Source organism: Kitasatospora sp. NPDC056181, from assembly GCF_042266225.1.
Taxonomy (GTDB): Bacteria; Actinomycetota; Actinomycetes; order Streptomycetales; family Streptomycetaceae; genus Kitasatospora.
In genome coordinates this window covers 1-57,671 of sequence record NZ_JBHJUK010000030.1, presented here as the reverse complement: position 1 = coordinate 57,671, position 57,671 = coordinate 1, and the positions used below count along the sequence as shown (strand labels likewise).

Below are 57,671 nucleotides of genomic sequence, written 5' to 3'. Positions count from 1 at the left end.
GCGTACGCGACCGCCTGCGCCCTGTCCCGGACGGCGGTCTTGGCGAACAGGTTGTTGATGTGGGTCTTCACCGTGGCCGGGCTGACGAACAGCCGCCGGGCGATCTCGGTGTTGGAGAGCCCGTCGGCGATCAGCGCCAGCACCTCGGCCTCACGGGCGGTCAGCCCGTCCGGCAGCTCGCCCGTGGGCGCCGCCGAGGACGCCGCTCGGCCCGGCGCGGGCCGGGTCGGGGACGAGCCCGGGGAGGGACTCGTGCCGGGAGCAGCAGTCGGGGCGGGCCCGGCCGTGGGGGCCGCGTCCGCCAGGCGTTCCAGCAGCCGCAGCTGCACCTGCGGTGAGAGCCCCGCCGCGCCCGAGCGGACGTCCGTGATGGCCCGGGCGATCTCCTCGCCGCCGGCGTCCTTGGTCAGGTAGCCGCGCGCCCCGGCCTGCAACGCGGGGAACAGCGAGTCGTCGTCGGCGTAGGTGGTGAGCACCACCACCTCGGTCTCCGGGTGGGCGGACCGGATCCGGCGGGTCGCCTCGACGCCGTCGCAGCGGGGCATCCGCAGGTCCATCAGGACCACGTCGGGGTGGTGCCGCTCCACCAGGGCGACGGCCTCCTCGCCGTCGGCGGCGGCGGCGACCACCTCGATCCCCGGCAGCAGCCCGAGCAGCATGACGATGCCCTCGCGCACCACCGTCTGGTCGTCCGCGACGACCACGCGGACCGGGCTCACGCCGGCACCCTCAGCAGCACGCGCCATCCTCCCTCGTCCGGGCCCGCCAGCAGGGTGCCGCCGAGCAGTTCCGCGCGTTCGCGCATCCCCAGCAGACCGTACCCGCTGCCGCTGGCCGCCAGCTCCCCGGCCGACTCACCGCGCGCCGGGCGGGTGTTGCGCACCTCCAGCTCCACCTCCTCCGGCAGGTAGCGCAGTTCGACGGTGCAGCGTGCGCCGGAGGCGTGCTTGCGCACGTTGGTCAGCGCCTCCTGCGCCGTGCGCCGCACGGCGAGCCCTGCCTCGGCCGCGAGCGGACGCGGCGTGCCGATGACCGAGAGGACGGCCCGCTCACGCCCCGTCAGCTCCACGAGGAACTCCCCGACCGGGGTGAACTCGCCCCGCAACGCGGAGAGTGCCTGCCGGGTTTCGGCCAGCCCGTCCTGCGCCATCCGCCGGGCGGCCACGACCCGTTCGCGGACCTGCGCCCGGTCGGTGCCGGCGTCCAGCATCAGCCGGGCCGCCTCCAGGTGGACGAGCTGCGCGGAGAGGCTGTGGGCGAGCACGTCGTGGATCTCCCGGGCGATCCTGGCCCGTTCGGCGAGCGCCGCGGTCTCCGCCTCGGCGGCCCGGGCCGCGCGCTCCTGGGTGAGGAGCCGGCGGGCGGTGCCTCGCGCCTCGGTGTCCAGCCGCAGCAGGTAGCCGAGCAGGGTGAGCCCTCCGACCGTGGCCAGGACGCTCAGCCAGCTCGCCCAGCTCGCCACCGCGTACGAGACGAGCGCGACCACGGCCGTGACCAGTGCGACGGCGGGCGGCAGCCGGACCAGCGCGGTGACCGCCAGGCCGGACCAGACGAAGTCGGCCAGCAGGTACGCCCGCCCCCAGTTGGCCAGCCAGGCACTGGCGATCAGCGAGGCGGAGAGGACGACGGTGGGCCGCAGCCGCTGTTCGCGGCTGGTCCACAGGAAGGCCGCCGCCTGGGCGACGCACGCGACCAGCCCGCCCCCGGCCGCCACGGCGCTCCAGCCGTCGTACCTGCCGTTGGAGTACGTCCCCAGGACGAGCGTGACGAGCAGCACGATCCGGCCGATGGCCGTGAGGGCGCGCCGCGCCGGGCTCTCGGCCTCGCGCTCCAGCCCCTCCCGGGACGGCCAGCGGGTCCAGCTCCACCCGGGCGCGGGCACGGGCACCTCCATCGGGGCACTTGGGTTCGTTTCCGGGCCGCATCCGGGCCGTTTCCGGGCCCGGGCGCCCACGGCTCCCGGGAGGAACGGCCCCGAAGGCGCGGCTCCCGGGAACCGGTCGGCGAGGTCAGTAGTACGCGGGCTCCAGGTGCCGCGCCCTCCAGTTCACCACGAGCGTCCTGACCAGCAGCAGCACCGCCAGGCCGAGCAGCAGCGCGCTGCCGCTCTGGCGGATGTGCAGCGCCGCGCCGGCCCCGAACAGGCCGATCCGGATGGCGAGCATGCCCGCCCAGGCCGCCGCCGTGGCCTGGGTGCCCTGCGCCCAGACCGCGCCGTCCGCGTCCTTCCAGAGCCGGACGGTCCAGCCCCAGACGGATCCCATCGCGAGGACCAGCAGCAGCGAGACGGCGAGCAGGGCGACGGCGGCGCCCTGGTGAGCACGGTCGATCATCTGTGGATCGCGCAGCGCGACCACCGCGAGGATCAGTGGCAGCAGCCAGAAGCGTCGTTCGGTCTCCAGGCGGCGCGCCTGCATCTGGCGGCCGATCACCAGTGCCATCACCGCGATGACCACGAGGATGTTGACGAGGCCGGTCATCGGTCTCTCCGTTCCGGCGGAAGGGGCTGGCTGACCTCTCCGACGCTACGGATCCGGCGCCGTCCGCTGATCGGAGCCGGGGTGGACCGGGGGTGGACCCGCCAGCACGAAGGCCCTCCACCCACGGGTGGAGGGCCTCGCCGCGGAACGGGCCGCCCAGGCGCCGAACAGCCCGGACGTCGAACAGCCCGGGGGCGGACGACTCAGGCGTCGATGCGCGAGCGGTCCAGGGTGGCCGCCGAGTCCACGATGAACTCCTTGCGCGGGGCGACGTCGTTGCCCATCAGCAGGTCGAAGATCCTCTCGGCCTGTTCGAGGTCGCCCAGGTTGATCCGGCGCAGCGTGCGGTGGCGCGGGTCCATGGTCGTCTCGGCCAGCTGGTCGGCGTCCATCTCGCCGAGGCCCTTGTACCGCTGCACCGGGTCCTTCCAGCGCAGGCCCTTGCGCTGGAACTCCAGCACGGTGGAGCGCAGCTCGGCGTCGGAGTAGGTGTAGTGGTACTTCTCCTGACCGCGCTTGGGGTTGACGAGCTCGATCCGGTGCAGCGGCGGCACCGCGGCGAAGACCCGGCCCTGCTCGACCATGGGCCGCATGTACCGCTGGAAGAGCGTCAGCAGCAGGCAGCGGATGTGCGAGCCGTCGACGTCGGCGTCGGCCATGAAGATGACCCGGCCGTAGCGGGCCTGGTCGATGTCGAAGGTGCGGCCCGAACCGGCCCCTATCACCTGGATGATCGCGGCGCACTCGGCGTTCTTGAGCATGTCGCTCACGGACGCCTTCTGGACGTTGAGGATCTTGCCGCGGATCGGCAGCAGGGCCTGGAACTCGGAGTTGCGGGCCAGCTTGGCGGTGCCGAGCGCCGAGTCGCCCTCGACGATGAAGAGTTCGCTGCGGTCGACGTCGTCGCTGCGGCAGTCGGCCAGCTTGGCCGGCAGCGAGCTGGTCTCCAGCGCGGTCTTCCGGCGCTGGGCCTCCTTGTGCTGGCGGGCGGCGACCCGGGTGCGGGCGGCGGCGACGACCTTCTCCATCACGGCTCGCGCCTGGAGCTTCTCGTCCTTCTTGGCGGAGGTCAGGAAGGCCTTGAGCTCCTTGGCGACCACGGCGGCGACGATCCGGTTGGCCGCCGAGGTGCCCAGCACCTCCTTGGTCTGGCCCTCGAACTGCGGCTCGGCGAGCCGGACGGTGACCACCGCGGTGAGGCCCTCGGTGGCGTCGTCCTTGGTGATGTCGTCCTCCGCGACGCGCAGCAGCTTGCTCGCGCGGAGCGCCTCGTTGACCGTCTTGGCGAGCGAGCGCTCGAAGCCGGTGATGTGGGTGCCGCCCTTGGGGGTGGCGATGATGTTGACGAAGGAGCGCAGCGTGGTGTCGTAGCCGGCGCCCCAGCGCAGCGCGATGTCCACGCCGAGGTGGCGGGTGACCTCGGTGGGCGTCATGTGGCCGAGCTCGTCCAGGACGGGGACGGTCTCCTTGAAGGTGCCCTCGCCGCGCAGCCGCAGGACGTCGCAGACCGGCTTGTCGGGCGCGAGGAACTCACAGAACTCGGCGATGCCGCCGTCGTAGCGGAAGGTCGACTCCTCGACCTTGTCGCTCTCGGTCAGGCGCTCGTCACGGACGACGATGGTCAGCCCGGGGACGAGGAAGGCGGTCTGCCGGGCCCGGCTGTGCAGGTGCTCCAGCGAGAGCCGGGCGTCCTTGAGGAAGATCTGCCGGTCGGCCCAGTAGCGGATCCGGGTTCCGGTGCGGGTCTTGGGGACCTTGCGGGCCTTGGTGAGGCCGTTGGCCGGCTCGAAGGGGGCGTCCGGGCTGGTCTCGGTGAAGATGCCGGGGGTGCCGCGGCGGAAGCTGATCGCGTGGGTGTGGCCGTTGCGGTCGACCTCGACGTCGAGGCGGGCGGAGAGCGCGTTGACGACGGAGGCGCCGACGCCGTGCAGACCGCCGGAGGCCGCGTAGGAACCGCCGCCGAACTTGCCGCCGGCGTGCAGCTTGGTCATCACGACCTCGACGCCGGACAGCCCGGTCTTGGGCTCCACGTCGACCGGGATCCCGCGGCCGTTGTCGCGCACCTCCACGGAGGAGTCGTCGTGCAGGACGACGTCGATCCGGTCGCAGTGGCCGCCCAGCGCCTCGTCGACGGAGTTGTCGATGATCTCCCAGAGGCAGTGCATCAGGCCGCGGCTGTCGGTCGAGCCGATGTACATGCCCGGCCGCTTGCGAACCGCCTCCAGGCCCTCCAGGACGAGCAGGTGCCGAGCGGTGTAGTTGGAACCGTCGTCGCCGGCCAGCAGTGCGGACGGCACGGTCGTTTCGGCACTCACGCGGCACTCTCCTCGGTGAAGTTCTGTCTCATCGGTCACATCCGACCCGGCCCTGTCCGGCCCGGCCGGCTCCGGGGTGGCATCCGGCCGCAGCCGGACCGTCCGCCAGTGCAGCACACCACACCGACAGCCGTTCCCCTGCGTGTGCGCGCCCTTCCGCCGAGTGCGCAGCACGGCGGGCGGGGCCCGCGCAGCTTGTACGCGCTGCGCGAACAAGCTCCGCGCCGGACGACGGACGCCGGAGCGCCATCTCCTCCCGGTACCACCGGTCCTGGCGGATCGTGGGACCGGGCGCAGGCTCCGGAACTGCCGTTATGCAGGCTACCGGGGCCTGAGACGGGGCTTATGCTCCAACCCAGCAGAGGATTATGCTACGCGGACCTCGCACCCGATCCCGATCGGGCGTTCGAGCCCGAGGCGGATCCTGGGATTCGGTACGCATGAACCACCGGCCCCCGGGGCACGTCCTCATCAACACAGCAGAATCCTCAAAGAAGAAAAGCCACGAGCGGGAACGTTTTCGGCCTGGTTGGATGTTGACCCTGGTACGACAGCTCGTCGAGCTAGAGAAGAGGCGACGTGACTACTGTTCTGACACCTGCGAGCCCGCTCACCGCGGCTGACCGCTGCGACCGCTGCGGCGCCCAGGCCTACCTGCGCGTCGTACTCGCCAGCGGCGGAGAGCTGCTCTTCTGCGCCCACCACGGCCGGAAGTTCGAGCCTGAGCTCAAGAAGATCGCCGTGGAGATACAGGACGAGAGCGGCCGTCTCAGCAACACCACCACTGCCACGGCCAGCGACGAAGAGCGCTGAGTCCAGGCGCCACAGCAGCAACCAGCGACGAGCTGTGTCCGGCCGCGCACCGCGCGCGACCGGTGAGCCGGGCGACGGGCCCCCTTTCCGGGGCCGGTCGCCCGGCTCTGCTGTGCTGTGCCCACCGCTCCCGGTGGTCACGCCGTCACCGGTGCTCCCGCCCGGCCCGGCGACGCGGCGTCAGAAAGTGACCCGGCAGCTACAGTACGGAGCGCACCGCGTCCGAGACCGAGCCGATCCTGGTGTAGACGCCCGGGTGTGCCGCCTCCGCGCAGCCCGTGCCCCAGGAGACCAGCCCGGCCAGCCGGCCCGCGACGACCAGCGGGCCCCCACTGTCCCCCTGGCAGGCGTCCTTGCCGCCCTTCTCCTCCGCGGCGCAGACCATGCCGCGGGCGTCGAACCGCCCGTCCGGCCCGCCCGGGTAGGCCTGCGCGCAGGTCTGGTCCGGGATGATCGGCACGTCGACGCCGCGCAGCACCGGTGAGTAGTTCCCCGTCCCGGCGGTGTCCCCCCAGCCGTAGACCTGTGCCCTGGTCCCCGGCTGGTACGGCGCGGTCTCGCCCTGGCCCACCAGGTCGATCACCGGCCTGGCGCCCTGCGACTCGGTGAGCGTGACCACCGCCACGTCGTTCATGTTGGCGGCGAAGGCGTAGTCGGGGTGGATCCAGACCGACTGGACGTCCACCTCACGGCCGACCGAGCCGCGCAGATCGTCCCGTCCGACCAGCACTTTGAGGCCCGGCCGGTCCACCCGCTGGCCCTTGGCCTCGTCGTAGAAGCAGTGCGCCGCCGTCACCACCTTGGTCGGGGTGACCAGCGCGCCACCGCAGAACTGCCCGGACCGGCCGGTGCCGAACTGCTGGCGGCTGGCCAGCGCCACCATCCACGGGTGGTCGGCGGTGGTCGCGACGGCCCCGCCGACGATCCGGCCCTGGGCCCGGGCCGGGGCGGCCGCCGGGCCCAACGCGACCAGCGGCGCGGGCAGCGCCGCGAGCAGGGCCAGCACGGCGGCCCGGTGGCGCACCAACCGGGCGCCCGGGCGTGCCGGTGTCGGGGCGGCGGTCGACAGATCCGCGCGGTCCGGGTTGGGCAGCACCGTGTCTCCAGTTGGCTCGGCAGCAGGCAACCGGCACAGCGTAGGTGATCGACTACGCCCTGCGACCGGTTCCCGCCGCGCCGCCACCCGGACGAGCGACAACCGCCACCCGGACGCTGACGCACCCGGCCCCCGGCTTGCGGGGGGAGCCCGGAGGTGCACTTCCGGGCTCCGGGCAGGGCCAGGGCGGGAGTCCGGCAGGGCCGGGGCGGCCAGGGCGGGGTTCCCGCAGGGCCGGGACGGGTTGCAGACGGCGCCAGGGCAGGCTTCGGGCGGGATTCGGGCGGGATTCGGGCGGGATTCAGAGCGCTCGGGCAGGGTTTCGGGCGGGGTTTCCTGCGGCGCCCGGCAGGACGGTGGGCCCGGTGGGCACGCGAAGAGGCCCGGAGCGGTGTGCTCCGGGCCTCTTCCTCAGGGCTTCCGCCCCGGATTCTGCCGATCAGTCCAGGTAGTCGCGCAGCACCTGGGAGCGCGACGGGTGGCGCAGCTTCGACATGGTCTTGGACTCGATCTGGCGGATGCGCTCACGGGTGACCCCGTAAACCTTGCCGATCTCGTCCAGCGTCTTCGGCTGACCGTCCGTCAGGCCGAAGCGCATCGACACCACGCCCGCCTCGCGCTCGGACAGGGTGTCCAGCACCGAGTGCAGCTGCTCCTGGAGCAGGGTGAAGGAGACCGCGTCGGCCGGCACGACCGCCTCGGAGTCCTCGATCAGGTCACCGAACTCGCTGTCGCCGTCCTCGCCCAGCGGGGTGTGCAGCGAGATGGGCTCGCGGCCGTACTTCTGGACCTCGATGACCTTCTCGGGGGTCATGTCGAGTTCCTTGGCCAGCTCCTCCGGGGTGGGCTCGCGGCCCAGGTCCTGGAGCATCTGGCGCTGGACGCGGGCCAGCTTGTTGATGACCTCGACCATGTGCACCGGGATACGGATGGTGCGGGCCTGGTCGGCCATCGCGCGGGTGATCGCCTGGCGGATCCACCACGTGGCGTACGTGGAGAACTTGTAGCCCTTGGTGTAGTCGAACTTCTCGACCGCACGGATCAGACCGAGGTTGCCCTCCTGGATCAGGTCCAGGAAGAGCATGCCGCGGCCGGTGTAGCGCTTGGCCAGCGAGACCACGAGGCGGAGGTTGGCCTCCAGCAGGTGGTTCTTGGCGCGGCGGCCGTCCTCGGCGATGATCTCCAGCTCGCGCTTGAGCTTGGGGGCCAGCTTGTCGGCGGCCGAGAGCTTGTCCTCGGCGAACAGGCCGGCCTCGATGCGCTTGGCGAGCTCGACCTCCTGCTCGGCGTTGAGCAGCGGGACCTTGCCGATCTGCTTCAGGTAGTCCTTGACCGGGTCCGCGGTGGCACCGGCGACGGCGACCTGCTGGGCCGGGGCGTCGTCCTCGTCGTCGTCGGAGAGCACGAAGCCCTGCGACTCCTCCTCGGGCTCGGCCTCCTCGCCCGCCTTGTCGCCGGGCAGGGCGACGTCCTCGAGCAGCTCCTCCTCGCCGATGAGCTCCTCGTCGCCCTTGCCCGCCTTGCCGGAGGCGGTCTTCTTGGCAGGGGCGGCGGTCTTCTTGGCCGCGGCCTTCTTGGCGGGGGCCGCCTTCTTCGCCACGGCCGCCTTCACCTCGGTGACGACCGTGGTCGTCTCCCCGGCGGTGATGTCGGCGGACACCGTGCTGACCGAGGCCGCGGCGGCCACGACCGCCGGAGCGGCGACGGGGGCACCGGGCGCGATCCGCACGGGCGGCTTGGTCGGGGCGGCGGGGGCAGCCGGGTTCCGGGTGGTGACCGCCTTGGTGGCGGTGCGCTTGGTGGGGCTCTTGGCAGCGACGCTCTTGCGCTTGGCGCCGGCCGGTTCGGCCGCGCTGACCATGAGATCCACCCCCTCCTCAATCAGCACCTGGTTGAGGCTGCGCATGACGTTCTTCCACTTGGTGACCGGGATCTGGTCCGCCTCGAACGCCTGGCGCACGTCGTCACCGGCGATCTGCCCCTGGGCCTTGCCCCGCTCGATGAGCGCCAGCAGAGCCGCGGACTCGGCGATCTCGGGGGGAAGTGAACGGGATGTGCTGGCCGACACGAACAACCTCTCGGACGATGAGTGGACTCGAACCCGTACCGGCCGCCCGAGCGGGCGGGGAAGGAAATCGCGCGTCAGGCACGCGGTGTCGATTCCGACCGACTCGGGCTTGAGGACTGGGTTTGCAGGACGGCAGCAGCGCCGCAGACCAACACAGCATTCTGACATGTTGGGGTATTCCGGAGCTGCTTCCGCTCTGGAGACATCGCTGCTACTCGTCAAGTGTTACGCATGGCCTTCGTGTCGCGGGTCACACCGTTCGGCGCCCGCGACCCGGGGCCGGCTTCCATCATCGCGCACTCGCGCCGAAGTCGGTTGGCATGGGCAGGACATGTCGGCGTGGCGGGAGTCCGGAGGGCCGGGCGGGCGGGTGCGCGACCCGGCACGGAAGGGCCCTCCGACCGCGCCGTGGGGTGCAGCCGGAGGGCCATGGGTTCGCCGGGGTCGCCCGGTCGCCAGGTGGGGCGGCTCAGTGCTCCCGGGGGGCCGGGACGGACGGCTCGATCTCCGGGTGGACGGTGAGCAGCGCCCGCATCGCGGCCTCGCCCGCCGTGCCGTCGCCGGTGCCGAGCGCGTCGACCAGCCGGGCGTGCAGGCTGACCGAGGCCTCGGAGGGCCGCTCGCAGGAGGTGGCCGGACCGCCGGACACCTGGAGCGCACCGGAGACGATCCCGGAGAGGTGCTCCAGCATCCGGTTGCCGGCCATCTGCAGGACGAGGACGTGCAGCTCGGCGTCGGCCCGCGAGAAGGTGGCCAGGTCGGCCTGGCCGGCGGCGTGGCCCATGATCTCGATCAGCTCGACCAGCCGCTGCTGGACGTCCTCCCGGCCGTGGCCGGCGGCGAGCCGGGCGGCCAGCGGCTCGATCGCCCAGCGGAGCTCGAACAGCTCCCGGCGCTGCTCGTCGCGCTGCGGGCCGAAGGCGCGCCACTCGATGATGTCCGGGTCGAGCAGGTTCCAGTCGCCGACCGGGCGGACCCGGGTGCCGACGTTCGGCCGGGCGCTGACCAGGCCCTTGGCCTCCAGCACGCGCAGCGACTCGCGGACCACGGTGCGGGAGACCTCGAACCGCTGGCCGATCTCCTCGGGGACGAGCGGGCGGTCGGCACCGAGGTCACCCGAGACGATCATCTGGCCGAGCTGCTGCACCAGCTGGCCGTGCAGACCGCGGCCGCGGCTGCTGGTGGTCTTGCGGCCGACCCGGGCCAGGTCCGACTCGGCGCCCTCCCAGCGGGGCGCCGGCGGGATCGGCCGGTCGGCGTACGAGAAGCGGTCCAGGTCGCCGGAGCCGGGGACGGCCCCGTCGGCGGAACGGGCGGGGGTCATGGTGGGGTGCGCAAGGGTACTCACAGGTCCTTTGTCGGCGATCGGCGGGCCCAGCTTGAGGATTCTCGTGAAAAGCACACGAAAGGGTGATCGACCGTGACTGGATAATTGACTTCTTATCAGGAAGAACCGCTCATCACGGTCACTGCTGGTCGATCTTGGCAGACCGTCAGCAACGGCCCCGCCCCGGCGGGGCGGCCGGGGCGGGACGTTCCGGAGGGGCTCAGAGCGCGCGGCGACGCGCCTGGACCAGGAGGGCGGCGAGCAGTAGCACCACCGCGGGCGCCGCCACCGCCGCCAGCAGCGCGGGATCGGTCAGTGCCGACCCGCCCGCCGCAACCCGGCGGTCCCCGCCGTACACCCATCCGTACGCCCACTCGATGCCGGACTGGAACGGCAGCAGCTCCGCCGCGCGGGTCGGCCAGGCCGTCCCCGTCTGCCGCAGCAGCAGCGCCACAGCGGACTCCAGCAGCGGCGGCAGCGCGCAGAGCAGCAGCACACCGGCCGCGGCGCTGCGGGTCAGCGAGGCCGTCAGCACGCCCGTCCAGCCCGCCACGACCACCAGTGCGACGAAGGCCAGCAGGGCGGCCGGCACCCCGTGACCGGCCACGAGCGCCGCCGGGGCCAGCGCCCCCGGGAGGTCGGCGAACCCGGTCAGGCCCGCCGAGTCGAACGCCTCGGACACCCGGTCCGAGAGCGCCGCCGGGTCCGACCAGGCGGCCACCGCCACCCCCGCCGGCAGGGCGAGGTGCACGGCCACCACGTCGACCAGCAGCGTAGCCAGCGCCAGCAGCCCCACCACCGGGGCGATCACCACCAGCTTGGCCAGCAGCAGCCGCACCCGGCGCAGGTACGACACCTGCGAGGCCGGCAGCCCCGGGTGGCGCACCTCGTGCCCGTACGAGAGCGCGCCCAGCACACCGGCGCCGAGCGCCGCGAACGGCAGCGGGATCAGCGGGACGGTCGCCGTGAGCAGCCGGACGCCGGCCGGACCGGCCAGCGCACCCGCCGGCGCCTGTGCGGCCAGCACGGCGGCCACGACGGCGTCGCAGAGCAGCACCGTGGCGAGGAGCAACCAGGTGGAACGGAGGCCGCGCAGCCGGCGCAGCTCGTAGGCCAGGGCACGCACGGTTCACTCGCTCCGGTGGTCGGGGGTGGGCGTCTGGGCGGGGGTGTCGGTGGGGGTGGGGGTGGGTGCGGGTGCAGGGGCGGGGTCGGACGTGGGGGCGGGCATGCGTGCGGGGGCGGTTGCCGGGTCCAGGCGGCCGAGGCGGATCGTGTCGGCGGTCAGCAGGTCCCCTGCGGCGGCGGACTCCTCGCGCCGGTCGCGGGGCTCGGCGCCGGCCTGGCCGCCGCCGCCGCCCGACCGGACCAGCCCGTTGAGGCCGTCCCGGAAGAGACGGTCCACGGCGACGGTCGGGGAGGGCTCCAGAAGGCCGGCCAGGTCGCCCAGGTCGCCCTGGTCGTCCTGGCCAGGGGTCTCGCGCCCGGTGGGCGGGGTGGTCCGGGCCGTCCGGGTCATCCGGGTCATTCGGGTCATCCGGGCCACCACCGACAGTGCGGTCGCGGCGGAGGCGCTGTCGGGGTTGTCGGGGCTGTCGGGGTTGTCGGCGGAGGTGCTGTCGACGGGGGTGGCCGGGCCCGGGGAGACCGGGCCCGGGGTGGCGGGCAGTGCGAGGGCGGGGAGCGCGACGCCGACCGGTGTCTCGGCACTGGGCTGGGGCACCTGGGCCTGTCCGCCCCGCCGCTCCGGTTCCGGTACCGGTACCGGTACCGGCCCGGGCTCCTGGTCCACGGTCGCCGGACGCATCGCCCGGGTGGCCGCCGCCTGACCCGCCATCTGCTCGTCGACCGCCCGGCGGGCCTTCACCGGGCGCTTCCTGACCGGACGGTCGGACACGGAATCGGCCGGAGGACGGCCGTCCGCCGCCTGGACGTGGAGGCGACCGGAGCGGCCCGAGGACACGGGCAGTGTGGCGCGGGGCGCGGGCTGCTCCACCACCCGGTCGGCGAGTTCGTGCAGCAGGATGCCGTGCTGGTAGGCGAGTTCACCGATCTCGGTACGGCCGATCCCCGACACCGCGAGGCCCGCCCCGCCGTCCCGTCTCACCTGCGCGCCCTGGCCGGCCAGGAGATCGGCAAGACGGGCCATCTGCGGCCCGCGCACCGCCACCTCGGGGCTGAGCCGGGTCCGGCGGAACTCCGTCACCGGCTGGTCGGCCACCATCCGGCCCTGGTCGAGCGTGATCACCCGGTCCGCGAGCTGGGCGGCCTCCTGCGGGGTGCGGGTGGTCACCAGGACCGTCCCGCCCGCCACGCCGAACGAGCGCAGGAAGGAGTGGAACCACTCCACGTTGCGCGGCGACAGGCCCTCGGTGGGAGCGTCGAGGAGGAGGGTCCCCGGGTCTCCGAGCAAGGCGGTGGCGAGCGCCAGCCGACGGTGCATGCCGGGCGAGAAGGTGCGGAGCCGCTGCCCAGCGACGGTGGCGAGCCGGGTCTGCTCCAGCAGTTCGTCGGCCCGCCGGGCGGGGGCTCCGACGGCAGCCGCCAGCATCCGCAGGTGGCTGTGCGCCCTTCGGCCCGGGTGCCCCGCGACGGACCCCTCAGCTCCGCCCGGACCGGGCAGCAGCACGCCGACCTCGCGCTCAGGGCGCCGCAGTCGGCGGTAGGTGCGGCCGCCGAAGAGCGTGACGCCCCGGCCGCGTTCGAGTTCGAGCATCAGCCGCAGTGCAGTGGACTTGCCGGCGTCCTCGGGGCCGAGCAACGCCGTCACCACTCCCGGGCGGGCGTCGAAGGTCAGATCGAGCACCGCCGGCGGCCCGCCTCTGCGGTAGACCTTGGTCAGTCCGGTGATCTGGATCATCGCTGGCTGCTCCCATGCCCTCGGCCGACCTGCGTCCCTGCGTGACGCGGGGTCGCGCGCGCGACCCCGCGCCAGCACATTAGGGGGCCACCGTGGCGATTCCGGGCATTACGGGAGCGGCGCGGGCCCGGGGGCCACACACCTCACCCGATCAGGGGACAATCCGATCCTGCGACGGGCCGTCGGCCGACGGGGGGAAGACCCCCGAGCCGTCTCGCCGCCCCGCTCAGGAGTCCGGGCGCAGCATCGGCGGGTTGAGCACGGTCGCCCCGCCGGCGGTGAACAGCTGGGCCGGGCGGCCACCCTGACGTGTCGTCGTACCGCCGGAGGGCAGCAGGAAGCCGGGGGTGCCGGTGACCTTGCGATGGAAGTTCCGGGGGTCCAGCACCACGCCCCACACGGCCTCGTAGACGCGGCGCAGCTCGCCGACGGTGAACTCCGGCGAGCAGAAGGCGGTGGCCAGCGAGGAGTACTCGATCTTGGAACGGGCGCGCTCGACGCCGTCGGCAAGGATCAGCCCGTGGTCGAAGGCGAGCGGGACCTCGTCCGCCGGGTTCTTTCCGAGCAGTTCGGTGACGGGCGCCCAGCGGGCGCTGCTGGCGTCGCCGCCGGCGCGCGGGGTCGGCAGGTCCGGGGCCAGGACCAGGTACGCGACGCTGACCACCCGCATCCGGGGGTCACGCTGCGGGTGACCGTAGGTCGCGAGCTGCTCCAGGTGGGCGCCGGCCGTGCCGGGGGTCGCCGCGTCGTGCCCGGGGGCGGAGTAGGCGCGCAGGCCGGTCTCCTCCGCCAGCTCCCGGGAGGCCGCCTCGGCCAGGCCCTCGTCCGGACGGACGAAGCCACCGGGCAGCGCCCAGTAGCCCTGAAAGGGGGGCTCGCCCCGTCGGACCAGCAAGGCACACAGCGCGTGGTCCCGCACCGTCAGCACCACCAGGTCAACCGTGACAGCGAACGGGGGGAAGGCCGACGGGTCATAACGCGACATGGCGACGATCATAGTCGTCTCTCTGACGATAAGCACAGGCCCGTGCACGGACCGTGCCGTGACCGCGCGACGGGCGGACCAGGGGCCGGTCCGGGCGGAACCGGGCGGGACCGCCCCCGGGCCGAGGACGGGTCCGGACCCGGCGGGCCCGGTGGCCGGCCGAGGGGGTCCCGTGGCCGGCCGGGGTGCCCCGGGGAGCGGGTCCGGCCGGGACCCGCCCCCGCCCGCACGGGACAGGCCGCGGGACAGGCCGAGGCCGACCCGGCAGCCGCCCGCCACGGGTGCCGCCCGCCTGGTGGCGGTGGCGTCAGCGGGCGACCAGCTGCAGCTCCGCGGACGCCTCCTCGACCATCGCCACGCCGATCCGGCTCACCCGGACCGAGAACGGCTCACCCGCGACGCGCAGGCCGGTCAGCTGCAGCTCACCGAGCGGCGCGGTGCTGGCCGGGCGGACCAGCACCCGCCCGCCCGGGACGTCCGGACGGACCCCGGCGAGCGCGAACACCGCGTGCACCGCGCCGGCCGCCGAGACCGCCGCGGGGCGGCAGGCCGCCGGGTGCGGCACCGGCGGGCAGCCGGGCGTTCGCTGCTCCCCCGCGTACATCTCCGGCAGCCGCCCCTCGAAGTGGGCGGCTGCGCCGAGCAGGCCCTCCAGCAGGGCCCCGGCCTCGTTCTCGTGGCCGGCTTCGGCCAGTCCGGCGATCGCGAGGGCGGTGTCGTGAACGCGCACCGCTCCGCTGCGGTGGCCGAGCGGGTTGAACCGGGGCGACTTGGCGCTGAGGGTGCGCAGGCCCCAGCCGCTGTCCAGTTCGGGCGCGGCCAGGCGCTGGGCGAGCAGTCTGGTCTGCTCGCGCTCCAGCAGGCTCTCGTGCCGCCCGCCCTCGGCGGAGAGCCCCGGGTCGAGGAGGTGGACGAGGGAGGAGGCGACCGCGGGCAGTGGCTGGCCGCCCGGTCCGAGGGCGGCCGCCGGGCGCCCACCGGAGAGGTCGTCGACCCAGAACCGGTCGCGGAAGCGTCCTCGCAGTACGGCCGCCCAGCTGCGCCACTCCTCGGCGCCGGGACGGCCGAAGGCCTCCAGGAGGTCGGCGCCGTGCAGGGCGGCCCGGTGCGCCTGGGCCTGGACCTCGGCCCGGGCCGCCACGGGGTGGGCGGCGCGGTCCTCGACCGGGCGGCTCAGGTCGGTGACGAAGCCGTCGACCAGGCCGCCGCGGAGGGCGCCGAGCGCGCGCTCGGCGGCCGGGAGCAGCTCGGCGACCTCCTGCCGGGGCATGCCCCAGCGCCAGGCCTCGGCCAACACGGTGATGAAGAGGAGCGTCGCCTCGGTGGCCGTGCAGGCGGGCGGCAGCTCGGGCCCGCCGTGCCGCAGGGCGCCGGGCAGCAGGCCTTCGGGGCGACGGCCGGGCTGACCCGGACCGCCCTGGCCGCCCGGCCCCGGCGCCGCTCCCGCCTGGCCGCCGGCGGGGCCGGGCTGCTGCCGGCGGGCCAGCGCCCGGAGGGTGCCGGCGGCCAGCCGGGTGCCGAGCGGGAGGATCATCCGGGCCGTCCACAGCGCGTCGGCCGGGGCGAGCCCGAACCTCCAGGGCGCGCCGGAGGCCGGGTAGAGGTCGGTCGGGCGGTCCGGGTCCGCGAACAGCAGGCCCCCGAGGGCGTCCAGGGATCGCGGTACCAGCAGCTCGACCCGGGGGTCGTCGCTCCGGATCTCCGGTTCCGCCCAGGGCAGCGGGACCCCGGTGCCGCGCCCGCCCGGCGGCCGGGGGCCGGGGGTGGTGCTCTCCAGCTCGGTGCGCAGCTCGACCGACCAACGGGCACCGGGCTGCACTTCGAGGTCCCAGCGCAGTACGCCGGCGCCGGCCAGGACGGCGTGCGGCGACGGCTTGGCACTGACGACGGCGCTGTGGGTGGGGCCCACCCACCGCAGCCCGGCGGACTGCACCTGGCCCGGCAGGTCCGGCGACCGGTGTCCGGCGGCGATCTCGCCGACCGGGCCGAGGTCGGTGCCGAGCGCGATCTCCAGCGGCAGCCGGGCGGGCCGGCTGCCCGTGTTGCGGACGGTGACGGTCTCGACGCCGTCGGCGTGCCGCAGCCGCTCGACGGTGAGCGCCGGGTCGGGGTCGGGGTCGCCGGGGATCCGGACCGCGCCGAGGAAACGGGCCTGCGCCGCCGTGGTCAGCGTCCCCTGGAGGGGCAGCGGCTCCATGCCGCCGATCCGCAGCTCCATCCGGGCCAGCACCCGGACGCCGGAGCGGTAGAAGCCGTGGAGACCGTGGCCACGCAGCTGCCCGTCCGGCCCGGAGGCGGCCATCGCGGGCGCGTTGACGCAGAGCACCGCGTGGTGGACGGCTGCGGGCTGCGGACGTGGTGGGGCCGAGGCCCGTGCCTGGCCGGCGGGCGCGCCCGCGGGGACCTGGTCGGGGCGGCCGACGGGTCTCGGCGCGCCGGCCACGGTCTCGGCCGGCACGGCCTCTGACGGCCTCGCCTGTGGTGGCCTCATGGCGGTCACCGGACTCTCCTCCCCTCGGCGGTCCGGTGGCCGGTCAGGCCGGTGGGCCGCGAGCATGCTCGATCGCGTGCTGTGGTGCCTGGCCGGCGGGGTTTCCCGTCGGCGTGTGCCGTGCCTGGCCGTACCCGGCGCCGGGTCGTGCCATGCGGCGCGCGGCACCGCTCCGGCACCGGCCCCGCCTCGCCCCGGGCACCCCGTGGTGCCCGCGCGTCGTCTTGTCCGGCGGCCGGCGGTGCCGGTGACGCCGTGTCCCGCCCGGTGCCCCGGACCGGCCGTCGCCGGGCGGCGGGGCACGCCGCTTCCTCGGTGTGCCGGCCCGCCCGGTCGGCCGTCGGCGCTTTGACGGACCCGGCTCCGGGCCCACCGCGGCTCGGTCCGTCTCCGGATCCGGAGGCCTTCCGGGCGAAGTGCCCCCGGGGTGAACGCCACCGACCGGTCGCAGGTAACGCCCGGCGCACCGGTTCGGAGCTCCCGACCGTGGTTCCGGGTGGTCGTCCCGGTGCTGCCGTGGCGTCGTTCCGGCGTCGTTCGGGCGTCGTTCCGGTCGGACACGACCGCCGGGGCCTCAGTGCACGGCCCGCGGACGGCGCAGCAGGCGGGTGGCCGAGGAGGGCAACCGCCGAGCCGGTGCCCGAACGCCGTCAGGATACGGTGCGGGGGTCGCGGCGCCCGCACCGGCAACACCGTGGACGGCGACACGACCGCTGTGACCTGCACATACCGAGGAGTTGTATGTCCACCGCCAGCCGGCTGCCCGGGATCGTCACGACCGACCACGTCTTCCAGCTGCCCCTCGACCACGCCGCCCCACAGGGCGAGCAGATCGAGGTGTACGCCCGCGAGGTGGTGGCCCCGGGCCGCGAGAGGGACGACCTGCCCTGGCTGCTCTTCCTCCAGGGCGGGCCCGGTGGCAAGGCCGGACGCCCGCTCGGCCGCGACGGCTGGCTTGAGCGCGCCCTCGACGACTACCGGGTGCTCCTGCTCGACCAGCGCGGCACCGGCCGGTCCACGCCCGCGAACCGGCAGACCCTCGCCCGGCGCGGCGGCGCCCGGCAGCAGGCGGACTACCTGGCGCACTTCCGCGCGGACTCGATCGTGCGGGACGCCGAGCTGATCCGCCGCCGGCTGCTCGGCGACGACCGGCGCTGGAGCGTGCTCGGGCAGAGCTTCGGCGGCTTCTGTACCCTCGCCTACCTCTCGATCGCGCCCGAGGGCCTGCACGAGGCGTTCATCACCGGTGGCCTGGCCGGCCTGCACAGCTCGGCCGACGACGTCTACCGGGCCGCGTACCCGCGGGTCGTCGCCAAGAACGAGGGGCACTACGCCCGCTTCCCGCAGGACGTCGAGGCCGTGCGGCGGATCGCCGCGCACCTGGCCGCCTCGCCCGCGACGCTGCCCGGTGGCGGGCTCCTCACCGTCCAGGCGTTCCAGGCCCTCGGGATCGTGCTGGGCGGCGGCAGCGGTTCCGGCAGCCTGCACTACCTCCTGGAGGAGGCGTGGGTGGAGGGAGCGGCCGGGCCCGAGCTGTCCGACACGTTCCTGGCCGGCGTGCAGGCGAAGCTCTCCTTCGCCGAGGGGCCGCTGTACGCCGTGCTGCACGAGTCGATCTACGGGCAGCGGTCGGTCGACCCGGCCGGGACCGCGTGGTCGGCCGAGCGCGTCCGCAAGGAGTTCCCGGAGTTTGACGCCCTGGCTGCGCTGGACTCCGGGGCGCCGGTGCTGTTCACCGGGGAGATGATCTACCCCTGGATGTTCGACACCGACCCGGCGCTGCGGCCGCTGAAGGAGACCGCCGAGCTGCTCGCCGCCCGCACCGACTGGGCCGACCTGTACGACCCGGCGCGGCTGGCCGCCAACGAGGTTCCGGTGGTCGCGGCGGTCTACCACGACGACATGTACGTCGACACCGCCGACTCGCTGGCGACCGCCCTCGCCGTGCGCGGCCTGCGGACGTGGATCACCAACGAGTGGGAGCACGACGGCCTGCGGGTGAGCGGCGGCAAGGTACTCGACCGCCTGATCGCGATGGCCCACGGCGAGGCGTAGCCGGCCGGGCATTGACCGGTCCGGTCGTGGCCTGCCGGCACACCACGGGTCTGCGTGCACCAGCGCGGGGCGGACGGCGGCACGGAGCCGGCCGGTGGCCTTCCCCGGGCCTCCGCCGGCCGGGCGGGACCATTGCCCCGCCCGGCCGGCGGGGAGACGCGGCAGGAGGAGTCCGCCGCCGACGGTGTCACTGCGCATGCCGCGATCCGATCGCCGGGCCCCGGACGCCCCGGCACCGGCCGCGTCGGCCGGCCGGTGCGGCCGGTGCGGCGGGAGCCCAGGGCGAGGCGCGGCCCAGCCGCAACTTGCGCGCGGCGCGCGGCTGCGAAGACGGCCGGCAACCGGCCAGGCGGTCCGTCCGCTGTCGCAGTTGTGCGACCGGGCCGCCGGGCGGGCCCTCCACCCGGTCCGCCGACCCGTGCGACGGCACGGCGCCCGAGGCCCCGGGGGCGGCGGACCCGGACGGACCCCGGCGGGCCCGCCGGCGTCGGGACTTCGAGGGGGTCGGATCGCGCGGTTCGTCGGGGCCCCGGCCCGGACCTCGGTCCGGGCCCTGGTCCTGGCCCCGATCCGGGCCCTGGTCCGGATCGCCCGGCGCGCCGCCCTGGGGCTCGTGCTCCGCACCGCGAGCCGACCCGGGCACCCGGCGGACTGCCGCCTCCTCCTCCGCCCCGGCACGGCGACGCCGCTCGGCATCCGCCCTCGCCAGCAGCGGGTCCGGGGAGAGACCGCCGTTCAGCGACTCGTAGAGCAGCTGGGCCAGCAGGTAGGAGGGGTCGAGGCGGAGCGCGTGGGCGAGCACGACCCGGGCCGTCGCGCTGTCCCCCGCGACCCAGGACACCCAGGCCAGCAGGGTGAGCGGGGGCGGGGCGTAGCCCGTGTAGGGCGGCACGCAGCGCCGGGCGAGGAACCGCCAGAGCCGCTGGGCGGGAGCGAGCTCGGCGGGCCGCGCGTACTCGGCGGCGCGGTCCCGGGTGCGCCGGTCCTGGAGCGCGACGAGCAGCTGTGCCGTCCGGTGTTCGTCGAGCTCGCGGGCGCCGGCCATGAACTCGGCCACGGCCCGGTCGAGCAGCTCGGTGCCCTGCTCCAGGGAGAGCACAGGCCCGAGCCCGGCGCCCCTGCCGTCCGTGACCCGGGCGAGCGCCAGTCGCTGCGCGTCGGCACCGGGCGGGCCGATCGGCGCCAGCCCGGCGACGATCGCCTTGCGGCTGCCGCGCGGCGCGAGACCGGCGAAGGTGGCCGCCGCCGCTCCGGGGCCGGGCGCGCGCCGGATCGGATGGCCCCCCGGATCGCAGCACCCCTCGCGGCGGCAGAGGAAGGACCACCAGCGCCCGGCGGAGACGCAGAGCGACTCCTTCACCGGTACTCCCCTGCTCTCGAAGGCCGCCCGCAGCTCCGCGGCGAGCGGTCCGAGCCCGGCGAGCACGGGCGGGCCGTGCTCGACGACGGGATCCTGGCAGAGGTAGAGGAGCACCTGGGCCGGGCGGCGGTCCCGCTGCTCGGACAGGCCGACGAGCAGGGCGGCCGTCTCGTCGGCGGCGGCCGCCCACTGCGCCGGCGACTCCGGGATGTCCAACCGGATCACCCCGCCCTGGTGGAGCTCCGGCCCCTGGAGACCGACGGCGACGATGCTGTCGTCGGGGAAGAAGCCGAGCAGGTAGGGCAGCAGCTCGGCCATGTCGGCCGGGCCCCGCATGGTGACCGGCCGGGTTCCCGGGGAGTGGCCGAAGGGAAGCGTGATGCGTTCGTTGTTCATGGCCGGAAGATTGCCGCAATTCGCGAAGGCCTCCGGATTTTTCTTTTTTCCTGTGGATAAACCCCGCCTGTGGATAAAACGTCCCCCGTTCGGGGCAGCCAGGACCACCCTCCCGAGCGATATTTGACGGCCGTTCAGCGGAAGAGCGGATGAAATGCACCCGGACTCCACCCGCCCGTGCACGGCCGCCGTTCGCCCATTGTCGGCACCTCGGGGTTACATGGACGGCATGCAGCAGCCGCAGACCCACACCACCGCCACCGACGACACCGCCACGTCCGGCACCGGCCCGGCGGGCACCGCCCCGGGTAGCGCCCCCGGCAGCGCCACGGCCGCCGACCGCGCCGAGGTCCGGGCGCGGGCCGAGGCCGTCCTGCGCGAACTCGCCGGGCCCGCCGCCACGCTCCGCGACGACCAGTGGACGGCCATCGAGGCCCTGGTCGTCGACCACCGGCGGGCCCTCGTGGTGCAGCGCACCGGCTGGGGCAAGTCCGCGGTCTACTTCATCGCCACCGCCCTGCTGCGCGCCCGCGGCGCCGGGCCGACGGTGATCGTCTCCCCCCTGCTCGCCCTGATGCGCAACCAGGTGGAGTCGGCGGCCCGGGCCGGTATCCACGCCCGCACCATCAACTCGGCCAACACCGACGAGTGGGACGCGATCCAGGCCGAGGTCGCGGCCGGGGCGGTGGACATCCTGCTGGTCAGCCCCGAGCGGCTGAACAACCCCGACTTCCGCGACCAGGTGCTGCCCAAGCTCGCCGCCTCCACCGGCCTCCTGGTGGTCGACGAGGCCCACTGCATCTCCGACTGGGGCCACGACTTCCGCCCCGACTACCGGCGGCTCCGCACCATGCTCGCCGACCTCTCGCCGGGCGTCCCGGTGCTGGCCACCACCGCCACGGCCAACGCCCGGGTCACCGCCGACGTCGCCGAGCAGCTGGGCACCGGCGCCACCGACGCGCACGCCCTCGTGCTGCGCGGGCCGCTCGACCGCGAGAGCCTCACCCTCGGCGTGCTCTCCCTGCCCGATCCGGCGCACCGCCTGGCCTGGCTGGCCGACCACCTCGACCGGCTGCCCGGCTCCGGCATCGTCTACACCCTGACGGTCGCCGCCGCCGACGAGGTCACGGCCTTCCTGCGCGAGCGGGGCTTCGCGGTGGCCTCGTACTCGGGCCGCACCGAGGACGCCGAGCGCCGGACCGCCGAGGCGGACCTGCTGGCCAACCGGGTCAAGGCCCTGGTCGCCACCTCCGCGCTCGGCATGGGCTTCGACAAGCCCGACCTCGGCTTCGTGGTCCACCTGGGCTCGCCGAGCTCGCCCATCGCCTACTACCAGCAGGTGGGCCGGGCAGGCCGTGGCGTCGACCGGGCCGAGGTACTGCTGCTGCCCGGGCGCGAGGACGAGGCGATCTGGCGCTACTTCGCCTCGCTGGCCTTCCCTCCGGAGGAGCAGGTGCGCCGCACCATCAACGCGCTCGCCGAGGCCGGCCGGCCGCTCTCCACCGCCGCCCTCGAGCCCCGGGTGGACCTTCGCCGCGCCCGCTTGGAGACCATGCTCAAGGTCCTCGACGTGGACGGCGCGGTGCGGCGGGTCAAGGGCGGCTGGACCGCCACCGGGCAGAGCTGGCAGTACGACACCGCCCGGTACGCCAAGGTCGCGGCCTCCCGCGAGGCCGAGCAGCGGGCCATGCGCGAGTACGCGTCGGGTACCGGATGCCGGATGGAGTTCCTGCGGCGGCAGCTCGACGACGAGCAGGCCGTGCCGTGCGGCCGCTGCGACAACTGCGCTGGACCGCTGCACACCCCTGAGGTGTCCGCCGAGGCACTGGACGCGGCCCGGGCCGCGCTCGGCCGGCCCGGGGTGAGCTTCGAGCCGCGCCGGCTCTGGCCCACCGGCATGGACGCGCTGGGCGTGCCGCTCAAGGGCCGCATCCCGGCGGGCGAGCAGGCCGAGACCGGCCGGGCCCTCGGGCGGCTGTCCGACATCGGCTGGGGAAACCGGCTGCGCACCCTGCTCGCCGACCAGGCGCCCGACGTTCCCGTCCCCGGCGAGGCGGTGGACGCCCTGGTCGCGGTGCTGGCCGACTGGGCACGCGGCCCCGGCGGCTGGGCCGGGCCCGCGACCACCGAGGGCGCCCGGCTGGAGCGGCCGGTCGGCGTGGTGACCATGGCCTCGTCCGGTAGGCCGCAACTGGTCGGCAGCCTCGGCGCCCGGATCGCCGAGATCGGTCGGCTGCCGCTGCTCGGACAGTTCGAGTACGCGACCGGACAGCCCCCGCACGGTGCGCGCAGCAACAGCGCCCAGCGGCTGCACTCCCTGGCCGGCGCGCTCGTCCTGCCGCCGGAGGTGGCGGCCGCGGTGGCCGGGGCGGGCGGGCCGGTGCTGCTGGTGGACGACCTGGTCGACTCCGGGTGGACGGTCACCGTCGCCGCCCGGCTGCTGCGCAAGGCCGGGGCGAGCGCGGTCCTGCCCCTCGTACTGGCCGTGCAGGGCTGAGGCACCGGGCCGGAGAGGGAGAGGGCCGACACGACGGGCGGGACGGGGGAGCGGTGGGCCGGTGCAGGACGGTGGACCCGGAAGGCCCGACAGCGACCATCACTCGAATGGAGCAACGGAGGCGATCGCCGGAACAACCGCGACCGCAAGACGCATCGATCGGGGACGGAGGGGCGGATGTTGCTCGAGATGCTGCGCAGAGGCCTTCGGGCGCCCCGGATCACGATCTGGCGCCGCCCGACTGACACCCGCACGGCGGTGGAATATATCTGGCAGAACGTTGGCTTTCGGGCGCCGTTCATCATTTCATCGTTGCCGCTCCGCCCCATCTGCCCTGAGAATCGGACCGTACCCGGAAGCCGGTCCGATGGACCAGGCCTTCGGCGTACGCAGGTACCCGCGCGCCCGTGGGTCGGGAAGGAGGATCGTGATCAACGGTATCGGCCGAGGTCAGTATCCCCTCGCCCGGAGTTCGTCGCCCAGACGGGTGCTCGATCTGGAGGCGTGGGCGGCCGCGGGGGTCCCGTTGCTGCGCGATCCGCGCGAATTCGTCCTGGAGCTGCACCAGCGCCACCTGCCCCAGCCGGGCACGGTCGTGGTCGGCGTGGTGGACGCGTCGCACCGGCTGACCGCCTCCGCCTCGTTCGCACCCTGGCCTCACGACACCGACGGCTGGCAGCATCGCAACGCGATCCTTTCGCACCTGCGCCAGGTCACCCCGCACGACCTGCGACAGGCCGCCCCGACCCGGACGGCCGTGCTGCTGCGCTGCCGCGAGGGTGCGGCCGGCTGGACGGAGCAGGACGGCGCCTGGATGTGGGCCCTGCAGGATGCGGCCGTGCTGCACGGGCTGCGCTGCGGTTCCTACATCGCGCTGACCCCGGCGGGCTGGCAGGTCCTCGGCGACGAGCGCGGCGGACGCAACCCGAACGCGGGCTCCTGGGCGGACGGGCCGGTCCACACCGTGACGGAGCTGCCGCCCCGGTCGGTCCGGCTCCCACCGGCGGAGCGGAGCCAGCGTGGCGACCGGTCGCAGCGCCCCCGGGCGTCCGAGCTCCCGTGGACTCCGGCCCGCGTCACGGCCATCGAGCCGGCCCGGCGCACCGGGACCCGCTGACGCGACCCGCACCGGCGACGGGGCACGGAGCGCCACCGAACGCGGGGCGCGGTGCAACACCACCGAACACGGGGATCGGTGCGCCGGGAGCAGGCCTCGGACCTCCGGGGATCACCTGCTCCCACGCACCACCCTGCGCAACGACCGACCCTTCACGGCCACCGCGCCGCACACCCCGCGCTCCAGCACCCCGCGCACCGGCACCCAGGGCGCCCTGTACGCGAACCCTGCTCGGGCGCCCTGCACAACCACCCGGCGCGGGCCGCACAACGCGAACCGGGCCCGGCGCCTCGGCGGCATCGGGCCCGGACGGTCCAGGGGTGTCAGGCGGGCAGACGCCCGCTGGTCGGGCCGGCGGCGGCCGCGGCTGCGGGACCGGCGTCGCCGCAGACCACCAGGAGCGCGGCCGTGTGGCCGAGCGCCTTGGTGTACGCCTCGGCGGCGCGGCCGGCCGTACCGCCGTTGACGACCAGCACGACCACCTCACGGCGGGCCGGACGGGTCAGCGCGGCGTCGGCGTAGAACACGTCCCCGCCCTCGGCGAGTTGCGCCCAGTAGCGCTCCTCGCCGAAGGAGAGCTCGTGCTGCTGCCAGGGGTGCGCCGCGCCGACCGTCAGCACCAGGATGTCGCCCGGCTTGCGCCCGGCGTCCAGCAGCTGGTCGACCGCCTCGTCCGCGCGGTCCAGGGCCTGTGCCTTGGTGGCGGCGACCAGCTGGACCTCGGGCTGCGGTGCGGCGGGCGCCGGGCGGCGCGGGCCGGGCTTGGGGATCTGGGCCGTACGCGGCGGCCCCGGGCGGTCGGCGCGCGCCGGCGCCGACCGCGCAGGTGCGGGACGCGGGCCCGGCACCGGAACCGGTGCGACGACCGACGGTGCGGCAGCCGCGGCCGACGGTGCGGTAGTGGTCGAGCTGCCAACGGCAGGCGTGGGAAGGGCTTGTGCGTCCGACTCGCGTGGGAAGGGAACGCCGGGGCCCGGGAGGCTCTTGTGAATCTCCGGCTCCTCGGGGAAGACAGGCATACCCGGATATCTATCAAATGCCGGTCGGGCGCGCACGGGCACCCCACCAATTGGGCACCACGAACCGACCGCCCCCACCCCGGCAATTCCCGACGGAACGTCAGAAACCGAGCGTCAACTGTTCGTCGGCCGGTCCGCCGGAACCCGCTCCGCCCGTACCCACGCCGACCCTGTTCCGCTTCAGATGACGCCACTGGGGCAGGCCGTCCATGTACGCCCAGGAGAGCCGGTGCTGTTCGGTCGGGCCGAACTCCTCCAGCGCGGCACGGTGGACCGGCGACGGGTAGCCGGCGTTGTCGGCGAAGCCGTACTCCGGGTGCGCCTCGCCGAGTTCGGCCATCATGCCGTCGCGGTGCACCTTGGCGAGCACCGAGGCGGCCGAGACGCAGATGCAGGACTGGTCGCCCTTGATCACCGTGCGCACCCGCCAGGGGCCGCCCAGGTAGTCGTGCTTGCCGTCGAGTATCACCGCGTCCGGCTCCACCGGCAGTGCCTCCAGCGCGCGGACGGCGGCCAGCCGGAGGGCGGCGGTCATCCCGAGCTCGTCACACTCCAGCGCGGTGGCGTGACCGAGCGCGTACGCGGTCACCCAGTCGGCGAGCACCGGGGCGAGCGCCTCACGACGCAGCTCGGTGAGCAGCTTGGAGTCGGTCAGACCCTCCGGCGGCTTGCGCAGGCCGGTGACGGCGGCACCCACGGTGACCGGGCCGGCCCAGGCGCCGCGCCCGACCTCGTCGAGGCCGACGACGATCTTGGCGCCGGCCCGGCGGAGCGAGCGCTCGACGGAGTGCGTCGGCGGAACGATGGGCATCGCGGCGTCCTTCGAGTGGGGCAACCTCCAGCCTAAGCCCCGCCCGGAGCCGCCCCGACCATCCCGTCCCGGCCCTCCCGCCGTGACCATCCCGCCCCACGCCCCGGGCCCCCGCGCCCAGGACCCGACGGGCGACGCCGCCGCCCAGACCCTCACACCCCGCCCCGCTCCGGGGCACTCGGAATCCCGGGGCACCCAGGCCCCACGGCCATCAAGCCCTGCGGCCCTCAAGCCCCGCGGGCACGCAAGGCCGCCAGAACCCCCTGGGCGCTCAGCCACCTCGGCCCGCCAGGCACTCAGGCCCACTCATGCCCCTGAGGCCCCCGACCCACGACCCACGACCCCCGCCGCCTCACGCGCGGATCAGCGGCATCATCACCTCGTCGACCAGCTCGACCGCGAAATTCGCCCCGATCTCCCGCCCGCAGGTCTTCACCCGGTACATCAGCATCGCCGGGGCCACGTCGGCCACGAGCGGGGTGGCCGCGCCGGGCCGGACGTCGCCGCGCCCGGCGCCCCGGCGGAGGATGTCCAGAATGGTGCCCTTGGTCGGTTCAATCACCCTCCGCGTGATGAAGTCCTTGAACAGCTCGGCCTGCTCGTGGTCCAGCTCGGACATCAGCGCGTTCATCGCGGCACCCGCCCGGGAGCCCATCGCCGCGGTGAAACCCTCGATGAGCAGCAGGAGTTCACTACGGGTGGACCCGAGGTCCGGCGTATCCGAAGGACGTGGCAGAGTGGAGTCCAGGGCGTCGATGACCAGTTCGACCTTGGACGCCCAACGCCGGTACAGCGCGGCCTTCCCGGTCCGCGCGGCACCGGCGACGCCTTCCATCGTCAGCCGCGCGAATCCGCCGGAGGTGAGCTGATCGAGCGCGGCCTCGAAGATCGCCTGCTCAAGTTCCTTCCCCCGGCGGCGCGCCGGCCGGGAGAGGACCTCGGCGGCCGCCTTGACCGGACAGAGCGCCGCGAGCGCAGCCACCGGGGTGACAGGTGTCGGTTCGGGGACGACCGGGCGTTCTCCCGGGCGCCCCGCAGTCCGCTCCACGGCCCGGCCGGCCGTCGCACCCACCGCCTGGCGTCGCACCAACTGATCCATCGTCACCAACCTTAGAGAACGCTTGCGTTCACAATCTCGCCCAGGATATCGTCCACATTAGTGAACGATTCCGTTCCTTCATAGCCAGCGGGACGCCGTAGGGCTGTGCCGGACCCAGGGTCCGCAGCATACGAAGCAATAGCCAGCAGGGGGCATCAACTTGGCTATCTCCGACACACTCAGCAAGAGCACACCATCGCAAGGCGACCAGGGCCGGCACAAGGGCATCACCCTGGCCGTCATCGCGGCCACGCAGCTCATGGTGGTGCTCGACGCCACGATCGTGAACATCGCGTTGCCGCAGATCCGGGACGCGCTGCACTTCTCCACCACCAACCTGTCGTGGGTGATCAACGCCTACACGCTGACCTTCGGCGGCCTGCTGCTGCTCGGCGGTCGCGCGGGCGACATCCTCGGCCGCCGCCGGGTGTTCATCGCCGGCACGCTGCTGTTCGGCCTGGCCTCGCTGCTGGGCGGCTTCGCGCAGGACGGCGGGATGCTGCTCGCCGCCCGCGCCCTGCAGGGCATCGGCGGCGCGATCTGTTCGCCGACGGCCTTCGCCCTGATCGCGACCAACTTCGAGGAGGGGCCGGAACGCAACAGGGCGTTCGGCGTCTTCTCCGCGGTGGCCGGGTCGGGTGCCGCGATCGGCCTGCTGGCCGGCGGCCTGCTCACGGAATACCTGGACTGGCGCTGGGTCTTCTTCGTCAACGTGCCGATCGCAGTCCTGATCGCGTTCGCCGCCCCGCGCTACATCGCCGAGTCGGAGCGCCAGGAGGGCCGCTTCGACCTTCCCGGAGCGCTCACCTCGACGCTGGGCCTGATCGGCCTGGTCTACGGGTTCATCCGGGCCGCCTCGGACGGCTGGACGGACACCGTGACGCTGGGCTCGTTCGCCGCGGGCGTACTGCTGCTGTTCGCGTTCGTCGTGATCGAGCGCAGGACCGCCCAGCCGATCACCCCGCTGCACCTGTTCCTCGACCGGAACCGCACCGGTGGCCTGGTGATGATGCTCTGCCTGGCCGCGGCCATGTTCGGCATCTTCTTCTACATCACGCTGTTCGTGCAGGGTCCGCTCGGCTACAGCCCGCTGCGGGCCGGCGTCGCCTTCCTGCCGATCAGCGCCTCGATCATCGTGGCGGCGCAGGTCGCCTCGGCACTCCAGGCGAAGTACGGCCCCAAGCCCTTCATGGTCACCGGCGCCGTCCTGGTCACCGCCGGCCTCAGCTGGCTCACCCGGATGAACGCCGACAGCGGCTACGTCGACAGCATTCTCGGCCCCACGGTGATGTTCGGCTTCGGCATGGGTCTGATCTTCGTCCCGGTCATGCTGCTCGCCGTCGCAGGCGTCTCCACCCGTGACACCGGCGCCGCCTCCGGCCTGCTCAACTCGATGCAGCAGATCGGCGGTTCGCTGGGCCTGTCGATCCTGACCACCGTGTTCGCCCGGTCCTTCGACGACAAGAAGGCCGAGCTGATGGCGGCGACCCCGAAGAACGTCGTGCCGACCAAGGAACAGCTCGCGGAGGCCGGCAACCAGATGCTGGCGTACGGCATCTCGCACGCCTTCATCGTGGGTGCGGCGCTCGCGGGTGTCGCCCTGCTGTCGGCCGTGTTCGTGATCAAGGCCAAGGCCTCCGACCTGCCGTCGGACGCCGCAGGTGTCGTGCTGCACTGAGGCCGGGCACCGAGTCGGACGCCGTACCGAGGTCAGGCCGTGGCGGCCTCACCGCAAGGGCCGGCCGGGAGCAGCATCGCTCCCGGCCGGCCCGGTCGTTTCCGTGACGGCGGCGAAGTGCCGACGCCCGACATCAGCACTCGCCGACGAACCCTCCGGTTCAGCACTCGCCGACGAACCCGCGGGATCAGTACTCGCCGACGAACCCGCGGAATCAGTACTCGCCGACGAACCCGCGCTGCAGGCCCACCGCCTTGCAGGCGTCCGAGGCGGCGTTCCCCGGACCGACCGGCGGGTGGTCCAGCAGGATCCCGCGGGAGCGCGACTCGGCGAGGCTGGTGGCGTACCAGGGCGAGGCCTCGTCGGGAAGGTCGAACCACTGCTTCTCCAGGGCGCAGGTCCGGTGGTTCGCGGGCAGCCGGTCGAGGGCCGGGACGGCGTCGAGCGAGAGGTCACGGACGTTGCGCAGGTCGATCTGCCCGGTGCGCTCGAAGCGGGCCACGTTCTGCTCGGCGACGATGGCGTCCGGCCCCATCAGCCCGTAGACGGCGGCGGTCAGTGCGCCGCTGAGCACCACGGCGCGCGGCAGCCAGGCGGCGGAGCGGACCAGCCCGGCCGTGATCAGCAGCACGAACACGACGCCCAGCCAGGCCTCGACCACCAGCACCCAGAGCCGCAGCCTGGTCAGCCCGGAGGCGTCGACGTAGAACCACATCCGGCCGAGCGCCGAGGCGACCACGACCAGGGTGAGCAGACTGAGCGCGCCGAGCAGGATCCGGGCCAGTCGGCGGTCCGACTCCGTGCTGCGCGGCGCCCAGCGCTTGGCGACGGCGACCACGACCAGGGTCAGCACGGTGACGGCCATCAGCTGCCAGAAGCCCTGCCGGGCGTACTCGGAGCGGCTCATCCCGGTGTTCTCCATGATCGAGTCCCGGCCGCCGAGCACCACCACGGCCTGGACCAGCGCGAAGGCGCCGAACATCAGGTTGAGCGCGGCCAGCGGCAGCACCCACTCCAGTCGGCCGCGCTCGCGGCCCGGGCGGATCACGGTGCGGTCCCAGCGGCGCGGGCCGGCCGCGATGTGGGCGAAGCCGAGCGCGGTGACCAGACCGAGGACGAAGAGCACGAAGCGCAGCGGGAGTTCGCCCAGGTCGAGGCTGGGGCTGAGGCTCCCCAGGACGTCCGCCATGGCCGCGTCGGCGCTGGCGAACAGCCAGCCGAAGACGGTCAGCAGCACGGCGGCCACCACGACGGCCCGCAGCACCGGAACCACCTTGCCGCGGCCGGGCAGGGCGAGGCCGCGCAGGCCGTCCCGGGCCCAGCGAAGGCCGGGCACGAGCTGCCAGAGGATGCCGGGCAGCGCCAGCAGCACGCCCGCCCAGCGGCGGCCGCCGTGCAGGGCGAGCGAGGCCAGGGCCAGCGCGCAGACCGTGGAGAGCACCGTCGGCCAGCCCGCGTCGAAGAGCGCGGGCACCGCGAGCAGGGCCAGGGCGAGCACGCTCCACGCCACCGTCCAGGCGCGTATTCGCCGGCCGGCCGACCAGGCGGGGAGGCCTGCGCCGGTGGCGGCGACCGTGCCGCAGAGCAGCAGGTTCACGCCGAGGCCGCTGTCCATCAGCCAGGCCGTCAGCAGGCCGGTCAGCACTGCCGCGAGCAGCGCCCGCGGCGGGGCCGGGGCCTTGGCGCCCGGATCGCTGGGGCGCAGCCACCCGTTGGGCCGGGGCACCGCTCCGGCGGCCGGCGCACGGTACGGGTTGGCCGGGCCGGCCGGGCCGCGGTACGCGTCGAACGCCGCCTGGCCGCCGCCCGGAGCGCCAGGTGCACCGGGTGCACCGGGCCCGAACGGGCCGGGCCTGGCTCCGGGCCCGCCAGCACCAGGCCCGTCAGAACCGGACGCACTCGCCCCCGCCCCCGCACTAGCACTCGCATCGGAGGCACCAACACCGGAGGCACCCGCACCGGTGGCGCCGGGATCGGACGGCCCGTCCCCCGGTGCGGGCGTGGAAAGACCTGACACGCGTTCCCCCTCAGAGGTCGGTGGGCATGCGGAAGCCGCCCTGGGGGCAGTCCGCGGCAGGCGCCCGGAGCGCCGCTACTGCAGCAGACTGTAGACCATTCTGAACAGGTTCAAAAACGTGGGAAGCGCCTCTGTCACTGGTCTGTGACAAAGGCGCCCCCGGGCCCTGCCCCGAACATGAGGGCAGGTCAGCGGCTCAGTAGGAGCCGTACAGCGAGTACGTCAGCGAGTCCTTCACCGCCGGCCCGAAGTCCGCCGGCAGCTGCCGAAGGGCACCACCGCGTCGCTGTAGACCGCCGGCTGGTACTGGTCGTTGGGCGCTGCACCGACCGGTCCGACGTGCACGCTCAGCGAGGTCAGCGGCACGGCCGAGGCGCCCGTGGTGATCCGGCTGCCGTTGAGGTGATTGGAGTCGGTGTCGTCGACCAGCGAGCCCACCGCGGTGTTGCCGAGCGTCTTCGGCGGTGCGCCCCCGGTGGTGAACGAGAGCGTGGCCGGGTTCGCCGTTCGGCGTGCCCGTCTCGGCGGGCCCGTTCGACGTGCCCGTTTCGGCGTGCCCTTGTCGGCCAACTGCCCTTAACGGTGTACCGGTTGTGCGGCAAGCGCGTCCACGGAACCACCACAATCGCCGGCCGGGCGGCGTCACCCCTTGACGGATCCGGCCAGCAGACCGCGGACGAAGTACCGCTGGAGGCTGAAGAAGACCACCAGGGGGATCACGATCGACAGGAACGCCCCGGCCGTGAGGAGCTCCCAACGTCCGCCGAAGGACCCGGAGAGCTGCGCCAGCCGGACCGTCATCGGCGCCACCTCGGGGGTCCCGCCGGCAAAGGTCAGTGCCACCAGCAGGTCGTTCCAGACCCAGAGGAACTGGAAGATCGCGAACGAGGCCAGCGCCGGCGCGCAGAGCGGCAGCACGATCGACCGGAAGATCTTGAAGTGCGAGGCGCCGTCCACCACCGCCGCCTCCATCAGGTCCCGCGGCAGCTGGGCGATGAAATTGTGCAGCAGGAAGATCGCCAACGGCAGCGCGAACATGGTGTGCGCCAGCCAGACGGGCGCGTACGTGCCCTTGAGGTCCACCGCCGGGATCAGCGTCAGCGGGCCCAGGTGCGCGCCGCCGGAGAACAGCCGAAGCAGCGGGATCAGCGCCATCTGGATCGGCACCACCTGGAGTGCGAAGACCACGAAGAACACCGCGTCGCTGCCCCGGAACCGCACCCAGGCCAGCCCGTACGCGGCCATCGCCGCCAGCACCAGCGGGAAGAGCGTCGCCGGGACGCTGATCGCCAGCGAGTTCACCAGGAACGGCATCAGACCGGTGGAGACGCCGGAGCCGCCCTCGAACAGCACCGTGTGGTAGTTGGAGAGGCCGAGGTCCGGGTGGAGGAACGCGTTCCACCAGCCGTTCGCGGTGACGTCCTGCTTGGGGCGCAGCGAGGTCACCAGCAGGCCCAGGGTGGGGATGGTCCAGAGCACCGTCACCGCGATCACGAAGACCGAGGCGAGCGGGGAGCCGAAGGCCTGGCGGACCGGGCCGCGGCGCCCGGCCAGCGGCCGGCCGGCTCCCGTCCCGCGGCGCCCGCCCGACGGGCCGCGCCCGCGCACCGGATCGAGCACGCTCATCGGACCCCACGCTCCTTCCGCAGCTGGACGATGTTGTAGGCCACCAGCGGCAGCACCGCGAGGAAGAGGATCACCGCGAGGGCGCTGCCCCGCCCGGTGTTGAACTGCACGAAGGACTGCGAGTACATCTCGTTGGCCAGCACCTGGGTGCCGAAGTTGCCGCCGGTCATGGTGCGGACGATGTCGAAGGCCTTCAGTGTGGTGATCATGACGGTGGTGAGCACCACCACCACCGTGGTGCGGATCATCGGCACCGTCACGTACCAGAACAGCCGCACCCCGCCCGCGCCGTCCAGCCGGGCGGCCTCGGTGACCTCGTCCGGGATCGCCTTGATGGCGGCGGAGAGGACCACCATCGCGAAGCCCGTCTGGACCCAGACCATCACCGCCATCAGCAGGAAGGTGTTCAGCGGCTGGGAGAGCATCCAGTTCGGCGGGTGCTCCCAGCCCAGCGCGATGGCGACCTGACTGAGCAGGCCGATCTGCTGCTGCGAGGCGTCCCGGGACTCGTAGACGAACTTGAAGATGATCGAGGCGCCGACCAGCGAGATCGCCATCGGCATGAAGATCAGCGACTTGTAGACCGCCTGGCCGCGCATCCGGTCCACCAGCAGCGCCAGCACCAGGCCCAGGCCGGTCGCGGCCAGCGGCGCGACCACCAGCCAGAGCAGGGTGGTGACCAGGATCTTCTGCACCGAGTCGGTGGTGAACGCCCAGCCGAAGTTCTCGCCGCCGACGAACCGGCTGCTGTCGTCGTTGTACAGGCTCAGGTAGACGGTGCGGACCAGCGGGGCGACCAGGCCGACCAGCAGAAGCACGACCGCCGGGCCGAGGAAGACCGCGACGGCCAGCGGCCGGGCGATCCGGCCGGAGGCCCGGCCGGCGACCAGGAAGACCAGCAGCAGGATGCCGAGGAAACCCGCGATCGCACCGAAGCTGTTGCCGAACTTGACGGCCGCGTCGCCCCAGGAGCCGTCGGCCAGCGCGGCGGACGGCCGGGGGCCGGCGAGTACGGACATGGCTGCACGTCCTTTCCCTGCCCCGGGCGGAGCGGAGGGGCGGGCGGTGCGGGTGGGTGGCCCCGCACCGCCCTCGACGGATGGACCCTGGCGGCGGCCGCTACTGCGGCCAGGCCGCGTCGATGTCGGCGGCGGTCTTCTGGATCGACTGGCCCTCGGCGAACCAGGCGGTCAGCGACTTCCACTCCTGCCCGGCCCCGACAGCGGCCGGCATCAGGTCCGAGCCGTCGAAGCGGAAGGTGGCCGCCGGGTCGGTGAGCGCGTCGGCGGAGAGCCGGTCGATCGGGTCGGTGTACAGGCTCTTGTCCACGCCCTGGTTGGCCGAGACCCAGCCGGTGGCGGTCTTCACCCGGCTGCTCGCCCACTCCGGGCTGGACAGGTAGTTCTGCACCGCCTGCACCTCGGGCCGGCTCGCGAACGCGGTCAGGAACTCGCCGCCGCCCTCGACCGGGTTGGCGACCTGCGGGTTCACCGCCGGCAGGTGGAAGGCGAAGATGTCGCCGTCCGGCCCGACGTTGGTGCCCTTCGGCCACTGCGCCTTGTAGAACGAGGCCTGCTGGAGCATGAAGCACTTGCCGGTGAGGACCGGCGCACCCGCGTCCTGGAAGGTCGTGGTGGCGATCGACTTCACGTCGCCGTAGCCGCCGTTGACCCACGCCGGGTTCTGCATCCAGTCCGCGACGGTCTTCATCGCCGTGGTGATCTTCTCGTCGGAGAACTTCACCTTGTGGGTCACCCACTGGTCGTACACGTCACCGCCGTACGAGCCCAGCACCACCTCCTCCAGCCAGTCGGTGGCCGGCCAGCCGGTGGCCGTCCCGGAGGCGATGCCACCGCACCACGGCTTGCCGCCGCCGGCCTTGGCGATCCGGTCGCTGAGCGCCATCAGGTCGGCCCAGGTCTTCGGCACCTCGTAGCCGGCCTGCTTGAAGGCCTTCGGCGAGTACCAGACCAGGGACTTCATGTTGGCGCTCATCGGCGCCGCGTAGAAGGTGCCGTTCACCGAGCCGTAGGTCTTCCAGACCGGGCTCCACTTCTCCTGGTTGGCGACGGTCTGCGCGGGCGGCTTCACCACCTTGCCGCTCTTCACCATCTGCGCCAGCAGACCGGGCTGCGGGATGATCGCGAAGTCCGGCGCGTTGCCACCGGTCACCCGCACCGGCAGCTGGGACTCGAAGTCGTTGGAACCCTCGTAGCTGATCTTGATGCCGGTACACGAGCTGAACTCGGACCAGGACTTCTCCAGATTGTCCGACTCCGGGCTGAGGATCGACGCGAAGACCGTCACCGTGGTGCCCGAATGCCCCGCGTACTGCTGGAACTTGGCGCAGTCACCGGCCAGGGTCTGGCCACCCCCGCCCGACCCGCCACCGGAGCTGCTCGAACTGTTCGAGCACGCCGCGGTCAGCGCCAGCGCCGCCAGCAGGGCGGGCACGGCCACCAGACGGCGGGAACGGGCGGAGGGCGAACTCGTGGACGGCACGGTCGGGGTGGGGGTCAATGCGGTCCTCCTCGCCAGGGCGCGCAGCGCCGGCAGTACGACAGAACGACATTGCGCTGTACCGGAGATCGACATGGACGCGGCGGCGGCCGATTTGACGACGTTAACGCAGCGGCCACCCCTCGCCAAGGTCCGCGTTCGACCTTCACCCGCACGTGGCCCAAGTTGTGACCCGTGGCCGCCCCGACAGGACCCCGGCCCGGACGCCGTAAACCCGGACCGGCCCCGGCCCGTATTCCGCGCCCCGGCAGGACCCCGGCCCGTCCACCGCGCCCCGGCAGGACCCCGACCCGTCCACCGCACCCCGGTCGGACGGAACCCCACCCCCGGGGCTCCGGACGTTCCCGGAAACGCCGCCGGGGCTCCGGACGTTCCCGGAAACGCCGACGGGGCTCCGGGTGTGCCCGGAAACGCCGACGGCCCCGCCCGGGCCGGGCGGGGCCGCACCACGACCGGCCGTCAGAACAGCCGGACCGGCAGCTCCCGCAGCGAGTTGACCACCAGCGACGGACTCGGCCGCAGCTCCGCGTCCGGCACCGCCACCGCGAGGTCCGGGAACCGCTCGAACAGCGCCGGCAGCGCCACCCCCGCCTCCAGCCGGGCCAGCGGGGACCCGGGGCAGACGTGCGGCCCGTGACCGAACGACAGGTGGCGGATCGGGTCCCGCGTGATGTCGAACAGCTCGGCGGTCACCCCGTGCTGGGCCGGGTCGCGGCCGATCGCGTTGTACGAGATCAGCACCGGCTCACCCTTCGGGATCACCACCTCGCCGACCTCGACGTCCCCGGTGGTGAACCTGAACAGGAAGTTGCTGGTCGGCGGCGTCCAGCGGAGCGACTCCTCGACCACCGCGTCCCAGCCGACCTTGCCCGAACGCACCAGCTCCAGCTGCTCCGGATGGGCCAGCAGCGCCCGCACCGCGTTGCCGATCAGGTTGACCGTGGTCTCGTGGCCCGCCGCGATGATCACCCGCAGGGTGGCCGCCGCCTCGGCGTCGCTCAGCGCGCCGCCCTCGGTGTCCGCCGCCAGCAGCACACTGGCGAGGTCGTCCCCGGGCGCCGAACGGCGCTGCGCCACCAGATCGTTGACGAAGGCGTTCAGCCCGGCGATGGTCGCCTGGATGCCCTCGGGGTTGGGCCGGATGCCGAAGAACCGCTCGTAGAGGTCACGCAGATGGCCGTGGTCGGACTCGGGCACGCCCAGCAGCGAGCAGATCACCGTCATCGGCAGCGGAAAGGCGAACGCGGTCTTGAGGTCCACCTCCCGCTCCCCCGCCGCCAGCGCGTCCAGCAGCCCTTGGGTGATCTCCTCCACCCGCGGGCGCATCAGCTCCACCCGGCGCGGCGTGAAGGCCTGCGCCACCAACGCCCGCAGCCGCCGGTGCTCGGCACCGTCGGTGGTCACCATGCTGGAACCGGGCACCGCCAGGCCGATCAGCGGCCAGGTCTTCGGCACGTCGCCGCGCTGGTACGCCGCCCAGTGCGCGGCGTCCTTCACCAGCCGGGCGTCGGTCAGCAGGTCCCGGGCGGCCGCGTGCTGCGTCACCGCCCAGGCGGCGACGCCACCCGGCAGCTCAACCGCCACCGCCGGGCCCGCCGCACGCAGCAGCGCACCCTCGGCGGCGTTGTCACGCGCCATCGGATCGAGGGCTATCGGAGCGGTCATCGGCACAACTCTCCTTGAGGTACTGGATCGTGAACAGCCCTGAACGGCCTGCCCGGCTCAGGCGTGGTAGCCCGCGGTGAACGACACCGGCAGCGCCATCAGCCCACGCACCCACGCCGACGGGCGCCAGACCAGCGCGTGCTCGGCCACCGCCAGCCGCAGGTCCGGCAGCCGGTCCAGCAGCACCTCGATCGCGGTGGTGGCGATCACCTCGGCCGCCTCCTGCGCCGGGAACGGGCAGCCGTGCTCGCCGTACGAGTAGCTCATGTGCGCCCGGTTGCCCTCGGCCGGGCTGCCGTCCGGCTGGCGCACCGACGGGTCCGCGTTGGCGCCCGCGAAGCCGAGCAGCACCATGTCCCCGGCTGCGATCCGCTGTCCGGCGAGCCGGGTGTCCCTGGTCGCCCAACGGCCGGCGAAGATCTGCGTCGGGGTGTCCTCCCAGAGCGCCTCGTTCAGCGCCTGGCTGATGCTGCGCCGGCCTCCGGAGAGCGAGGCGGCGAACCGCTCGTCGGTGAGCATCAGCCGCAGCGCGTTGGAGATCCAGTACGAGCTGGGCTGGTGGCCGGCGATCAGGATCACCCGCAGGTCGCGCATGATCTCGTCGTGCGACAGGCCCGCGTCGTGCTGGAGCATCGCGGTGGCGATGTCGTTGCCGGGGTGCTCGGCCTTCTCCTGGACCAGCTCCAGCATCACGCCGAGCAGCCGCTGCGCACCGGCGGGCGCGTCCGGGCCGCCGTCCAGCATGGTCAGCAGGCCGTCGATCAGGACCGGCGCCTGCGCCTCGCTCAGCCCGAACAGCCGGCAGAGGACCAGCAGCGGCATCCGGTGCGCGTACTCGGCGACCAGGTCGGCCTCACCGCGCCCGGCGAACTCGTCGATCAGCCGGTCGGCGATCTCCTCGGCGCGCTTGCGCAGCTCGTACGGGTCGACGGCGGCCAGCGCGTCGGTGACCGCCCGGGAGCGGCGGACGTGCTCCTCGCCCTCGGCGTACAGGATCGACGGCACCGGGGCCATCATCGGCTTGAGCGGCCAGTCCTCGGGGATGCTCTCCCAGGCGTTCCAGCGGGTGGAGTCGCGGCCGAACAGCTGAGGCTGACCGGTCACCAGCTGGAGCTCGCGGTAGCCGATCACCAGCCAGGCCGGGACGCCCCCGGCGAGCTCGACCGGGGCGACCGGGCCGTGGGTGGCCCGCAGCTCGCGGTAGAGCTGCCCCGGATCGGTCTGGAAGCGCGGCCCGTACAGCGGGGTGGCGCCGGCGTGCGCGGGGCAGCCCGGCGGCGGGGTGACGGCGGGCTCGGTCACGGGGTGCACTCCTCGTAGAGGGACGGGTCGGTGATGCCTTCTGTTGCGGGCAGGGCGGCCCCGGCCCCGCCGGGCCCCGCGCCTCGGGGCGAGTCCGCGCTACGGGCGCTGTCCGCGCCGCCGGCCCGGGACTCGTCGTGGGCCCCAGCCCCGGTCCGGGCGGCCTCCTCGACCCGCGCGGCCTCCTCGACCCGGGCGGCCAGGTGGCGGACCAGCTCGATCAGCACCTGCTTGCTCGACTCCCGGTCGCGCGCGTCGCAGTCCACCAGCGGGACGTCGGCCGGCAGGTCGAGCGCCTCCCGGACCTGCTCCAGCGTGTGGGTCGGCTCACCGAAGTTGTTCCGGGCCACGATGAACGGCGTGCCGTGGTGCTCCAGCCGGTCGATGGCGTACCAGGACTCCTCCAGCCGCCGGGTGTCCACCAGGACGACGGCGCCGAGGGCGCCGCTGAACAGGCGGTCCCAGAGGAACCAGAAACGCTCCTGCCCGGGCGCGCCGAACAGGTAGAGCACCTGGCTGGCGGAGAGCGTGATCCGGCCGAAGTCGAAGGCCACCGTGGTGGACCGCTTGCCCCAGGCGCCCGAGGGGTCGTCGATCCCCTCGCCCGCCTTGGTCATGGTCTCCTCGGTGTTCAGCGGACGGATCTCGCTGACCGCGCCGACCAGCGTGGTCTTGCCCACGCCGAAGCCGCCGACCACGACGATCTTCAGCGCGTTGTCGGCGGTGCCGCGCAGCGGGGTGCGCCGGGCCGCCGGTGCCTCAGAGCCGTTGGAGTCCATGCAGCACCTGCTTCAGCGTGTCGAGATCGGGCAGCCGGGCCTTGTTGGGCGCGAACCGCGGGTGGCGGGCGGTGATCGCCCCGGTCTCCAGCAGGTCGCCGAGCAGGATCTTCACCACCGACACCGGCAGCGACAGTTCCGCGGCGACCTCGACGACGGCGGTCGGGGCCTCGCACATCCGCAGGATGCGGGCGTGCTCCGACTGCATGCCCGAGGCCGGCTCCCGCTCGGCGACGATCAGGGTGACCAGGTCGAAGGCGTTCTCCGGGGACCGGCTGCGCCCCCGGGTGATGGTGTAGAGACGGTCCGGGTCGTCGTCACGGCCCGGCATGACCGGCCGCCCGGTCATGCCCGGGCGCTCTCGCGGTCCGCGGGCGCCGGGCCTGCCACGTCCTCGCGGGCCGGGGCACTCAGGTGCACGCCGATCTGCTCGATCAGACCGTGCATGTTGTGGCCGACCACGCCCACGTCCGCGTCGTCGTCGGTCACCACGGCGAGGTGGGCGCCCTCGCCGGCCGCCACGATGCAGAGGATGCCGCCGTGGAACTCGGTCATCGACTGCCGTACGCCGCCGCTGCCGTCGCCGAACTCGATCGAGGCGCCGTGCGCCAGGCTCTGCATGCCGGAGGCTATCGCCGCCAGCTGGTCCGCCCGGTCGGCGTCGAGGCCCGCCGTGTGGCAGAGCTTCAGGCCGTCGGCGGAGAGCACCAGGGCGTGCCGGGTGCCGGGGGTGGCCGTCAGCAGGTTTTCCAACAGCCAGTCGAGGTCACGGTCGGTGGCGCTGCTCATGAGGAGTCCTTCTCGGTGACGACGGGGGAAGCGTCGGGTGTGGTGTCCGTGGTGGGTGCACCGCCCTTGGCCTGCTGGGCGGCGCGACGGAAGGCGCCGAACCGGGCGGCGGCGCTCGCCGCGTCGGCACGGGCGGGCTCGGCGGCGGGGGCCGCCGGGGCGGTGGTGGCGAGCGTCTGCCCGCGGCGGCGCTGCGGCAGGCCGCTGTCGGTGACCGGCACGGGCGTCCCGGCCCTGTCAGCCGGGGCGGGAGCGGCCGGGGCGGGAGCGGCCGGAGCGGCGGGGGCCGGCACGGCGGGCGCTGCGGGCAGGGAGCGTGCGGGAGCGAGGGCGGGTGTGAGGGCCGGGGTGAGCGCGGGGCGCGCGGGAGCCGGCACGGTCGGCCGGTCCGGTACGGCCGGGACGGACTCCGGCGCGGGCTCCGGCGCGGGGTGCGTCACCAGCTGCTGCGGGATCAGCATCACCACCCCGGTGCCGCCGCGTGCCGACGGCCGGAACGAGATCTGCAACCCGTGCTTGCGGGCCAGCGCACCGACCACCGCGAGGCCGAGCCTGGTGCCCGCCGAGAGCGTGGCGAGGTCCAGCGGCTCGGCGGAGACGGCCCGCTCGGCCCGGCGCAGCCAACTGTCGCTCAGGCCGAGTCCGCTGTCCTCCACGGTGACCGCCAGCCCGGCCGGCACCTCCTCGACGTAGACGTGCACCTCGGCCGGCGGGGCGGAGAAGTTGGTGGCGTTGTCGAGCAGTTCGGCGAGCGCGTGCATCACGCCCTCGGCGGCGAACCCGGCCACGGCGGCGGCGCTGGCGTTGTGCAGCCGGACCCGCTGGTAGGCGCCGATCCGGCCGAGCGCGCCGCGCAGCACCGACTCCACCGCGATCGGCTTGGCCCAGCGGCGGCCCGATCGGGCGCCGGTGAGCACCGCGATGCTGTCGGCCATCCGGCCCGCCTGCGCGGTGGAGTGGTCCAGCCGCAGCAGGTCGCCGAGGACCTCCTCGTCGTGCCGGTGCTGCATCTCGCGCAGCTCGGCGTGCATGCTCGTGGCCAGCGCCTGGACCCGCCCGGCCGCGGTCGCGCAGACCGCGAGGGCGGCGGCCCGCAGGCGCTCGCCGCGGCCGACCTCCTCGGCGACGGCGCGCAGCAGCGCGTACTGGGGGTGCCGGCGGTGTGCGGCCAGCGCACTGTCGACGGACGCGCCGCCGCGGAGCCTCTTCACCAGCTCGGGCAGCACCTCGTCGGCCAGCCGGTCCAGCTGGGCCCGCTCGGCCCGCTCCGCCTCGGCCTCCTCCCGCACCCGGGCCAGCTCGGTCTGCGCGGCGGTGAGGTCGGCCCGGGCCTGCGCGAGCTCGGACCGGGCGGTGTCGCGCTCGGCCTTCGCCGCGGCGGTCCGCTCCCGGGCGGCCGTCTCGGCCTGTCTGGCCGTGCCGGCCACGACCAGCGCCGCCATGGCCTCGTCGTCCTTCGCGGCGAGCCCGGCCGCCAGCCGGCGGGCGCGCTCGGTGGCGGAGGCCGCCAGCCCGACGACGATCAGCCAGAGCGCGGCGACCGCACCGACCGCGACCGCGGTCAGCGGCTGGTGGGCCGCCGAGGCCCGGCTGATCCCGATCGGGGCGACGACCAGCGCCAACAGGACCGCCCCCGCCGTGAGGGCCGCGGTGCGCGCGGCGGGCCGACGGCTCGGACCACCTTCGGGGCTGGTGCGTTCTGTCATCGATGCGGTCCTCGGCAGCGGCGGCGGGCGTCGACGGGCTGACGCCGACAGCGGGGCTAGGCGAATGCGCGACCGCCCGGCCGACGTGATGAAACGTCTCCGGGCGGCTGATCGGTTCACGCAGTCGGCCGATCATATCCATTCAGCTGTTGGCCTCAACTGGAGAGTTGACGGACAGTATCGTTCGTTCACGCTTCGTGCACCGTTCCGCGACCGGCTCGCCGCACCTCCGTCAGCCCAGCGTCGCCTCCACCGCCCGGCGGACGGCCTGGGCGTCCAGCCCGTGGTCGGCGATCACCTTGGCCCCCAGGCCCTCGCCCTCCCGGAGCACCCCGAGCAGCAGGTGCCCGACCGCGATGTGACCGGACTTCAGCCGCAGCGACTCGCGCAGCGACAGCTCCAGCACCTTCCTCGCTGGCGCCGTGAACGGACTCCGCCGCGCCTTCGGCTCCGACCTGAACCAGCCGCGCCGCCGCGCCGCCGGCTCCTCGTCCGGAGCGTCCAGCGCACCCTCCCCGAACACCGACTCGACGGCCTCCCGGACGGCGCCGAGGTCCACCCCGATCGCCGCCAGCGCCTCCGCGTCGTCCCCCGGGCCCAGCAGCCGGCGCACCGCCTGCTGCGCGGTGGTGTGATCCAGGCCCGCATCGACCAGCACGGCCGCCGACGGGTCCCCCGGCAGCGCCAGAACGGCCAGCAACAGGTGCTCCGTCCCGATGTACCCGTGCTTGAGCTCCGCCGCCTCCTGCCCCGCCCGGCCCACCACTCGTCGCGCATCGTCGGTGAAACGCTCGAACATCGCTCAGCCTCCATCCTTCTCGCCGCCGAAATCGCCGCCGGATTCGCCGCCCCCGCGCCGGGCGTACTTCTTGTGGACCGCCTGCCGGCTCACCCCGAGGCAGACCGCGATGTCCTGCCAGGACCAGCCCTGCTGCCGGGCGTTCCCGACCTGCAACCCCTCCAGCCGGTCCGCCAGGTCCCGCAACGCCCGCACCGCCCGCAGCCCCACCGCGGGATCGCGACTGCCCGCCGCGGCCGCGAGTTCTCTGCCCTCGCTCATACTGTCAACCTAGGTTGACACCCGCCCACTGTCAACCCTGGTTGACAACAGGGGCACAAAAAAGGGCGGGGCGAGGACACGAAGTCCTCGCCCCGCCTCAGCGGTGGATCACCGCTCGCGGGTCAGCGGTCAGCTGCAGCCGCTGGTGGAGCCGCAGCCCTCGCAGAGGTAGCAGCTGCCGGCGCGGCGCATCTTGGTGCCGCAGGAGAAGCAGAGCGGCGCGTCGGCGTTGAGGCCGAGCTGGATCTCCATCAGCTCCGTCGAGTTGTGGGCCTGGGCCGGGGTGGCCTTGGGGGCCTCGACCACCGGGGCGGGCTTGGCCACCGGGGCCGCCGGGGCGACCGGGGCGGACTGGGCCAGCGTCTCGGTGTCCAGCTCCTCGGCCTCCAGCGGCTCGTAGGAGCCGGTCTCCAGGTGGCGCTGGCGCTCCTCGACGGAGTGGATGCCGAGCGCGGAGCGGGTCTCGAAGGGCAGGAAGTCCAGCGCCAGGCGGCGGAAGATGTAGTCGACGATCGACTGCGCCATCCGCACGTCCGGGTCGTCGGTCAGACCGGCCGGCTCGAAGCGCATGTTGGTGAACTTCGAGACGTAGGTCTCCAGCGGCACGCCGTACTGGAGGCCGACCGAGACGGCGATGGAGAAGGCGTCCATCATGCCCGCGAGGGTCGAGCCCTGCTTGGACATCTTCAGGAAGACCTCGCCGAGGCCGTCGTCCGGGTAGGAGTTGGCGGTCATGTAGCCCTCGGCGCCACCGACCGTGAAGGAGGTGGTGATGCCCGGGCGGCCCTTGGGCAGGCGCTTGCGGACGGGGCGGTACTCGACGACCTTCTCGACCGTGACCGGGGCGTCCTCGGCCTTGGCGGCCTTCGCCTCGCCGTCCTTCTTCTTGGCCGAGAGCGGCTGGCCGACCTTGCAGTTGTCGCGGTAGATGGCGAGCGCCTTGACGCCCATCTTCCACGCCTCGAAGTAGATCTCCTCGATCTCCTCGACGGTCGCGGACTCCGGCATGTTCACGGTCTTGGAGATGGCGCCGGAGATCCAGGGCTGGATCGCCGCCATCATCCGCACGTGGCCCATGGCCGAGATGACCCGCTCGCCCATCGCGCAGTCGAAGACCTCGTAGTGCGTGGTCTTCAGCCCGGGCGCGTCCACCACGTTGCCGTGCTCGGCGATGTGGGCGACGACCGCCTCGATCTGCTCGTCCTGGTAGCCGAGGCGCTTGAGGGCGCGCGGCACGGTGCCGTTGACGATCTGCATCGAGCCGCCGCCGACCAGCTTCTTGAACTTGACCAGGGCGAGGTCGGGCTCGACGCCGGTGGTGTCGCAGTCCATCATCAGGCCGATGGTGCCGGTCGGGGCGAGCACCGAGGCCTGGGCGTTGCGGAAACCGTTCTGCGCGCCGATGCGCACGACGTCCTGCCAGGTCCTGTTGGCCGCCAGCCAGACCGGGGCGTCCAGCTCGTCGACCGAGACGGCGTCGAGCGAGGCGTCCGCGTGCTGCTTCATGACCTGCTGGTGCGCGGTCGCGTTGCGGGCGTAGCCGTCGTACGCGCCGACCACACCGGCGAGTTCGGCGCCGCGGCGGTAGGCGGTGCCGGTCATCAGGGAGGTGATGGCGCCGGCCAGGGCGCGGCCGCCCTCGCTGTCGTAGGCGTGGCCGGTGGCCATCAGCAGGGCGCCGAGGTTGGCGTAGCCGATGCCGAGCTGGCGGTAGGCGCGGGTGGTCTCGCCGATCTTCTCGGTGGGGAAGTCCGCGAAGCAGATGGAGATGTCCATCGCGGTGATGACCAGCTCGACGACCTTGGCGAAGCGCTCGGCGTCGAACGAGTCGTCGTCGCGCAGGAACTTCATCAGGTTGAGCGAGGCGAGGTTGCAGCTGGAGTTGTCCAGGTGCATGTACTCGGAGCAGGGGTTGGACGCGTTGATGCGGCCGGACTCCGGGCAGGTGTGCCAGTGGTTGATGGTGGAGTCGTACTGGATGCCGGGGTCGGCACAGGCCCAGGCGGCCTCGGCCATCTTGCGGAAGAGCTTCTTCGCGTCGACGGTCTCGATGACCTCGCCGGTCATCCGTGCGCGGAGGCCGAATTCGGTGCCGTTCTCGACGGCGGTCATGAATTCGTCGTTGACGCGGACCGAGTTGTTGGCGTTCTGGTACTGGACGGAGGTGATGTCGTCCCCGCCGAGGTCCATGTCGAAGCCCGCGTCGCGCAGGGCGCGGATCTTCTCCTCCTCCTTCACCTTGGTCTCGATGAAGGCCTCGACGTCGGGGTGGTCGACGTCCAGGACGACCATCTTGGCCGCGCGGCGGGTGGCGCCGCCGGACTTGATGGTGCCGGCGGAGGCGTCGGCCCCGCGCATGAAGGAGACCGGGCCGGAGGCGTTGCCGCCGGAGGAGAGCAGCTCCTTGGAGGAGCGGATCCGGGAGAGGTTGAGGCCGGCGCCGGAGCCGCCCTTGAAGATCATGCCCTCTTCCTTGTACCAGTCGAGGATCGACTCCATGGAGTCGTCGACGGCCAGGATGAAGCAGGCGGAGACCTGCTGGGGCTGCTTGGTGCCGACGTTGAACCAGACCGGCGAGTTGAAGCTGAACACCTGGTGGAGGAGGGCGTGGGTCAGCTCGTGCTCGAAGACCTCGGCATCGCCGGGGGTGGCGAAGTAGCCGTTCTTCTCACCGGCGGCGCGGTAGGTGAGCACCACGCGGTCGATGATCTGCTTGAGGCTCCACTCGCGCTGCGGGGTGCCGACGGCGCCGCGGAAGTACTTGGAGGTGACGATGTTGACCGCGTTGACCGACCAGAAGTCGGGGAACTCGACGCCGCGCTGCTCGAAGTTGATCGAGCCGTCACGCCAGTTGGTCATGACGACGTCGCGCCGCTCCCAGCGGACCTCGTCGTAGGGGTGGACGCCAGGGGTGGTGTGGATGCGCTCGATCCGCAGGCCGCCCTTGGGGGCCTTGCCGGCACCCTTCGTCGTGGCCTTGTCGGACTTCGACCCGCGTGCGGAACCGCTCGTGGTGTCTGTCACTTCTCGCTCCTCCTCCTGGGCAAACGCCCAAAGTGCCCTGAAAAGTCCGGGCACCGCTGGTTCGCTCTTCCGGTGTGCGGGCAGGCGGCGACTGCCTGTTTCCGCACGGTTTGTGGTGTTCTGTGCGCCGTTTTCGGGCGCGCGTCGACCCCGAAGGGCCGGTGTGACGGTCGACCCCGAAGGGCCGGTGTGACGGCCGGCCCCTGGGGGCCGGTGTGCTGAGCCGGGCCTCCTAGGGCGCGGCGGCGGGGACGGGCACGCAGGTGCCGTCCGCCTCGGGGACGGGCCGTTCGGCGCGGATCTCCGCGATGGCGGCCTCGAAGTCTTCCAGTCCGTCGTACGCCTGGTACACGCTGGCGAAGCGCAGGTAGGCGACGACGTCGAGCTGCTTGAGCGGTCCGAGTATGGCCAGGCCCACGTCGTGGGTGGTGAGCTCGGACTTGCCGGTGCCCCGCACGCACTCCTCGACCTTCTGGCCGAGCTGGGCGAGGGCGTCCTCGGTGACCGGGCGGCCCTGACAGGCCTTGCGGACTCCGGAGATGACCTTCTCCCGGGAGAACGGCTCCGTGACGCCGCTGCGCTTGATGACCATCAGCGCGGCCGTCTCCACCGTGGTGAAGCGGCGGCTGCAGTCCGGGCACTGCCGGCGCCGGCGGATGGAGCTGCCGTCTTCGGTGGTCCGGCTGTCGACGACGCGGCTGTCGGAGTGCCGGCAGAAGGGGCAGTGCACCTGAGGATCCCTCCCGGGCAGGACGTGCGGACTTGGTCGAGTCTATGCGAAGACGACCCGGCCCCGCCAAGCTGATCATGCGACGTGACCACTAGTACTGGGCACGGTGAGGACTGTAGCCACTACATGTAGGTCTGCGGGGGAGGCGACACCCCTGGCGTGTCGATGCGGATTAGACTGCCGGAACCGACTTCGAGTCGAACATTTAATCGATGTACAACAAAGCCTTGATCGAGTCAGCCAACTCCCGAATAATTCACTCGAACGTGTGTTTGGCGCAACCTTTCGATAGGAGGTGCCGTTGGGCTGGAAAAGGGAGAGGACAGCCGTCGAGAGGGGCCGCCGTGAACACGATCGAAACCAACACCATCCCGGTGCAGGAACACTCCCAGCTCAAGGTGGGGCAGCGCACCACGAATCAGCAGAGTGTGGACGTCAGCATGGACCGTAGCGAAGAACACCGACTCTCCGGCGCGGCCATTTCGCACCCGGGCCGCGTCCCCGACCAGCCGATCGAACACTCCCCCGTGCTGGACGACTCCCACCCCGCCCCCGCGCGCTCGATGCCGGGGCGCCCCCCCGGCATCCGCACCGACGAGGCCGGGCTGACGGAGCGCCAGCGCCGCGTGATCGAGGTCATCCGGGACTCCGTCCAGCGCCGCGGCTACCCGCCGTCCATGCGCGAGATCGGCCAGGCCGTCGGCCTGTCCAGCACCTCCTCGGTCGCCCACCAGCTGATGGCCCTGGAGCGCAAGGGGTTCCTCCGCCGCGACCCGCACCGCCCGCGCGCCTACGAGGTCCGCGGCGTCGAGGTGGCCCGCCCCAACACCGCCGAGACGGCCGGGCGCCCGTCCACCTCGTACGTGCCGCTCGTCGGCCGGATCGCCGCGGGCGGTCCGATCCTGGCCGAGCAGACGGTCGAGGACGTCTTCCCGCTGCCGCGCCAGCTGGTCGGCGAGGGCGAGCTGTTCGCGCTCACCGTGCGCGGCGACTCGATGATCGAGGCGGCCATCTGCGACGGCGACTGGGTCACCGTCCGCCGCCAGCCGGTCGCCGAGAACGGCGACATCGTGGCCGCGATGATCGACGGCGAGGCCACCGTCAAGCGCCTCAAGCGCGAGGACGGCCGGATCTGGCTGATGCCGCACAACCCCGCCTACGAGCCGATCAACGGCGACAACGCGACCATCCTGGGCAAGGTCGTCGCCGTCCTGCGCCGCCTCTGAGCGCCCGCCACCGCACGCACCGGGAAGGGGCTCCAACGCAGGGTGCGGGGAGCCCCTCCGGCGTCTCCGGGGGCGCGCGGCCCTTCTGAGCGCGCAGCCCTTCCTGGGGGCGCGGCCGTCCGGGGCGTGCAGCCCCCCTGCCGGAGCGCGCCGCCCCTCCCCCGGTGCGCTCAGCCCTTCTTGACCACCGGCCGGACCGGCGCCGCGGAGGCGTCGATCGCCGCCAGCGAGCGCCGCACCTGGTTGCGGTCCGTGGTGTACCAGAACTCCGGCATCGAGGACCGGAAGAAGCCGCCGTACCGCTTGGTCTCGACCCGCGGGTCCAGCACCGCCACCACGCCCCGGTCGTCCGCCGCGCGCACCAGGCGGCCCGCCCCCTGCGCCATCAGCAGCGCCGCATGGGTGGCCGCGACGGCCATGAAGCCGTTGCCGCCGCGCTGTTCGACGTCCTTCTGCCGGGCGCTCATCAGCGGGTCGTCCGGCCGCGGGAACGGGATCCGGTCCATCACCACCAGCTGGCAGGCCGAACCGGGCACGTCCACGCCCTGCCAGAGCGAGAGCGTGCCGAACAGGCAGGTGGTGGAGTCCGAGGCGAACTCCCGGATCAGCTCGCCCAGGGTGTCCTCGCCCTGGAGCAGGATCCGGTTGTCCAGCCGCCCGCGCATCGCCTCGGCGGCCGTCTGGGCGCCGCGCATCGAGGAGAACAGGCCGAGCGTCCGCCCGCCGGCCGCGCCGATCAGCTCCGCCAGCTCGTCGAGCATGTCGGGGCGCTCCGGGTCCCGGCCCGGGTCGGCCAGGTGCCTGGCGACGTAGAGGATGCCCTGCTTGGGGTACTTGAACGGCGAGCCGACGTCGATGCCCCGCCAGTGCGGCACCGGCTCGTCGCCGAAGTCCGCACCGGCCGCCGGGGTGTCCCCCGGCCCGCGCACGTCCGGCAGCCGGGCCTCCGAGGGCAGGCCGACCGAGGCGGCCACGCCGTTGAAGTCCCCGCCGAGCTTGAGGGTGGCCGAGGTGAGCACCACCGACCGCTCCTTGTACAGGCCCTCGCGCAGCAGCCCGGAGACGCTGAGCGGGGCGACCCGCAGCGAGGCGGTGCCCAGCCCGTACCGGTCGCTGCGCTCGATCCAGACCACGTCGTACTCGGAGTCGGCGAGCAGCCGCTCGGCCGTCTCGTGCAGCGCCTCCGCCGAGGCCATCGCCTGCTTGCGCACCGCGTCCTCGTCGCTGAGCGCCTTGTCCCTGGTCTCGCCGAGCGAGGTGATCACCTGCCGGCTGGCGTCGCGGATCGCGGTGACCGCGTACGCCAGGTACTCGGGCAGCTCCTCGACCCGGCCGGGCTGCGCGGTCTCCATCAGGCCGTGGTAGTTCTCCGCCGCACCCTGGAGGGCGTCCACGGCCTTCTCGTTGGCGAGCCGGGCGGCCCGCTTCACGGCCCGGTTGACCGCGCCGACGGTCAGCTCGGCGGTGGCCGCGCCGGTGACCCGGTTGACCAGCTCGTGCGCCTCGTCGACGATCAGCAGCCCGTGCTCGGGCAGCACCGGCGCGCCCTCGATGGCGTCGATCGCCAGCATCGCGTGGTTGGTGACCACGACGTCCGCCAGCTTGGCCCGTTCGCGCGCCTTCTCGGCGAAGCACTCCTGACCGTACGCACAGCGGGTGGCCCCCAGGCACTCCTTGGAGGTCACCGAGAGCTGGGCCCAGGCCTTGTCCGAGACGCCGGGGCTGAGGTCGTCCCGGTCACCGGTGTCGGTCTCGTCCGCCCAGTCGCGCAGCCGCAGCACGTCCTGCCCGAGCTTGCCGGTGGGGCCGCCGAGCGCGTCCACCGGGTCGAACAGGCCCTCGCCCTCCTCGCTCGGGGTGCCCTCGTTGGCCCGGTGCAGGCAGAGGTAGTTGGAGCGGCCCTTGAGCATCGCGAACAGCGGACGGCGGCGCAGCACGGGGTGCAGTGCCTCCACCGTGCGCGGCAGGTCCCGCTCGACCAGCTGGCGCTGGAGCGCCAGGGTGGCGGTGGCGACCACCACGCGGTCCCCGTGGGCGAGGGCCGGCACCAGGTAGGCCAGGGACTTTCCGGTGCCGGTGCCGGCCTGCACCAGGAGGTGCTCGCCGTGGTCGACGGCGTCGGCGACGGCCTCGGCCATCCGGACCTGGCCGGGGCGCTCGACACCGCCGACGGCCGCCACCGCGGCGTGCAGCAGCTCGGGGAGGCGGACCCGCGGGACGGCTGCCTCGGCGGCGTCGGCGGCGGCCGAATCGTCGGCGGCTTCCTCGGCGGCGTCGGCGGGGAGCTGGGATTCGGAGTCGTTCGTCATGACCCTCCCACCCTACGGGGCGGGGGTGACAATCCGGTCCCGTTGCCCGGGGAGCCCGGCCGTCCCCTCCGGTGTGAGGGCGTTCGGGACGGTGCCGTGCCGGGCCGCGTGCGGGCGGTGCGGGCGGTCCCGGTAGCCGTCGAGGAGCAGCCGGTTGCGGTTGAGGCAGAGCCGGTCGATCCGGGGGCGGAACAGGTCGAAGAGCGCGAACCGCTCCTTCAGCCCGGGGAAGCGTTCCTGGTACCGGAGGACCTCGGCCCGCAGCAGCGCCCAGAACTCGGCCTCGGGCAGGCCGGTCTCTGCCTCCAGCAGCGGGGCGAGGTAGCGGAAGACGCCGATGAAGAGGCCGGAGTGGAGGAACTGGCAGAGGTCCTGCGGGTCCTCCCGCAGCAGTACCCCGGCCACTTCGGCGGGCAGCCCGCGCAGCTCGGGCAGGTCCTGGTCGCTGAGGTTGACGTCGTCGACGAAGTCCTTGACCGCGAGCCGGGCGGGGGCCTCGGAGGAGTCGAAGACCAGGATGGCGTTCTCGCCGTGCGGGGAGAAGACCAGGCCGTAGCGGTAGAGGAAGTGGAGCAGCGGCGGCAGCATGGCGGCGAACAGCCGGGCCGTCCAGGCGGCGGGGGTGAGGCCGGAGCGGGTGATCAGTTCGGCGGCCAGCGCCCGGCCGTCGGCGCCGGTCTGCAGCAGGGCGGCCAGGGTGCGTCCGCGTTCGCCGGCGTCCAGGGCGGGGCCGAGCGGTTCGCGCCAGATCGCGCCCAGGAGCTCCTTGTACTGGTAGGGGGCCTCGGGCAGCTCGCGGTAGAGCGGGTGGTCGACGGTGACGGAGGCGATCTCGCCGAGCAGCACCACCCGGCACTCGTCGCGCAGGAACGGGTCGGCGTCCCGCAGGCCGTGGATCCAGGCGGTGACGGCGGGGGCGGCGAGCGTGCGCTCGGTCGGCAGGCCGCGCCAGACCAGGGTGTTGAGGATGGCGAGCGGCAGTTTGACCGTGCAGCGGTCGGGGCGGCTCTGGTTGAAGAAGGAGCGGATGGACTGCTGGGGCAGCCGCAGGTCGCCGTCGGAGGGCAGCGGGACGATCTCGCCGGACGCGATCCACGGCGCGAACAGCGGGACGACGGTCTCGTCCCACTGCCACGGGTGGACGGGCAGCAGCAGGTAGTCGTCGGCGTCCGGGCCGAGGGCGGCGCGCAGGGCCGCCGGGTCGTCGAGCTCGCGGGCGTACAGCTGCCCGGGCTCGGCGAGGCCGGGGACGCCGCGGTACTGGGCGAGCCGGCGGTGGACGGCGATCCAGGGCAGCGGCAGCGGGGTGCGCGCCTCCGGGGTCCAGCGGGCGGCGTCGGAGGCGGAGAAGCCGATCCGGCCCTTGTTGGGGACGATCCACGGGTGGCCGCCCTGCCGTCCCTCCAGTTCGGTGTGGCCGAGGTCGGCCAGTTCGGCGGCGGTGAGTGCGGTGGCGAGCTGGTGGGCGTCGGAGAGCAGGGTGGCGGTCAGCTCGCGCACCAGGTGGCCGGTGGTCTCGCCGCGCAGGCCGAGGGTGTGCCGGGCGTAGGGGAGGAAGCGCAGCGGGTCGAGGCCGTCCGGCCGGGAGCAGTGCACGGAGTCCTCGTCGACCTGCCAGCTGTCGTAGGCGCCGCGGCGGGCGGTGAAGCGGTACTCGGCCTCGGGCAGCAGGAGCAGGTACTCGCCGTCGGCGGCGCCGGGGACCGGGGTGATCAGCTCCTCGTAGGCGAACTCGCCGAGCATCTTGGCCAGCAGCGCGCGGCCGGCCCGCTGCCAGTGCCCGGCGGTGAGCTGCGGGGGCAGGTAGAGCGACGGTTCAGCGGCCGGCGGTTGCGGCACGGGAGAGCTCCTGGGGGCGAGGGACGGTGGTGGTGGCGGCAGGGCCGGTGGGCAGGGCGGTGGTGGCGGCCGGCTCCGGCGGGGCGAATCCGGTCCAGGCGGTGCGGGCGGGCAGCCGGTGGACGGTCCGGCCGGTGACGGCGTTGAGGATCACGGCGGCCCGGTGGGCGCCGAGGCCGAGGTCGGGGGTGCCGACGCCGTGGGTGTGGAGTTCGGCGTTCTGCACGTACAGCCCGCCGGTGAGCTCGGGCCTGGTCGCGACCCGGTGGTCGAGGTCGACCCGGTAGCGCCCGGCGCCGTCCCAGTCGATCAGCCCGGCGAGCGGCTCCAGGGCGACCGGGCGGGCGGCCCGGTAGCCGGTGGCGAGGACGACGGCGTCGGTGCGCAGCAGGCGCCCGGCGCCGGAGTCGGTGTGCCGGCAGCGGAGTTCGAGCCCGCCGCAGGGGCCGGGCCGGGCCTCGGTGACGGCGGTGCCGGGGGTGATCTCGACCGGGTCGGCGTCGATCGGGCGGCCGATGGTCCGCTCGTACAGGTGGTCGTGGATCTCGGCGAGGGTCTCGGCGCTGGCGGCCTTGTGCAGCTGCCACTGGGCCTCGACGAGGTGGTCGCGGACCGGCTCGGGGAGGCCGTGGAAGTAGCGGGTGTAGTCGGGGGTGAAGTGCTCCAGGCCGAGCTTGGAGTACTCCATGGGGGCGAGGGCCCTGCTCCGGGTGAGCCAGCGCAGCCGGACGCCGTCGTCGGCGTGGCGCCGCAGCAGGTCGAGGAAGACCTCGGCGCCGGACTGCCCGCTGCCGACGACGGTGATGTCGCGGGCGCCGTCCAGGGCGGAGCGGCGGTCCAGGTAGTCGGCGGAGTGGAAGGCCCGCGGGTGGCCGGCCAGGCCGGCGAAGGCCTCGGGCAGGACGGGCCGGGTGCCGACGCCGAGCGCGACGTTGCGGGCGTGGACCTCCTCGCGCCGTCCGGTGACGGCGTCCAGCAGTTCGGCCCGGTAGAGCCCGCCCTCCCCCGGCCCGCCGGTGCCGTGCCCGCCCTCCCAGTGCAGGGCGGTGACGACGGTGGCGAACCGGCAGTTGGTGAGCCGCTCCGCCGCCCAGCGGCAGTAGTGGTCGTACTCCCGGCGCGGCAGTTGGAAGCGCTCGGCGAAGTAGAAGGGGAAGAGCCGGTCCTGTTCGCGCAGGTAGTTGAGGAAGGACCAGCGGTTGGTCGGGTCGACCAGCGAGACCAGGTCGGCGAGGAAGGGCACCTGCATCCGGGCCCCGTCGACCAGCATCCCGGGGTGCCAGCGGAACTCCGGGCGCTGGTCGCAGAAGAGCGTGCGCAGGCCCGGGACGGGCTCGGCGAGCGCGGCGAGCGAGAGGTTGAACGGGCCGATGCCGACCCCGAGCAGGTCGTACGGCGCGGGCTGGGGTGCTGGGGTGTCCATGGGGTGGGCGGTGTCCTAGGCGGGATCGGAGGGGGCGGGCACGGCGGGGTACGCGGCGGGGCGGGGCGGTACGCGGTCGCGGACCATCAGGGCGGCCCGTTTGTCCGGCAGGTCGATCTCGGCCGTCGCCCGGAACCCGGCCCGTTCGAAGGCCCGGACGGAGCGCCGGTTCCGGACGTCGGGTTCGGCCACCACCCGCTCGCAGTGCGGCCGTTCCCGCAGGATGCGCTCGGCGAGCGCGGCGAGCAGGGTGGCGCCGAGGCCCCGCCCGCGGCGGTCGGCGGGGCCGAGCAGCAGGTGGACGCCGGTGTCGTCGGGCCGGGCGGGGTAGTGCCCGGCGAGCGGGTCGAGGTCGGCGCGGTAGATCTCCCAGTAGCTCATCGGGGTGCCGTCGAGCAGGCCGAGACAGGGCGCGCTGCGGCCGTCGCCGTCGAGTTGGGCCCGGACGTGCCTCCCGGTGGTGGCGGGAGGGCCGGCGAGGCCCCAGAAGGCGGCGACGTCCGGGTCGTTCATCCACCCGGCGAGCAGGTCCAGGTCGGCCGGCAGCCGGACCGGGCGCAGCCGGAACTCCCCGGCTGCGGTGGGCATGGCGCCCCAGCCGGGGACGGAGTCGGCCAGGCTCACGGCGGGGGTCACGCGCCGGCCACCGGGTTGGGGATGTCGACGTAGACGGACTGGTTGGCGACCGGCCCGACCAGTTCGTCCATGCCGTTGATCCGGGTGAGCAGGTTGGCCTTGCAGGGCAGGGTGGTGGCGTCCAGCAGCAGGGCGGGCAGCGTGGACCTTGTGGCCGCGACCCGGGGGCCGGCGAGGAAGCCGCGCAGCGCGGCCAGCAACACCGCCTCGTCGGCCAGCCGCTGGGAGCCGAGGGCGCCGATCAGGCCGAGGACGTGGTTGATGCCGAGGTAGTAGGCGAAGTGGTGGTCGATCACGTCGTCGGCGAGGAAGGTGTCGCTCTGCGCGCCGAGTCCGGGCAGCCGGCCGGTGAGCCGTTCGGCGGCGCTCTGCCGGTAGTAGAAGCCCTGGTTGTCGCGGTAGCGCCCGCCGACCGGCCAGCCCTCGGCGTCGAGCATGACGAGGCTGTTCTGCTGGTGCGCCTCCAGCGCGATGCCGGCCTGTCCGTCGAGCCAGAGGACGGGCAGGACGACGGCGTCCAGGTAGCGCAGGAACCATTCGGCGGCCACGGTGGTGAGCGGGCGGCCGCAGCGGAGGGCGAGGGCGCGCAGCGTGTCGCCGAGCCGGGACGGCACGGTGTCGCCGGTGCCGAGCGGCTGTTCGGCGACCAGTCCGGCCACGCAGAGCGCGCGCTCGCCGGGGGCGAAGGGCTGGGCGCGGAGCACGGTGTCCAGGCCGCCCGGGTCACCGAGGGCGGGGTGGTCGACGCCGATCCACGCGGGGTCGCGGACGATGTCGAAGCCGGGGTGGGCGGCCCGCCACTCGGCGGCCAGCCCGCTCTCCAGCAGCCGGTGCATCTCCAGGCCGCGGTGCAGCTCCTTGCGGAGGTTCTCCCGGCGCGAGTTGGTGATCCGCAGGCCGAGCGAGAGCTTCAGCATCCAGGGTGTGCCGGGCCGGTAGACGGTGCGCACCGAGGAGGTGGGGTACCAGGGCGCGCCGGCCGGGCCGAGGTCGTGCAACAGGCCGTCGGCGAGCAGGGCGGCGACGGCCGGGCGCAGTGCCAGCTCGCGGGCCTGCCAGGGGTGCAGCGGCAGGGCGGCGGTGCCGGGCGGCAGCGGGGCGCGGTCGCCGAGGAGTCGGGCGGTGATGAGGTCCGCGCTCTCGGTCAGCGCGGAGCCGGCGGCGAGGAGTTCGCGGTCGACGGCGTACCAGTGCAGCTGGAACGAGCCGTGCAGCTCCGGGGAGTAGGCGGCGCTCTGTGCGGGGCCGAGGCCGTCGCGGCTCTTGGGGGTGGGGTGCAGCGGGTGGCCGAGGAGCAGGGACTGCTCGGTGGCGAGGAAGTGGGAGCCCTCCGGCCCGCCGGGGGCCGCGGCGGTCCGGCGGTGGGCGAGGATGTCCGCGGTGCGGACGACGGAGTCGGCGACCCGGGCTGCGAGGTCGGCGACCTGGCCGGGGTCGGGGCGGGCGGCGGCCGCGGCGGCGAGCAGCGCGGCGGCGGTGACGGCGTCCACCGGGGCGTCGCAGGGGTCCCCCGGCGCGGCGGTCCCGCCGGCCGAGAGGGTGGCCGGGCCGAAGCGGTGCCAGCCGGCGGGCGACCAGTAGCGGACCGGGGCGCAGAGCCGGGCGGCGCCGCCGAGGACGGCGATCCGCAGCCGGCCGTCGGGGCCGGGCGTGGCGCCGGTCTCCCTGGCCCAGCACCGGAGCAGGGCTTCCAGGGCGGCCTGTTCGGCGGCGACGGCCGGATCGGGGTGCAGCAGCGGGTCGGGCTGTGCCGCACCGGCCGCGGCGGGACGGGCCGGGGCCGGGCGGCGCGCCGGGCTGTGGGGCGGGGCTCCGGTGAGGGCGGTGCTCAAGGCTGCTCCTTGGGGCGCGTGGGGTGCGGACGCGCGCGGGTGGTGGAGAGGGTCTGGCGGGCGCTCGCACCGTCGCGTCAGGTAAGGGTTACCTATCCCTGACGGGTGATCACAAGGACGGCTCACTCGTCCGGGTGAACAGCGCGGATTGTTCACCCCTGAGGTGGGAGGCCCTGCTGTGGCAACGAGCCGACCGGGGGTTCGTCACAGATCGGTGACCTCGGGTCAGTTCCGGAACCCGGGGGTCGGCCGGTGCCGTCCTGGTCGCCAGTGGCAGACTCCAGGGCGGCTAGCCGCCGCAACAGGACCATCCAGGGGGAAGCGAACACCATGCCATCGATCCACCGGTCAGCCGTGGCCGCGGCCCTTGCCGCCGGAACCCTGCTCGCCGTGAGCGCATGCGGCCCGGACGGCCCCGCCGGCGACGGGGGCACCGCCGCACCGCCGCCGTCCCCGGCCGTCACCACCGCCTCCGCCGCCGCGGGGGGCGGCGGCGTGATCGGCGGCCTCACCCTGCCGACTGGCATCCCGACCAGCCTGCTGGAGGGCCTGCCGAAGAGCTGGGACGACCTGAAGAAGTGGAAGTTCGAGGACTGGGACAACTGGGCGTCCAAGCACGTCTTCAACAACCCCGTCGTCAAGGACTTCTGGAACCCGGACAAGATGGGCGACTCCAAGCCCGCCGATCCGGCCCCGCCCACCGCCAAGCCCGCCGGCGACGCCGGGGTCACCGACCCCGAGCCGCCGGTGGTCAAGGCGACGCCGGTGGCCCGCCCGTACACCAAGCAGCCCTCCGGGAAGGTCTTCTTCTCCGCCGACGGCGGCCGCGGCAACTGCTCGGCCACCGTGATCGCCGACCCGGCGCACCCCGGCAAGAGCAACCTGGTCTGGACGGCCGGGCACTGCGTGCACCCGGGCAAGGGCGGCAACTTCTACAAGGACCTCGTCTTCGTCCCCGCCTACAACAACTCCGGTGCCTCCAGCGGCGGCAAGAAGGCCCCGCTGGCGGAGCTGGCGCCGCTCGGCACCTGGTGGGCCAAGGACGTCGTGACCTCGCCGCAGTGGACGGTCGAGGGCGGCGGCACCGGTGACGCCGCCAGCCAGTACGACTTCGCGGTCATGCGGGTGCAGAACCAGAACGACACCGGCAAGTCGCTGGAGGAGACGGTCGGCGCGGCCGTCCCGGTCTGGTTCGACGCCCCGCGAGACCAGCTGAAGGTCTCCGCCGTCGGCTACCCGCTCTACAAGCCCTTCGACGGGCAGGAGCTGTACAAGTGCGACGGGGGCAAGCCGGTCCGGCTCTCCTTCGACCCCAAGCGCCCGTCGATGCACACCATCGGCTGCACCATGACGCAGGGCTCCAGCGGCGGCGGCTGGTTCGCCCCGATGCCGGACGGCAAGCTCGCCCTGGTCAGCAACACCTCCATCGGCACCCAGGACCACACCTCGCTGAGCGGCCCGTACCTGGAGACGGTCGCCAAGCAGGCCCTGGACTACATCTCCCGCAAGCCGAAGTAGCCGGCCGCGCAGGAACCGACCGACGGGGGACAGATCACCATGCCACTCATCACCGCGGCCGGGCCCGGCCGCCGGGCCGCGACGGCCGGAGCCGCCGTGCTCGCCGCGCTCGCCCTCACCGCGACCGCCTGCGGGCCGGAGAACGCGGGCAGCTCCGACGCCGCGGCCACCACCGCCGCGGCCGCCGCGGCCGTCACCACCGCACCCGGAAAGCCGGGCGTCACCCTGCCCGGCAGCCTCCAGGACCTGGCCAACTGGAAGCTCGACGACTGGGCGAGGTTCCTCGGCGACAACGCCTTCGTCAACGAGGTCGCCCAGGGCTTCTGGTCGATCGCCAAGATGGAGAACGCCAAGGGCCGGGCCACCCCGGAGTACTCGCACAAGACGGCCGGCAGCACGGTCGAGCGGGACGCCCCGCCTGCCGCCATCCCGGCCAAGCCGCAGCCGCACCCGTACAGCCCGGCGACCGCCGTGGTCGGCAAGATCTTCATGACCACGCCCGAGGGCGACTCGATGTGCTCCGGCACGGTGGTCTCCGACCCGGCCAACCCGGGGCGGAGCAACCTCGTCTACACCGCCGCGCACTGCCTGCACGACGGCAAGGGCGGCTCCTGGCTCAAGGACATCACCTTCGTCCCCGGCTACAACCGCGACGGCCAGGCCAGTCGGGGCAAACCGTACAGCGAGCAGCAGGTCTCCCCGTACGGGCGGTGGACGGCGGTGCGCGCGCTGGTCTCGCCGACCTGGGTGAAGGAGGACGGCGTCGGCGCCAACTCCCAGTTCGACTACGGGATCATCCGGGTCCGCAACGAGAACGGCTCCGGCCGGTCACTGGAGGAGACGGTCGGCAGCTCGGTCCCGGTCTGGTTCAACGCCCCGCGCGAGCAGATCACCTCGGCCTTCTCCTACGGCTACCCCGCCGAGCGGCCGTTCGACGGCATGGAGCTCAACCACTGCGACTCGGCGATCCGGCCGGGCCGGCTCTCCTTCGACCCGGCCCGCCCGCCGATGTACGTCATCGGCTGCACCATGACCGGCGGCTCCAGCGGCGGCGGCTGGTTCATCACCAAGGACGGCAAGCCGAACCTGATCAGCGTCAACTCGATCGGGAACCGCAACCCGTCCGAGTACATGGCCGGGCCCTCGCTCCAGCTCGACCCGGCGGAACATCTCGTTGCGCACCAGCACCCGGAACGCCCGCGC

At 73.6% G+C, this 57,671-nt stretch carries 42 protein-coding genes and 1 pseudogene (1 of these 43 running past the window's edge); 8 read left to right on the top strand and 35 right to left on the bottom strand.

What is annotated here, in order from left to right:
* The 4 genes from ACFC1F_RS14615 to ACFC1F_RS14600 form a co-directional block, all read right to left on the bottom strand.
* Positions 1 to 746 carry the 5' portion of a response regulator gene (locus ACFC1F_RS14615; RefSeq protein WP_376158336.1) on the bottom strand. Its footprint begins 34 nt before the window's first position, so 746 of the gene's 780 nt are visible here — the first part of the coding sequence; it begins with the start codon at positions 744 to 746; its stop codon lies beyond the left edge, outside the window.
* Complete coding sequence (locus tag ACFC1F_RS14610; RefSeq protein WP_307853355.1) at positions 716 to 1,882, bottom strand: histidine kinase; 1,167 nt, start codon at positions 1,880 to 1,882, stop codon at positions 716 to 718. The genes ACFC1F_RS14615 and ACFC1F_RS14610 overlap by 31 nt, the downstream gene beginning before the upstream one ends.
* A 127-nt stretch (positions 1,883 to 2,009) precedes the next feature.
* On the bottom strand, positions 2,010 to 2,480 hold the full coding sequence (locus ACFC1F_RS14605; protein ID WP_209415399.1) for a CcdC protein domain-containing protein: 471 nt from the start codon (positions 2,478 to 2,480) through the stop codon (positions 2,010 to 2,012).
* 203 nt (positions 2,481 to 2,683) lie between these two features.
* On the bottom strand, positions 2,684 to 4,795 hold the full coding sequence (locus ACFC1F_RS14600) for a type IIA DNA topoisomerase subunit B (RefSeq protein WP_209415400.1): 2,112 nt from the start codon (positions 4,793 to 4,795) through the stop codon (positions 2,684 to 2,686).
* A 579-nt stretch (positions 4,796 to 5,374) separates the two neighbouring features.
* Here ACFC1F_RS14600 and ACFC1F_RS14595 point away from each other — a divergent pair.
* Positions 5,375 to 5,608, top strand: coding sequence for a hypothetical protein (locus ACFC1F_RS14595; RefSeq protein ID WP_209415401.1), 234 nt, complete (start codon positions 5,375 to 5,377; stop codon positions 5,606 to 5,608).
* 199 nt (positions 5,609 to 5,807) lie between these two features.
* Here the strand turns inward: ACFC1F_RS14595 and ACFC1F_RS14590 are convergent, their stop codons facing one another.
* The 7 genes from ACFC1F_RS14590 to ACFC1F_RS14560 form a co-directional block, all read right to left on the bottom strand.
* Positions 5,808 to 6,614, bottom strand: a complete 807-nt coding sequence (locus tag ACFC1F_RS14590; protein WP_376158366.1) for a trypsin-like serine protease — start codon at positions 6,612 to 6,614, stop codon at positions 5,808 to 5,810.
* A 529-nt stretch (positions 6,615 to 7,143) separates the two neighbouring features.
* Entirely contained in the window at positions 7,144 to 8,778 is a 1,635-nt protein-coding gene (locus ACFC1F_RS14585) for an RNA polymerase sigma factor (protein ID WP_376158332.1), read from the bottom strand.
* 463 nt (positions 8,779 to 9,241) lie between these two features.
* Positions 9,242 to 10,120 carry a FadR/GntR family transcriptional regulator gene (locus ACFC1F_RS14580; RefSeq protein WP_376158330.1) on the bottom strand — a complete coding sequence of 293 codons (879 nt, stop codon included), beginning with the start codon at positions 10,118 to 10,120 and terminating at the stop codon, positions 9,242 to 9,244.
* 199 nt (positions 10,121 to 10,319) lie between these two features.
* Positions 10,320 to 11,225, bottom strand: a complete 906-nt coding sequence (locus tag ACFC1F_RS14575; RefSeq protein ID WP_376158328.1) for a hypothetical protein — start codon at positions 11,223 to 11,225, stop codon at positions 10,320 to 10,322.
* 3 nt (positions 11,226 to 11,228) lie between these two features.
* A complete protein-coding gene (locus tag ACFC1F_RS14570) occupies positions 11,229 to 12,959 on the bottom strand; it encodes an ATP-binding cassette domain-containing protein (RefSeq protein ID WP_376158325.1) in 1,731 nt (576 codons plus the stop codon).
* A 226-nt stretch (positions 12,960 to 13,185) separates the two neighbouring features.
* Entirely contained in the window at positions 13,186 to 13,944 is a 759-nt protein-coding gene (locus ACFC1F_RS14565; RefSeq protein WP_209415406.1) for an NUDIX domain-containing protein, read from the bottom strand.
* A gap of 307 nt (positions 13,945 to 14,251) precedes the next feature.
* Positions 14,252 to 16,435 carry a glycogen debranching N-terminal domain-containing protein gene (locus tag ACFC1F_RS14560; protein WP_376158363.1) on the bottom strand — a complete coding sequence of 728 codons (2,184 nt, stop codon included), beginning with the start codon at positions 16,433 to 16,435 and terminating at the stop codon, positions 14,252 to 14,254.
* A 741-nt stretch (positions 16,436 to 17,176) separates the two neighbouring features.
* On the opposite strand from ACFC1F_RS14560, the gene ACFC1F_RS14555 reads away from it, so the two are divergent.
* Complete coding sequence (locus tag ACFC1F_RS14555; protein ID WP_376158322.1) at positions 17,177 to 18,490, top strand: alpha/beta fold hydrolase; 1,314 nt, start codon at positions 17,177 to 17,179, stop codon at positions 18,488 to 18,490.
* Positions 18,491 to 18,677: 187 nt separating this feature from the next.
* Here ACFC1F_RS14555 and ACFC1F_RS14550 read toward each other — a convergent pair whose 3' ends face one another.
* Entirely contained in the window at positions 18,678 to 20,246 is a 1,569-nt protein-coding gene (locus tag ACFC1F_RS14550; RefSeq protein ID WP_376158320.1) for a DUF4192 domain-containing protein, read from the bottom strand.
* 229 nt (positions 20,247 to 20,475) lie between these two features.
* On the opposite strand from ACFC1F_RS14550, the gene ACFC1F_RS14545 reads away from it, so the two are divergent.
* Both ACFC1F_RS14545 and ACFC1F_RS14540 read left to right on the top strand, forming a co-directional pair.
* Positions 20,476 to 22,743, top strand: coding sequence for a RecQ family ATP-dependent DNA helicase (locus ACFC1F_RS14545; protein ID WP_376158317.1), 2,268 nt, complete (start codon positions 20,476 to 20,478; stop codon positions 22,741 to 22,743).
* A 487-nt stretch (positions 22,744 to 23,230) separates the two neighbouring features.
* A complete protein-coding gene (locus ACFC1F_RS14540; RefSeq protein ID WP_376158315.1) occupies positions 23,231 to 23,860 on the top strand; it encodes a hypothetical protein in 630 nt (209 codons plus the stop codon).
* Between the two features lie 323 nt (positions 23,861 to 24,183).
* Here the strand turns inward: ACFC1F_RS14540 and ACFC1F_RS14535 are convergent, their stop codons facing one another.
* From ACFC1F_RS14535 to ACFC1F_RS14525, 3 genes are all read right to left on the bottom strand, one after another.
* Positions 24,184 to 24,708 carry a hypothetical protein gene (locus tag ACFC1F_RS14535; RefSeq protein ID WP_376158313.1) on the bottom strand — a complete coding sequence of 175 codons (525 nt, stop codon included), beginning with the start codon at positions 24,706 to 24,708 and terminating at the stop codon, positions 24,184 to 24,186.
* A 271-nt stretch (positions 24,709 to 24,979) separates the two neighbouring features.
* Complete coding sequence (locus tag ACFC1F_RS14530; protein ID WP_376158311.1) at positions 24,980 to 25,690, bottom strand: ribonuclease HII; 711 nt, start codon at positions 25,688 to 25,690, stop codon at positions 24,980 to 24,982.
* Positions 25,691 to 26,042: 352 nt separating this feature from the next.
* The gene (locus tag ACFC1F_RS14525) at positions 26,043 to 26,672 is read right to left on the bottom strand and encodes a TetR/AcrR family transcriptional regulator (RefSeq protein ID WP_376158309.1); all 630 of its coding nucleotides are present in this window, start codon (positions 26,670 to 26,672) and stop codon (positions 26,043 to 26,045) included.
* A 277-nt stretch (positions 26,673 to 26,949) separates the two neighbouring features.
* Between ACFC1F_RS14525 and ACFC1F_RS14520 the strand changes: the two genes are divergently transcribed.
* Positions 26,950 to 28,467, top strand: coding sequence for an MFS transporter (locus ACFC1F_RS14520; RefSeq protein WP_376158308.1), 1,518 nt, complete (start codon positions 26,950 to 26,952; stop codon positions 28,465 to 28,467).
* A gap of 214 nt (positions 28,468 to 28,681) precedes the next feature.
* Here ACFC1F_RS14520 and ACFC1F_RS14515 read toward each other — a convergent pair whose 3' ends face one another.
* From ACFC1F_RS14515 to nrdR, 15 genes and pseudogenes are all read right to left on the bottom strand, one after another.
* Positions 28,682 to 30,193 (bottom strand): DUF4153 domain-containing protein, encoded by a 1,512-nt coding sequence (locus ACFC1F_RS14515; RefSeq protein WP_376158306.1) that lies wholly within the window; start codon positions 30,191 to 30,193, stop codon positions 28,682 to 28,684.
* 525 nt (positions 30,194 to 30,718) lie between these two features.
* On the bottom strand, positions 30,719 to 31,054 hold the full coding sequence (locus tag ACFC1F_RS14510) for a hypothetical protein (protein WP_376158304.1): 336 nt from the start codon (positions 31,052 to 31,054) through the stop codon (positions 30,719 to 30,721).
* Between the two features lie 72 nt (positions 31,055 to 31,126).
* Positions 31,127 to 32,110, bottom strand: coding sequence for a carbohydrate ABC transporter permease (locus tag ACFC1F_RS14505; protein WP_209415414.1), 984 nt, complete (start codon positions 32,108 to 32,110; stop codon positions 31,127 to 31,129).
* Positions 32,107 to 33,129, bottom strand: coding sequence for a carbohydrate ABC transporter permease (locus tag ACFC1F_RS14500; RefSeq protein WP_148642698.1), 1,023 nt, complete (start codon positions 33,127 to 33,129; stop codon positions 32,107 to 32,109). Before ACFC1F_RS14500 ends, ACFC1F_RS14505 begins: the two co-directional genes overlap by 4 nt.
* A gap of 100 nt (positions 33,130 to 33,229) precedes the next feature.
* Positions 33,230 to 34,630, bottom strand: coding sequence for an ABC transporter substrate-binding protein (locus ACFC1F_RS14495; protein ID WP_376158301.1), 1,401 nt, complete (start codon positions 34,628 to 34,630; stop codon positions 33,230 to 33,232).
* Positions 34,631 to 35,089: 459 nt separating this feature from the next.
* Positions 35,090 to 36,295 carry a cytochrome P450 gene (locus ACFC1F_RS14490; RefSeq protein ID WP_376158299.1) on the bottom strand — a complete coding sequence of 402 codons (1,206 nt, stop codon included), beginning with the start codon at positions 36,293 to 36,295 and terminating at the stop codon, positions 35,090 to 35,092.
* Positions 36,296 to 36,352: 57 nt separating this feature from the next.
* Positions 36,353 to 37,597, bottom strand: coding sequence for a cytochrome P450 (locus tag ACFC1F_RS14485; RefSeq protein WP_376158297.1), 1,245 nt, complete (start codon positions 37,595 to 37,597; stop codon positions 36,353 to 36,355).
* A gap of 140 nt (positions 37,598 to 37,737) precedes the next feature.
* Positions 37,738 to 38,376, bottom strand: a pseudogene (locus ACFC1F_RS14480) (ATP/GTP-binding protein); the annotation flags it as partial.
* Positions 38,357 to 38,725, bottom strand: a complete 369-nt coding sequence (locus tag ACFC1F_RS14475; protein ID WP_148642703.1) for a DUF742 domain-containing protein — start codon at positions 38,723 to 38,725, stop codon at positions 38,357 to 38,359. The gene ACFC1F_RS14475 and the pseudogene ACFC1F_RS14480, both read right to left, overlap by 20 nt.
* Positions 38,722 to 39,165, bottom strand: a complete 444-nt coding sequence (locus ACFC1F_RS14470) for a roadblock/LC7 domain-containing protein (RefSeq protein ID WP_376158294.1) — start codon at positions 39,163 to 39,165, stop codon at positions 38,722 to 38,724. Before ACFC1F_RS14470 ends, ACFC1F_RS14475 begins: the two co-directional genes overlap by 4 nt.
* On the bottom strand, positions 39,162 to 40,871 hold the full coding sequence (locus ACFC1F_RS14465) for an ATP-binding protein (RefSeq protein WP_376158292.1): 1,710 nt from the start codon (positions 40,869 to 40,871) through the stop codon (positions 39,162 to 39,164). Before ACFC1F_RS14465 ends, ACFC1F_RS14470 begins: the two co-directional genes overlap by 4 nt.
* A 232-nt stretch (positions 40,872 to 41,103) precedes the next feature.
* A complete protein-coding gene (locus ACFC1F_RS14460) occupies positions 41,104 to 41,670 on the bottom strand; it encodes a Clp protease N-terminal domain-containing protein (protein WP_376158290.1) in 567 nt (188 codons plus the stop codon).
* A gap of 3 nt (positions 41,671 to 41,673) precedes the next feature.
* Positions 41,674 to 41,931: an RNA polymerase subunit sigma-70 gene (locus ACFC1F_RS14455; RefSeq protein WP_376158288.1), complete on the bottom strand. Its 258-nt coding sequence runs from the start codon at positions 41,929 to 41,931 to the stop codon at positions 41,674 to 41,676.
* A 129-nt stretch (positions 41,932 to 42,060) separates the two neighbouring features.
* The gene (locus ACFC1F_RS14450; RefSeq protein ID WP_376158285.1) at positions 42,061 to 44,955 is read right to left on the bottom strand and encodes a vitamin B12-dependent ribonucleotide reductase; all 2,895 of its coding nucleotides are present in this window, start codon (positions 44,953 to 44,955) and stop codon (positions 42,061 to 42,063) included.
* Positions 44,956 to 45,187: 232 nt separating this feature from the next.
* Entirely contained in the window at positions 45,188 to 45,685 is a 498-nt protein-coding gene (gene nrdR, locus ACFC1F_RS14445) for a transcriptional regulator NrdR (protein WP_148642709.1), read from the bottom strand.
* Positions 45,686 to 46,248: 563 nt separating this feature from the next.
* Between nrdR and lexA the strand changes: the two genes are divergently transcribed.
* A complete protein-coding gene (lexA, locus tag ACFC1F_RS14440) occupies positions 46,249 to 46,911 on the top strand; it encodes a transcriptional repressor LexA (RefSeq protein ID WP_224281048.1) in 663 nt (220 codons plus the stop codon).
* Positions 46,912 to 47,081: 170 nt separating this feature from the next.
* Here the strand turns inward: lexA and ACFC1F_RS14435 are convergent, their stop codons facing one another.
* The 5 genes from ACFC1F_RS14435 to ACFC1F_RS14415 are packed head-to-tail and all read right to left on the bottom strand — an operon-like array spanning position 47,082 to position 54,950.
* Positions 47,082 to 49,220, bottom strand: a complete 2,139-nt coding sequence (locus tag ACFC1F_RS14435; RefSeq protein ID WP_376158282.1) for an ATP-dependent DNA helicase — start codon at positions 49,218 to 49,220, stop codon at positions 47,082 to 47,084.
* Between the two features lie 12 nt (positions 49,221 to 49,232).
* Complete coding sequence (locus ACFC1F_RS14430; RefSeq protein WP_376158280.1) at positions 49,233 to 51,059, bottom strand: IucA/IucC family protein; 1,827 nt, start codon at positions 51,057 to 51,059, stop codon at positions 49,233 to 49,235.
* Entirely contained in the window at positions 51,037 to 52,482 is a 1,446-nt protein-coding gene (locus tag ACFC1F_RS14425) for a lysine N(6)-hydroxylase/L-ornithine N(5)-oxygenase family protein (protein WP_376158278.1), read from the bottom strand. Before ACFC1F_RS14425 ends, ACFC1F_RS14430 begins: the two co-directional genes overlap by 23 nt.
* Before the next feature lie 15 nt (positions 52,483 to 52,497).
* Entirely contained in the window at positions 52,498 to 53,223 is a 726-nt protein-coding gene (locus ACFC1F_RS14420; protein ID WP_376158360.1) for a GNAT family N-acetyltransferase, read from the bottom strand.
* Complete coding sequence (locus tag ACFC1F_RS14415; protein ID WP_376158275.1) at positions 53,115 to 54,950, bottom strand: IucA/IucC family protein; 1,836 nt, start codon at positions 54,948 to 54,950, stop codon at positions 53,115 to 53,117. The genes ACFC1F_RS14420 and ACFC1F_RS14415 overlap by 109 nt, the downstream gene beginning before the upstream one ends.
* A gap of 390 nt (positions 54,951 to 55,340) precedes the next feature.
* Here ACFC1F_RS14415 and ACFC1F_RS14410 point away from each other — a divergent pair, with 390 nt between their 5' ends.
* Together ACFC1F_RS14410 and ACFC1F_RS14405 are read left to right on the top strand one after the other, a co-directional pair.
* Entirely contained in the window at positions 55,341 to 56,468 is a 1,128-nt protein-coding gene (locus ACFC1F_RS14410) for a hypothetical protein (RefSeq protein ID WP_376158273.1), read from the top strand.
* A gap of 39 nt (positions 56,469 to 56,507) precedes the next feature.
* Positions 56,508 to 57,671, top strand: a 1,164-nt coding sequence (locus ACFC1F_RS14405) for a trypsin-like serine peptidase (protein WP_376158270.1), incomplete at its 3' end; no start/stop codon positions are given.

Excerpts from the sequence above, each read along its gene's own strand:
- ACFC1F_RS14605 (WP_209415399.1), bottom strand. The coding sequence starts at position 2,480 with ATGACCGGCCTCGTCAACATCCTCGTGGTCATCGCGGTGATGGCACTG.
- ACFC1F_RS14570 (WP_376158325.1), bottom strand. The coding sequence starts at position 12,959 with ATGATCCAGATCACCGGACTGACCAAGGTCTACCGCAGAGGCGGGCCG.
- ACFC1F_RS14565 (WP_209415406.1), bottom strand. The coding sequence starts at position 13,944 with ATGTCGCGTTATGACCCGTCGGCCTTCCCCCCGTTCGCTGTCACGGTT.
- ACFC1F_RS14560 (WP_376158363.1), bottom strand. The coding sequence starts at position 16,435 with ATGAGGCCACCACAGGCGAGGCCGTCAGAGGCCGTGCCGGCCGAGACC.
- ACFC1F_RS14555 (WP_376158322.1), top strand. The coding sequence starts at position 17,177 with ATGTCCACCGCCAGCCGGCTGCCCGGGATCGTCACGACCGACCACGTC.
- ACFC1F_RS14550 (WP_376158320.1), bottom strand. The coding sequence starts at position 20,246 with ATGAACAACGAACGCATCACGCTTCCCTTCGGCCACTCCCCGGGAACC.
- ACFC1F_RS14545 (WP_376158317.1), top strand. The coding sequence starts at position 20,476 with ATGCAGCAGCCGCAGACCCACACCACCGCCACCGACGACACCGCCACG.
- ACFC1F_RS14530 (WP_376158311.1), bottom strand. The coding sequence starts at position 25,690 with ATGCCCATCGTTCCGCCGACGCACTCCGTCGAGCGCTCGCTCCGCCGG.
- ACFC1F_RS14505 (WP_209415414.1), bottom strand. The coding sequence starts at position 32,110 with ATGAGCGTGCTCGATCCGGTGCGCGGGCGCGGCCCGTCGGGCGGGCGC.
- ACFC1F_RS14500 (WP_148642698.1), bottom strand. The coding sequence starts at position 33,129 with ATGTCCGTACTCGCCGGCCCCCGGCCGTCCGCCGCGCTGGCCGACGGC.
- ACFC1F_RS14490 (WP_376158299.1), bottom strand. The coding sequence starts at position 36,295 with ATGACCGCTCCGATAGCCCTCGATCCGATGGCGCGTGACAACGCCGCC.
- ACFC1F_RS14475 (WP_148642703.1), bottom strand. The coding sequence starts at position 38,725 with ATGACCGGGCGGCCGGTCATGCCGGGCCGTGACGACGACCCGGACCGT.
- ACFC1F_RS14470 (WP_376158294.1), bottom strand. The coding sequence starts at position 39,165 with ATGAGCAGCGCCACCGACCGTGACCTCGACTGGCTGTTGGAAAACCTG.
- ACFC1F_RS14465 (WP_376158292.1), bottom strand. The coding sequence starts at position 40,871 with ATGACAGAACGCACCAGCCCCGAAGGTGGTCCGAGCCGTCGGCCCGCC.
- ACFC1F_RS14460 (WP_376158290.1), bottom strand. The coding sequence starts at position 41,670 with ATGTTCGAGCGTTTCACCGACGATGCGCGACGAGTGGTGGGCCGGGCG.
- ACFC1F_RS14455 (WP_376158288.1), bottom strand. The coding sequence starts at position 41,931 with ATGAGCGAGGGCAGAGAACTCGCGGCCGCGGCGGGCAGTCGCGATCCC.
- lexA (WP_224281048.1), top strand. The coding sequence starts at position 46,249 with ATGCCGGGGCGCCCCCCCGGCATCCGCACCGACGAGGCCGGGCTGACG.
- ACFC1F_RS14435 (WP_376158282.1), bottom strand. The coding sequence starts at position 49,220 with ATGACGAACGACTCCGAATCCCAGCTCCCCGCCGACGCCGCCGAGGAA.
- ACFC1F_RS14425 (WP_376158278.1), bottom strand. The coding sequence starts at position 52,482 with ATGGACACCCCAGCACCCCAGCCCGCGCCGTACGACCTGCTCGGGGTC.